General features: G+C 41.2%; 31 protein-coding genes and 1 pseudogene (1 of these 32 running past the window's edge). 7 read left to right on the top strand and 25 right to left on the bottom strand.

Features of this window, described 5'->3' with window-relative positions; all coding sequences use genetic code 11:
* A pseudogene (locus ACDG22_RS10585) lies at positions 1 to 960 on the bottom strand (ATP-binding protein); the annotation flags it as partial.
* 109 nt (positions 961 to 1069) lie between these two features.
* Here ACDG22_RS10585 and ACDG22_RS10580 point away from each other — a divergent pair.
* Entirely contained in the window at positions 1070 to 1975 is a 906-nt protein-coding gene (locus ACDG22_RS10580) for a helix-turn-helix transcriptional regulator (protein ID WP_270230739.1), read from the top strand.
* A 69-nt stretch (positions 1976 to 2044) separates the two neighbouring features.
* On the opposite strand, the gene ACDG22_RS10575 is transcribed toward ACDG22_RS10580, so the two are convergent.
* From ACDG22_RS10575 to ACDG22_RS10550, 6 genes are all read right to left on the bottom strand, one after another.
* Positions 2045 to 6865, bottom strand: coding sequence for a RecQ family ATP-dependent DNA helicase (locus ACDG22_RS10575; protein WP_007566391.1), 4821 nt, complete (start codon positions 6863 to 6865; stop codon positions 2045 to 2047).
* Between the two features lie 422 nt (positions 6866 to 7287).
* On the bottom strand, positions 7288 to 9069 hold the full coding sequence (gene tnpC / locus ACDG22_RS10570; protein ID WP_370858787.1) for an IS66 family transposase: 1782 nt from the start codon (positions 9067 to 9069) through the stop codon (positions 7288 to 7290).
* Positions 9070 to 9155: 86 nt separating this feature from the next.
* Positions 9156 to 9500, bottom strand: coding sequence for an IS66 family insertion sequence element accessory protein TnpB (gene tnpB / locus ACDG22_RS10565; RefSeq protein ID WP_370858786.1), 345 nt, complete (start codon positions 9498 to 9500; stop codon positions 9156 to 9158).
* A 1-nt stretch (position 9501) separates the two neighbouring features.
* Positions 9502 to 9870 carry a hypothetical protein gene (locus tag ACDG22_RS10560; RefSeq protein WP_227994625.1) on the bottom strand — a complete coding sequence of 123 codons (369 nt, stop codon included), beginning with the start codon at positions 9868 to 9870 and terminating at the stop codon, positions 9502 to 9504.
* A gap of 202 nt (positions 9871 to 10072) precedes the next feature.
* Positions 10073 to 10417, bottom strand: a complete 345-nt coding sequence (gene tnpB, locus ACDG22_RS10555; RefSeq protein WP_007567398.1) for an IS66 family insertion sequence element accessory protein TnpB — start codon at positions 10415 to 10417, stop codon at positions 10073 to 10075.
* Between the two features lies 1 nt (position 10418).
* Positions 10419 to 10787, bottom strand: a complete 369-nt coding sequence (locus tag ACDG22_RS10550) for a hypothetical protein (RefSeq protein ID WP_009131422.1) — start codon at positions 10785 to 10787, stop codon at positions 10419 to 10421.
* A gap of 607 nt (positions 10788 to 11394) precedes the next feature.
* On the opposite strand from ACDG22_RS10550, the gene ACDG22_RS10545 reads away from it, so the two are divergent.
* Positions 11395 to 12612, top strand: a complete 1218-nt coding sequence (locus tag ACDG22_RS10545; protein ID WP_007571179.1) for a transposase — start codon at positions 11395 to 11397, stop codon at positions 12610 to 12612.
* Between the two features lie 38 nt (positions 12613 to 12650).
* Here the strand turns inward: ACDG22_RS10545 and ACDG22_RS10540 are convergent, their stop codons facing one another.
* The 8 genes from ACDG22_RS10540 to ACDG22_RS10505 form a co-directional block, all read right to left on the bottom strand.
* On the bottom strand, positions 12651 to 14117 hold the full coding sequence (locus ACDG22_RS10540) for a hypothetical protein (RefSeq protein ID WP_302973600.1): 1467 nt from the start codon (positions 14115 to 14117) through the stop codon (positions 12651 to 12653).
* A gap of 35 nt (positions 14118 to 14152) precedes the next feature.
* Positions 14153 to 17212 (bottom strand): type III restriction-modification system endonuclease, encoded by a 3060-nt coding sequence (locus ACDG22_RS10535; protein WP_270230659.1) that lies wholly within the window; start codon positions 17210 to 17212, stop codon positions 14153 to 14155.
* On the bottom strand, positions 17196 to 18200 hold the full coding sequence (locus tag ACDG22_RS10530; protein WP_270230660.1) for a virulence RhuM family protein: 1005 nt from the start codon (positions 18198 to 18200) through the stop codon (positions 17196 to 17198). The genes ACDG22_RS10535 and ACDG22_RS10530 overlap by 17 nt, the downstream gene beginning before the upstream one ends.
* A gap of 11 nt (positions 18201 to 18211) precedes the next feature.
* Positions 18212 to 20113 (bottom strand): site-specific DNA-methyltransferase, encoded by a 1902-nt coding sequence (locus ACDG22_RS10525; protein WP_270230661.1) that lies wholly within the window; start codon positions 20111 to 20113, stop codon positions 18212 to 18214.
* A gap of 2 nt (positions 20114 to 20115) precedes the next feature.
* Positions 20116 to 20796, bottom strand: a complete 681-nt coding sequence (locus ACDG22_RS10520; RefSeq protein ID WP_270230662.1) for a DUF4391 domain-containing protein — start codon at positions 20794 to 20796, stop codon at positions 20116 to 20118.
* A gap of 3 nt (positions 20797 to 20799) precedes the next feature.
* Entirely contained in the window at positions 20800 to 24048 is a 3249-nt protein-coding gene (locus tag ACDG22_RS10515; RefSeq protein ID WP_270230664.1) for a helicase-related protein, read from the bottom strand.
* 110 nt (positions 24049 to 24158) lie between these two features.
* Positions 24159 to 24347 carry an NUDIX hydrolase gene (locus tag ACDG22_RS10510; RefSeq protein ID WP_333492527.1) on the bottom strand — a complete coding sequence of 63 codons (189 nt, stop codon included), beginning with the start codon at positions 24345 to 24347 and terminating at the stop codon, positions 24159 to 24161.
* Positions 24348 to 24509: 162 nt separating this feature from the next.
* The gene (locus ACDG22_RS10505) at positions 24510 to 25262 is read right to left on the bottom strand and encodes an MBL fold metallo-hydrolase (protein ID WP_270230665.1); all 753 of its coding nucleotides are present in this window, start codon (positions 25260 to 25262) and stop codon (positions 24510 to 24512) included.
* Positions 25263 to 25498: 236 nt separating this feature from the next.
* Between ACDG22_RS10505 and ACDG22_RS10500 the strand changes: the two genes are divergently transcribed.
* On the top strand, positions 25499 to 25933 hold the full coding sequence (locus ACDG22_RS10500) for a hypothetical protein (protein WP_007569950.1): 435 nt from the start codon (positions 25499 to 25501) through the stop codon (positions 25931 to 25933).
* A gap of 610 nt (positions 25934 to 26543) precedes the next feature.
* Here ACDG22_RS10500 and ACDG22_RS10495 read toward each other — a convergent pair.
* The 7 genes from ACDG22_RS10495 to dnaB all read right to left on the bottom strand — a co-directional run bounded on the left by ACDG22_RS10495 (position 26544) and on the right by dnaB (position 33407).
* On the bottom strand, positions 26544 to 26834 hold the full coding sequence (locus ACDG22_RS10495; RefSeq protein WP_022125810.1) for a hypothetical protein: 291 nt from the start codon (positions 26832 to 26834) through the stop codon (positions 26544 to 26546).
* A gap of 86 nt (positions 26835 to 26920) precedes the next feature.
* On the bottom strand, positions 26921 to 27391 hold the full coding sequence (locus ACDG22_RS10490) for a hypothetical protein (protein WP_370858881.1): 471 nt from the start codon (positions 27389 to 27391) through the stop codon (positions 26921 to 26923).
* Positions 27392 to 27468: 77 nt separating this feature from the next.
* Complete coding sequence (locus ACDG22_RS10485) at positions 27469 to 28041, bottom strand: flavodoxin family protein (RefSeq protein ID WP_270230667.1); 573 nt, start codon at positions 28039 to 28041, stop codon at positions 27469 to 27471.
* Between the two features lie 40 nt (positions 28042 to 28081).
* Positions 28082 to 28327, bottom strand: a complete 246-nt coding sequence (locus ACDG22_RS10480) for a TIGR03905 family TSCPD domain-containing protein (RefSeq protein WP_022125807.1) — start codon at positions 28325 to 28327, stop codon at positions 28082 to 28084.
* Positions 28328 to 28444: 117 nt separating this feature from the next.
* Positions 28445 to 29182 carry a YebC/PmpR family DNA-binding transcriptional regulator gene (locus tag ACDG22_RS10475; RefSeq protein WP_007569966.1) on the bottom strand — a complete coding sequence of 246 codons (738 nt, stop codon included), beginning with the start codon at positions 29180 to 29182 and terminating at the stop codon, positions 28445 to 28447.
* Between the two features lie 45 nt (positions 29183 to 29227).
* Entirely contained in the window at positions 29228 to 31690 is a 2463-nt protein-coding gene (pheT, locus tag ACDG22_RS10470; RefSeq protein WP_270212457.1) for a phenylalanine--tRNA ligase subunit beta, read from the bottom strand.
* A 157-nt stretch (positions 31691 to 31847) separates the two neighbouring features.
* Complete coding sequence (gene dnaB, locus ACDG22_RS10465) at positions 31848 to 33407, bottom strand: replicative DNA helicase (protein ID WP_007569970.1); 1560 nt, start codon at positions 33405 to 33407, stop codon at positions 31848 to 31850.
* A gap of 191 nt (positions 33408 to 33598) precedes the next feature.
* Between dnaB and ispE the strand changes: the two genes are divergently transcribed.
* The 3 genes from ispE to ACDG22_RS10450 all read left to right on the top strand — a co-directional run bounded on the left by ispE (position 33599) and on the right by ACDG22_RS10450 (position 36714).
* The gene (gene ispE, locus ACDG22_RS10460; RefSeq protein WP_007569975.1) at positions 33599 to 34426 is read left to right on the top strand and encodes a 4-(cytidine 5'-diphospho)-2-C-methyl-D-erythritol kinase; all 828 of its coding nucleotides are present in this window, start codon (positions 33599 to 33601) and stop codon (positions 34424 to 34426) included.
* A gap of 8 nt (positions 34427 to 34434) precedes the next feature.
* Positions 34435 to 36084: an RluA family pseudouridine synthase gene (locus ACDG22_RS10455; RefSeq protein WP_270243701.1), complete on the top strand. Its 1650-nt coding sequence runs from the start codon at positions 34435 to 34437 to the stop codon at positions 36082 to 36084.
* A gap of 111 nt (positions 36085 to 36195) precedes the next feature.
* Entirely contained in the window at positions 36196 to 36714 is a 519-nt protein-coding gene (locus ACDG22_RS10450; protein WP_270212454.1) for a hypothetical protein, read from the top strand.
* Between the two features lie 155 nt (positions 36715 to 36869).
* Here the strand turns inward: ACDG22_RS10450 and ACDG22_RS10445 are convergent, their stop codons facing one another.
* Genes ACDG22_RS10445 through ACDG22_RS10435 form a run of 3 tightly spaced genes read right to left on the bottom strand, consistent with a single transcriptional unit; the run spans position 36870 to position 39800 of the window.
* Positions 36870 to 38021 carry a cytochrome d ubiquinol oxidase subunit II gene (locus tag ACDG22_RS10445; RefSeq protein WP_022125802.1) on the bottom strand — a complete coding sequence of 384 codons (1152 nt, stop codon included), beginning with the start codon at positions 38019 to 38021 and terminating at the stop codon, positions 36870 to 36872.
* Positions 38022 to 38060: 39 nt separating this feature from the next.
* Positions 38061 to 39557 (bottom strand): cytochrome ubiquinol oxidase subunit I, encoded by a 1497-nt coding sequence (locus ACDG22_RS10440; RefSeq protein ID WP_370858880.1) that lies wholly within the window; start codon positions 39555 to 39557, stop codon positions 38061 to 38063.
* 12 nt (positions 39558 to 39569) lie between these two features.
* Positions 39570 to 39800 carry a DUF4492 domain-containing protein gene (locus ACDG22_RS10435; protein WP_022125800.1) on the bottom strand — a complete coding sequence of 77 codons (231 nt, stop codon included), beginning with the start codon at positions 39798 to 39800 and terminating at the stop codon, positions 39570 to 39572.
* Positions 39801 to 39946: 146 nt separating this feature from the next.
* Here ACDG22_RS10435 and ACDG22_RS10430 point away from each other — a divergent pair, with 146 nt between their 5' ends.
* A protein-coding gene (locus ACDG22_RS10430) for a TolC family protein (RefSeq protein ID WP_270230671.1) crosses the window boundary here: on the top strand, positions 39947 to 40709 show its 5' portion. 581 nt of this gene lie beyond the right edge of the window; only the first 763 of its 1344 coding nucleotides appear in the window; the start codon lies at positions 39947 to 39949; its stop codon lies off the right edge, out of view.

Genomic DNA, 40709 nt, shown 5'->3' with positions numbered 1-40709 from the left:
AACATTATAAACCAGCTTCTTTTCAGGAAACGAATCCCATTTTATCAGATCGCAATCAGACTTAGCATTAACAGTCAGGTTCAACTCCGAAAGCAGATCCGTCTTGGCATATTCTGTCAATCTAAAACAATCCGAACGTGCCATTCCGTCCTCATTTACGTTTTCAATCAACTTACAGCAAAAGAGTTCCGATGTCCGGCTTCGTAACTCATTTTTACACCAATTAGGAATTTTGTCATTATCATACAAGTTATCTATATCAGAAAAGTTAATGCGGTCATCATTGTTTTCTACAAACAAATGGGCCATATAAATAAACAGCAACCTATTTTCATTAACCAGCCCAAACCTTTTCAATGCCCTAGCAAAATGAGAATCCCGGATATCCCCAAGATACTCCTCTGTTTCTTCAAGGAGCGCTTCATGCGTCAGTTCATCATTATTCATATATTCCATAAGCTCATTGAAGCGGTCGAAAAAACTCTGAAGACCAGTTATCGGTTCTACAACATGTACATAAGGCTGGTTCTTTTTCAAAGCTTTCAATACGTCAACCGGCACACGATAGGTAAGTCTATTATAAGAGTGTGAAGCCCGCAAATAATACTTATCTACCAGCACATCAATCTCCGACGAAAGTCGCAGTATCTTAGTAGTACGGCATCCCGTATAAGCTGCTATGTCTGACATACAAATGGAGCTATCCTCACTCTGATCGACGAAGAGTGCCAGCAGCACAGTCTGCATCGACGACAATTTCAGCTTGCGTGCAGCATATTTTATATGGACCGATGCATTTTCAAAGAAATCTGCATCCAGACTGGAATCTTTTGCCAGCTCAACAATATATTCGAATGCTTCCAATATACTTCTGGCACGAGTCTTCGGAATATTCGGCAACACTTCCTTCTGCTGTATCTCATCCAGCAAAATATCTTCATTATCGAAAAGCTGTCTCATCTTTTATATCTGTTTAAGTTTACACCACAAAAGTATGGAAAGGATGTACCATTTATCGGTACAAGTTTCCAAGAATTTGCTAACTTTACGGCAACTAACAAAAAAGGATATGACACAACTGCAAAAATATATCTGGCTTATTGATACCATCCGCAGAGCCGGAAAAATCTCTCTCGAAGAAATCTCCAGCCGCTGGGAACGCAACAAAGATCTGAGCGACTACAAACCTTTGAGCCGCACCACTTTCAATCGCTGGAAAGATGCCATATTCTCACAATTCGGAATAATCATCTCCTGTCAACGGTCGGGAGGCTACTTCTATTACATCGAAAATCCGGAAGATATAGACGAGGACGAACTGAAAAAATGGATGCTCGACTCCTTTGCCATAAGCAACCTTATCGGCGAAAACCTTTCGCTGAAAGACAGAATTATTGTGAACCAGATTCCGTCGGCCCAGAGTCATCTTGCCACATTGCTTGAAGCCATGCAAGGGAATCGTGTTGTACTAATAACTTATTGCGGATTCAACAAGAAAAGAAGCTATACATTCCCAGTCGAACCATATTGTGTAAAACTTTTCGAAAACCGCTGGTATCTGCTGGCCCATAATGTTTCATACAACAAAATCAGAATCTACGGACTCGACCGGATAGAAAGTCTGGAACTGACAGACAACACATTCAAGCTTCCGAAAGATTTTTCCGCATCCGGATTCTTCTCAACTTACTATGGCATTGTTACCGGCAATGACATAAAACCGGAACGTATCATCATCAGAGCATACCACGACCATATTCCTTATATGAAATCACTCCCCCTGCATGCCAGTCAACGACTGCTGGAAGAGCACGATGAGTATGCCGATTTTGAAGTCTATCTTGCTCCTACCTACGATTTCATCATGCGATTGCTTCATACAGGTGCAATGATTGAAGTTATATCCCCGGCTTCTCTCCGACAGACAATGAAAGAATGGATATCAGATATGTATGAACTGTATAAAAATGATTAGTAACCAATTAAATCACCAATCTACAATTTTATTTATATCACATTTGAGCAAAACTACAAATACAAATTCTCATAAAGACAACACTAAATCAGCCAATAAAACAGCTATTTCAGGTTCTTCCTTAGGAGCATCTTTAGGCTTCCACGCCACTACAAACCGCACAGAAGCAGCCTTCACCTCATATCCACGTTCCTTCCATTCAGCCAACTTCTTTTGCATACTCAGTGACAACCGTGCCACAGGCCTCTGAGCTACGTCATACAATGTATAGTCTTTATAAGACAACATGTCTCCTCCTTTCAGTGCCAACACCTCCCGCTTAATCTCCTTGAAAAATCCCAAATACACATCTTTATGTGAAAGCTGCAATACAATCTCTTCGGGCATTGCATACTCTCGCTGGTCAATACAATTCTGATCGGCACTTATATTCGCAAAGCAATCACCGTTTGTATGTATAAATAATCGTTTTTTAGCTCGGGTAATTCCTACATAATACCGACGCATCAAATGATCATCCCTCAAATAACCATCCGAAATCAACATATAAACATCATCAAATTCTCTTCCCTTCGCTTTATGAATAGTCGAAACTACTACATCCGATCCCGATACATCACAAAAATCTTCCATCGAAGACTCAAAGACAAATTCCTTAAAATCAGTGAAGTATTTCATTTTATTAATCTGCTCGAAAAGTTCGATGCAACGCTTTACATACGCTAAGCTTAAACTACCATTATAAGCAGCAAACGTAGCACTCTTAGCCTCCTCCCATAAATCTTCAGGAATCAGAGGTGTGCTAACCCGTTTTCCCACGTACTTCAGGAAATACCTCATTTCAGCCATGTTCCAAAACAACAGCCCTTCCATCGACTGAATCAGCTTACTACGGATACCCCGTTTCTGTAAAAGAGCCACGACAATAACTGCTTCTTCATTTGTCTGAGTGAGTACACATGTAGTACCTTCTCCCCTATGCTGAAGCAATTCTTCCACGAGCGGTTGATACATACAGGCAGACCGATGATGAGTTACTCCAACCCATCCCTCCTCCTTCCGCATAGAAATAATAGGCATCGTTTTCATTCTGCGGCCAATTGTCTTTACAAACTCGTTAGCAAAAGCCACTACATGACGTGCACTGCGGTAATTTTCGGTCATTTCCACAAACCGGCTTCCAGGTTCCTGTGTCAACCGAAACATATATCCGGCATCCGAGCCACGGAATTCATAAATATTCTGATCATCATCCCCCACTGCTATTACACGCATTTCTTCGTTATGATGCATCAAGGCCCGCACCAGTGCATGTTCTTCGGCTCCCATATCCTGTGCCTCGTCAATCACCAGCACCGTCTTACCAATCCGATTAGGTTCAACCTCGCCCTGTTCAATCATTTCCGCAGCCTTCCCCACTACATTCTTCACCTCATCCAAATTGCCTATCAATCCCAGTAAATCAAAGCAATAGGCATGAAATGTCTTAATCTCCACATAATGCGCGGCATTGCCTATCAACTCCATCAACCGCTGTTTGAACTCCGTAGCAGCTGCCCGAGAGAAAGTCAGCATCAACAACTGTTCATGCTTTACATCCTCAAGCAGTAACAGTGAGGCAAGTTTGTGCACCAGCACACGAGTCTTTCCACTACCCGGCCCTGCCGCCACAACAATACAACGCGAATCCTTGTCCGAGATAATCTCCATCTGCCGCTTAGACAACTGTCCAAACAACTGCTTATACTTCTCCGGGGTCAGGTTACGCTGAATCTCGTTTACTCTTTCTCCCTTAAAATATTTGGCAATGAACTTCTTATAATCCATCTGAAAGTAATCCTGCACATACTGCAAAGCTGCCTGATAATCCTTTACCATCAGATTAGCATACTCACCCACAATGTGTACCTGCTGAATTTTCTGCTTGTAGAATTCGTTCAGCATCCGGTAGTCATCCTGTTTGTAACGCGACTTATTATCCTTGATACGTCTGATATTCATCGCATTGTAAAGAACCAGAAAGCCTCCTTCCAGCTTGAGAGCTCCAATCTTTGACAGATACAGAAGTGCTTCCTCTACATCCTCCAGCTGTAAATCATCCAGTTCGCCCAAAAGAGACTGAGCATTAGCTTTCACCTGATTCAGCAATTCCACGACTGAAAACTGTACAGCCGTCTTTTCTGTATCACTGTCTTCAATTACTTTATCCTTCACCAGCTTATACAGCCACTCCACCGCAAACCGGCTAATCACCAACCGTTTTTCAAAACGCCTGATAATCGATTCCATATCAGCACGACGGACAAGTTCCATATTATGAACTGCGTCCTCCTTTTTATAAGTATATCCTTTAATCGTCAGGAAATAAAGCAATGTCCGGATATCCTTCTCTTTCGATGTCGTAATACCATCATGCACAGCATTATCATTCAATTGCTTACAAGATATCCGCAAAGCATCATCCGGGATATGACTGAGAATATATCGTTCCAATTTCGCAAACCTATCCAGAAACATCCTTGCTCTTCGCTCCGAATCACCAGCATCCAGTAAATAAGCCGATATATCCTTACTGTCGGCCAATATACCTTCCTGTCGCATCCGCTCTACTACAGATACCACCTCTTTCTTTGTCAATCCTAATATATCAGCCAGATAATCAACCCTCGATTCAGCCCCACTATCCTGCGCCTTGGCGATGTATTTCTGCGAGATCAATGAAGTAATAATCCGAACAGCCTTTTCTATTTCATCGCTATGAAACAAGACTGATGCCGTAATACGCTTTCGGGCCTCATCCATATTCTTCACCGTAATACCGGTAGCATACACATGCGGCACATTGGTTCCCCTTTCCAGATAACCACTTTGCTCCAATGCAGCCAAAGCTGTCCGCACGCGCGTTTCAATATCCGAAACCGAATCATCCCATCCAGCATTCCGGGCAATCTCCAGAGCAGAACAACACACCCGCATACGCTTTTTCGTCATGTCCTTTACCGCCTTCCAGACCTGTTGAATTTCACTAATACTCAATTTCGTCTGATTCAACAAAATGAAATGCTTATCCAGATCATTATCACTGTAAAGCACATAACATCGCGCATTAAGATGTGGATCACGTCCGGCCCGACCAGCTTCCTGTACATAATTTTCCAACGAATCGGAAATATCGTAATGCACTACCAGTCCCACATCCTTCTTATCGACTCCCATACCGAAAGCCGACGTAGCCACGATAATACGTACCTGGTCACTCATAAATGCATCCTGATTGGCAATCTTCTCGTCCGAATCCATCTTTCCATTAAAAGGCAACGCCTTATATCCATCACGAGTCAGTTTCAAAGCCAGCTCCTTGGTACGCCGTGTCCGCGACACATATACAATAGTCGGACAAGTAGACTCCGCCACCAATTCTCTCAGTTTAGCATACTTATCCTCATCCGTCTCTGCATGAATAACCGAATAGCGCAAGTTGGTTCTCGAAGCCGTAGAAGCAAACAGCTCTAAGTCCAAGTTTAAAGTCCGTTTAAAATAATCACAAATATCCTGAACCACTTTTTGTTTAGCCGTAGCTGTAAAGCAGGAAACCGGTATAGGATTTTTGCAACCTTTCTTTTCCTGATATTCCTTTATGAATTTTCCAAGATAAAGATAATCTACCCGGAAATCCTGTCCCCAGGAAGAAAAACAATGAGCCTCGTCTATAACAAATCTTACTACATGACGCATCATCAAAATCCGCTCAATGGTCTTCGAACGTAACATTTCCGGAGCAATATACAACAACGAAGCATCTCCCTCCTGTACTCTTTGAATGGAAAGTGCCCGTGTAATAGGGTCCAGCAAACCATTAATGGTTACAGCATCTGTAATTCCCTTGTCGGCCAGATTATCCACCTGATCTTTCATAAGTGACTGCAACGGAGAAATCACGACTGTAAGCCCATGTACAGCACGTGCCTCCATGAGCGCCGGCAGCTGAAAGGTCAGCGATTTTCCACCTCCAGTCGGGAAGATAGCCAGTAAAGGCTTTCCTTCTATAGCAGCCCGGGCCGCCCGTTCCTGCAAGGGTTCTCCACCATACGTACGGAATTGGTCATATCCAAAAAACACCTTCAAACTATGAAGTACATCCAGCTGACTATTACAATACGTACACCCTTCCGAACAAGGAGTATGTCGCAAAAGTTTCATCACATATTCCACAGCCGGATAATTGCGGAGCACCCATCCCGGTGTTACAGAACGATAATCGGTAGTATCAATCAGTGCCAGCGCATAGGCCATTTCACAAGGATACTGCCGGACCAACATATCTACGTCGGCATGCTCGCAGATTTTTCCTTCATACAGACGGCGTATCAGTCCAGACAATCCCCAGCTCACCCGTTCAGCCTTCACCATACTAAAGAAGCCGTCGAATTCTTCCTTACCTTTCAACAACGAAGCAAAAATTTTCCGTATTTCATCAGGTAACGAATTCCAGCGGGCAATTTCATCCAGCAGCAAATCACGTGCCTTCTCACAATCGTTCACCGGATTATTCATCTGGTCGCATACTAACTTATCATCCTTCACCAGCCGATGGTAAGGACGTTCCGGAAATAATAAAGGTGAAACATACAACGTATCGACCAGCGTCCAGCGACACGCTTTATCGGAAAACAGATACTGAGCATCGTGATGAATAATATTGTGTCCGCAAAGGTAATCCGTATCCCTCAGGAAATCGAACAGCTCTTCTTTTGATGCCTTATGAAAAGTCGCACCGTCTTGCCGAAGAGCTCCTATATCATGAATTTTATGATCCTTCAGTCCTACCTCCACGTCTACAATGGCATAGCGTGATGTTTTATTTTTTGTGAATATGTCCCAAATTGCCATAGATTGTGTTTCTCAAAATAATCGCAAAAATAATGAAATCCGACAAGAATGGAAGGGAATAAGGGAGAATATTCAGGTGATGGACTAACATTTCAACCATCTCACGAACAGTTACTATGAGAGAAGTTACGATAAAAGTTATTATTTCTCATTTTGTTTATACCGACACCTAAACTAATTTCCTCCGCTTCAACCTGATGTACCTTTAGCATACTGATGTGTATTTCTTTTTGTCTTATCTCTTTTAATTCATTGATTTGGAGCTGATACAACTCCTGAAAATCAACGAATTAATTATATCATTTCCATTTGTCATTTCCAAAATCAGTTTTTCTGTAACCATTCTATTTTCCGCCACGACAATTTTATCGGCTGTTTTTCAGCCGATAAAATAAAAATGTCCGCAAGAAAATAGTTTAGTTTTAACATTCCGATTTATAAAAACATGGCAGAAGGACCTTCTTGTCGCAGTCCTTACCATGAAGAATACATTCAAACAAGTGCTTCAGGTAATCCTGAGGGGCTATATCATTAAGCTTGCAGCTTTCTATCAGAGAAAAGATGAATGCCGAGTTTCCTGCTGCATCCTCACTGCCTATGTTCATACAGTTCTTGAGCAGCAGCTTTACAGGTTTCATCCTTTGCTCACAGAGGTTGTTCGATATTTCCGCAGAACCGTCCTTGAGGATATTTTTCAGGGATTTCCACTGGTTTATCGTATAGTTCACAGCCTTTCTCATCAGTTCGTTTGCCATGAGTTTGGTATCCTGCATCATCATGACCACCTTATGATGGATACGTTCAAGAATAGGTCTCGTAAGCTTAAGTCTTTTTTCCTTAATCTGCTCACCGCTGAGTTTCATTGTGCGGAACAAGTCTTCATTTCTGAACATATCACCGATAGGGTCTATTATATCCATCGCAGTTCTGTCTGATGGCAAGGCATCGACCCACAGCCTCCTGCAGTGTGTCCAGCAGCCTATATGAAGCACCTTTGAGTCTTCTCCGTCGAACATCCTGTAAACCGTATATCCGTCTGTAGATACAGATCCCATAAAATGTTCAAGGAAGGTCTTTGCTACATCAGAGGCTCTGCTGCCGTTATTGTAATGATAGTAAACCAACTTGACATGCTTTGCAAAAAAAGCCCATAAATACTTTCTCCTGTAAGCCTTGCCTTCCGGTGTTTCAACTCCGACAAGCTCGGTCGTCTCGTCAACCATAAGGTATTTTGCCTGTTGTACAAACTCCTTGAAGACATCTTCCATAAACTCCCTAAGTCTGGAGATTCCGTTATGGATATAGCTGTTCAGCGTGGTGTTGCTTATGTGGATGCCTTCTCTTGCAAGCAGTCTTATCTGTCTGTTCTCAGGCATACTGAAGTCATATTTCAGACAAAGCAGACGGGCAAGCAAATCAGGGGAAAAGATTCCTCCAAGGTTTTTCAAGGGATGCTCCATCGTGTTAGTGAAAGTGCCGTCTGCAAGCTTTACCCTTGCCACCTTGTACACATGCTCCACGTTATGAGCACGCACATGTTCTATAAACCTGTATTCCCACACATCAGCCATTCCGTTACGCTTCATAAGCCTTGCACCATCCGGGAGTTGGTAATAGTCTTCTATTTCATGAACAATTACCTTATCCACCTTCAGCCTGGTCTTTGCTGCACGGGGAGCAGTTTCCTTTTTCCTTGAAGGCCTGCAGTTCTGTGCAGGTACGTTACCGGAAGAGGTATTGCTGCCGGTACCGTTACCATCGGTCTTATTATCATCATCACCTTTCTTGCCAGAACCGTCGTACTCGGACTTCTCCATTGCAGACTTGTCGATGTTACGGTTGTTCAGCAGCCTTCTTTGCTCTGAGGTACGGCCGAAACGGTGTTTCCTGCTGCCCTCAAGCTGAAGCCTGAGATTGGATATCTCATTTGCCAGCATCATGTTCACCTCGTCTTTTGCCTCAAGCTGCTTTCTCATAAGTTCCATCTCTTTCCTGTAATGTTCAACCGTACTCGATTGCTTTTCGAGGGATTCTTTGAGGTCATTGATTGTATCAACCAGAGCCTTGGAGTTCTCTTTGTTTGATTCTTCAATAGCCTTAAGCCTCGCAATCAGTTCGTTTACTTGTTTGCGAAGCCCTGCCTTTTCCTCATTCGCCAGACCCAGCTGGCAGCAAAGTAACTCGTATGCCCTTTCATCAATCATGATATAAAGGTACGAAAAATCAGGCAGTTACGCAAACTCTTTATCGTTTATTTTGTATCATTTTGTTGATAATCAATGTATTAATATTAATCTTTCGGACTGACGTACATCTTGTCAACTACTATACTTTCAGTAAGATAGGTCATGTCCGACCATTGTATCCGGTAGCATTTGGAAACTTCATCAAACACAGGTTTCTTGAACTTTCCCATGACAGGACGTTTCTCGTAAAGCACATAAAATCCGCGTTCATAATGAAGTATCTTAACGACCTTCCGGTTCCTGGACATGAACATATATACATTGGATGCATCGCTCGGGTCAAGTGACATCTCTTCCCTTATACTCTCACACAGGCGGAAGATTCCTTTCCGCAAATCCACATTACCGTTAAACAGGTAATAGTTCAGGTTAGCACTCAGTCCAAGCATATCATCCTATCATTTTATTAAGCAACAGGCTCAAGTCAAGAACTGTGGTGTTTCTCAGGAACAGTGTGGCACCTGATGTCAATTGCAGCTTAACCCATCTTATAGGAGATTCACCTTCAGGTTGTTTCACCTCCAACTTTACGGTTGGACTGTTGCAAGGCTTGCCGGTTATCCGGACTTTGGCAACCTTGGGTTGCTCAACCTGAACTGTCTTGCCTAACTTTTCGCTCCATAGCTGATGACGCTGCCAGTTCATGAACTTGTCGTAATTTACTCCATAATCCGCACAGAACTCACGAAGATCCTTGGTCTCACTGCATAACTGATAGAGGTCATATACCTCCTGGTAGTTTACTTTTTCTTTTGCCATAATCATTGTTGTTTAAGGGTTACGGCGCAAAGGTAGGTTTAGGGAACATGCGTGTCAAGGCGGAAAATAGAATGGTTACCAGCAAAGTAACTCGTATGCCCTTTCATCAATCATGATATAAAGGTACGAAAAATCAGGCAGTTACGCAAACTCTTTATCGTTTATTCTTATATTATTTTTATTGATAATCAATGTATTAATATTAATCTTTCGGACTGACGTACATCTTGTCAACTACTATACTTTCCGTAAGATAGGCCATGTCCGACCATTGTATCCGGTAGCATTTGGAGACTTCATCAAACACAGGTTTCTTGAATCTCCCCATGACAGGACGTTTCTCGTAAAGCACATAAAATCCGCGTTCATAATGAAGTATTTTCACAACTTTTCGGTTCCTGGACATGAACATATATACATTGGATGCATCGCTCGGGTCAAGTGACATCTCTTCCCTTATACTCTCACACAGGCGGAAGATTCCTTTCCGCAAATCCACATTACCGTTGAACAGGTAATAGTTCAGGTTAGCGCTAAGTCCAAGCATATCATCCTATCATTTTATTAAGCAACAGACTCAAATCAAGAACTGTGGTATTTCTTAGGAACAATGTGGCACCTGATGTCAATTGCAGTTTTACCCACTTAATCGGAGATTCACCTTCAGGTTGTTTCACCTCCAACTTTACGGTTGGACTGTTGCAAGGCTTGCCGGTTATCCGGACTTTGGCAACCTTGGGCTGCTCAACCTGGACTGTCTTGCCTAACTTTTCGCTCCATAGCTGATGACGCTGCCAGTTCATGAACTTGTCGTAATTTACTCCATAATCCGCACAGAACTCACGAAGATCCTTGGTCTCACTGCATAACTGATAGAGGTCATATACCTCCTGGTAGTTTACTTTTTCTTTTGCCATAATCATTGTTGTTTAAGGGTTACGGCGCAAAGGTAGGTTTAGGGAACATGCGTGTCAAGGCGGAAAATAGAATGGTTACAGTTTTTCTTCTTTTTCTATTCCTCATTTTGGAAATGATAATCAATTCCCATTTTTATCCTGATTTTTAACTATTCGAGAAATTCGAATAGCTCGTTCTTTCTGCTGTTCAGGTGTTTCAAAACCATAAAGATATACAAATTTAATAATTTCTGAATAGTTCTCAGAACCCTATCCTTTCTATAGAGTCTTTTACCCGTATTCTTACCAACAAAAGTAATTTTGTACTTTCATACATCACTTGCTTAAAATGAAATAAAGTTTTTTTGTTTATAACCAATAATCAACTGATCATATTAATCAATACTTCGGTAAATTTTTACCGAAAAATTAAAAGTTAAACAATAAAACCGGCAAAAGTCGGTTCGGAAACACTAAAGAGGTCATTGAAATGTTGTCTAAAACGAATGGTTAAGCATGAAGAAATGTGCTGAAAAAAATGTGCTAACCTGCTGATAATAAAGGTGAAAAAGTATTGCATAATTCGCTGGTTTTTTAGTAAATTAGAAGTCTCTCAACTCTTCTGATTATGACTAAAGAAACACTCCTTATGCAATACCAATCCGAGTGCCTGTCGGCTCTCAAATCAGTAGCGAATATACAAAAACCTTTTGAAAAAACGTTCATGGACACCATGAAATTATTCATGGCCATCCCGGATCGTATAAACTTCCTCCAATTGGGCAGATATGGCTGTTTCTCAGAACAGACTTATCGTAACCTTTTTGAGCATGAAACTTTCGACTGGTTTGCGTTCAACGGCTCTATCATCAGCAAGCATCTCACAGGCAAAAGAAAAGCCATCGCCATCGATCCTTCCTATATTCCCAAATCAGGCAAGAAGACACCTTGGATAGGTTACTTCTGGTCCGGTTGTGCAGGAGAATACAAGCGTGGACTGGAAATCATGGGCATCGGTGTCATTGACATCGACAATCATGAATGCATGACTTTAGGTTCCATTCAGACGCCGGATTGTAAGACCTTGGATAATATGGACAAGAGCCTCGTTGACTGGTACAGCAGCTATCTTATCAGTAGAAAAGACAAGCTACAGAGCCTGTCCAGAACGGTGGTTGCAGACGCATTCTTTTCCAAGGAAACATTCATAACACCTATGTGTGAGAACGATTTCCATGTCATCAGCCGCTTTCGGAATGACGTAATCCTGTACTATCCGACATTGGAGCAGAAAACAGGAAAACGTGGTCATCCCAAGTGGTTTGACGGCAGGATTGACTTTGCCAATCTGGATTTGACCCGGTGCAAGGAATACGAGGTGAACAAAGGAAAGCTATACGGATTGAGGGTATATGCAAAAGCTCTCAAAAGGTATGTTTCCTTAGCCGTCTGGTATCCGATGGACGGGAGGACAGACAAGTGGCAGCTTTACTTCTCTACAGACGATTCCATGGATGGACGTGAGGTGCTGGATTATTACAGAACCAGGTTCCAACTGGAATTTTGCTTTAGAGATGGCAAGCAGCATGCAGGAATCACCAACTGCCAGTCAACCGACTTCAGGAAGTTGGATTTTCACTTCAATGCATCGCTCGCAGCTGTCAACTTGGCCAAAGCGGCATGTAAGAGGCTCGGAATAGCCTATTCCATATCCTCTTGCAAGTCATTCATACACAATGCTTATATGCTTGAACGATTTATTTGCGTGTTCGGGATTAACCCAGACATGCAAGTTATTGACAAACTTTTCAAAGAACTCATTTTATTTACTGCCAGAGCCGCTTAGGCTTGGCGAATTTTTAACGAACTATTAATTAATAAAATCTATTTACTGAATTTTCTAAAGGCCACTATAGTTTGATAAATACCATAACTTATAAAGATTTTTGATGCAAAGAATACGGTTTCACCAATTGCATTTAATTCAGTTCCTTGAAATTTTTCTTTAAAATCAATTAAATAAAACATATTCAAAAATCTCTTCCAAATTTCCCCGATTCCTTCAAAATGGAATGTTTTCAAATCTAAAACAAAAAAACGGGGATAATCATTTTCAATGCCCAAAAAATTTATTACCCAGAAAAAAATTATAGCACACGAAATCGTAAAAATAATACCCCTTAACCAACTTAATCCATTCTTATTAGATATGGTATTCAAGAACAATACGGATTTATCTGTAAGCCATGTTCCAATATTATCATAAGATATTTGTGCGTTCAGTTCTTTACTGTATGATAACATTTCCTTTTCTCTATATTGCATGGCCTTTATAGAATTGTTATTTTTTAGAGCTTCATCTTTCAATCGTACATATGTTTGGCTATCTGACTCTTCCTTAAAATATAAATGTTCTGTAAAAAAGCCTCCTACCATTACCGCATTTGTCAATAAGAATCTTTTTAGATAAATATTTTTCAAAACAACATTTCCTAACAAATTAGCATCAGTAAAATTAATTATACCAGTGAATTTATGTTTCTCATTTATATTACGTATAATTAGATAACCATTAGGTTCAACAAATATATTATTAAGTTTGATAGATGAATCCTCTGACAAAAAAATACCACTTCTTAAACTATTCAATTCTAAAAGTCCTTTAATAACGGATGCAGTAAAATTTATCTCATAGATTTCACCTTTGCTATGAAATATTTTAATCTTCCCTCCAAAAGCACAATTCTCAAAATTTATACATCCACATACATCATTGTTTATAAATGAAAAACCATTAACAAAGTAAGTTCTATTAAAAATTATTCCTTTTTTAAAGACACAATCTTTTATTACGATTTTCTTACGGAATGTGCAATCACTAAAATCTACTTCATCTGAAAAAATACATTTTTCAACAATTATTTCCCTATTTGATGATATTTCATCAAATTTTGCTTTCAATGAAAATTCATTGTAAGAAATAGATACTGGAATTATATTATCATTATTGAAGTGTGAATTAGAAATATCAAATATTTTTTTAAACTTATTTCTTTCTATTATTACCCTATTATTGTATTCGCAATTATTATATAATCCGAAGTCATAACAGAAATCACAATCTTTCACATCAAAACATTTATTAAAAATAGTATATGCAAAGTTTATTGCTACGTTAACGTCAAAACGCCCTTTTTCTTTCTTTATTAAATACCTATTCTCGATTAATGCTCTGATATCATTTATAGGGTAATTAAAACATGCATCTCCATCTATAGCATAATATCCTCTATATGGAGCATTTTCACTATTCTTCCATACCCAATATTCCACTTTTGAATTAAATTCCATATTTCATCGACAATTAAAAGGATATAACCTCGTGACTATTTCGTCACAAGGTTATATAAACTCTGATAATCTTTTGCTACTCCATAAACCACTTTACTATCACTTATCGCTGCAAAATGGCGGCGTGCACATTCGATCTTTGCATCCTCAGAACCTTTAAGTTGTGATTCCTGCCAATCATTACCTTTAGTTTCAGCAATGAAATATATATGCTTCACAGTGCCTTCCTTAAATGCAACAGCCCAGTCCGGATTATAGTGTCCCATAGGTGTATTGATATAGAATCCACGTGGCAGTTTGGTATATACTTCCACTGCATCCTCTTTTTCCAATGCTTCTGCAAAATTTTTCTCAATACCCAGACTATCGACAACTACAATATCATATAGAGATTTAGCACTTTCCAATGCATTAATCCCTAGTTTACCTCTAATGGTACTTTCTGTGAAAATATCCATATCATAAGTGTTCGTACTACGCTCGTATGCTATTTTCTGGATAACAGCTATAGCTTTGGCATCATTAATGATATTTGCAGTCTTTATAATGAATTCTTCCGGATTCATCTTAAACTGAGCAAAAGTTGCTGGTTTTATGCCCTTTAATATTTCCACTATGGTTTTTCGTGTTAATCCGGTTGCATTTACCAAATCACCTACCAAATCATAGCGAACACTATTACCAACAGCTTCCGAAACACGGATTGTGCGTGTCTTTCCTGCCGTCATGGCTACTCCAGCCTGTAAAGACTCCTTGTCGCGGATATTTTCTAATGAACCACCCTCTATTACAATTCGTATTTCTGTAACACTCAGATGTTTGTCAATACTTTCTATGGCCTTCTTTATCAATTCATCTGTACTGAAATCCACTTTATAGTAAGTCTTCACATTGATACGTTTCCAGACTTCTGTGAACTTTTCTTTGAACAAATCTTCTCTAAATGTGGCAACTTTTGGCTTACGTGCATTGTCCGGTTTCATGCTATCCGGGTTAAAGATGGTATCAAGTCTGCCAAGTATTCCGGCTTTAATTGGATTCAGTTCTTCTCCCAAATCAATAGTTCCGGATTTCTTGTCATTGAAGTACTTCTCTGTAAGTTTGCCTTTCTTCACATAGCCATTACTGATAAGCTCCTCATGAATTTCACACGCCAATTCACGGTTGATTTTTATCTCTTTACCGTCTGAAGATACCATTACAATGTCTTCAAACAAATGCGCCGTTACTTGAACAGGCCTGTCTGCCACATCTTCAGCGAGCTCACTCTGAAGCTGCTTACTGAAATGCTCATAGCTTTCGCTGGCTATCACCGTCAGAATATTGACATCGAACACACCATCACCCAACACATCTTGATCCTGGCGCTCACCATTCTTATTTACACAAAGACGCATACCACGGCCAACTTCCTGACGCTTCTTTATTTCGCTGCCGGTATCTTTCAATGTACAAATCTGGAATACATTCGGGTTATCCCAACCTTCTTTCAGGGCAGAGTGAGAGAATATAAAGCGTACCGGTTCCTCAAAACTCAACAGCCGCTCCTTATTCTTCATAATCAAATCGTATGCACGTATTTCATTATCTCCCTCTTTTTCTTTTGAATCAACGGCTATCCCCTTTTTATCCTGAGAAAAATATCCTTGGTGTACTTTTTCTGCTGGGAACTTATTCAGATATCGTACATATTCTTCATCAGAGAAACGCGGCTGCATTTCCTCAATTACATTTTTGTATTCTTCTTCGAACATATCAGCGAATTTACCGTTGCTTGTACCGTCTTTGTCATAAATACGATAGCTATTTACATGGTCAATAAAGAAGAGTGAAAGCACTTTAATTCCTTTATGGAACAATTCTCTTTCTCTCTCAATATGAGTGCGAATAGTTTCACGTATCTGAATCCTGCGAAGCACATCCTCATTTACTTTTCCAATAGCATCACCCTCATAAAGAGTTATGCCATTCAGGAAACGGACAGAACCATCTATTCCATCAATGCGTTCAACAATGAAATGATTATCATATTCAGCCAGTTCACCGCTTTGTTCATAAAGATTAAATCCTTCACCCACCAATCTCGTTGCTTGCTTGAAACCATTGGCTGTTTTTACATCAAACGAAATACGGGCTTGCGGATTACCTTTTCCTATTACAATTTCATCCAGATAGACAAAACCATTTGTAGCCGTTGAGCCTTTTTGTGATATACCTTTTACTTCAATCTTCTTCACCAACTTACGGTTGTAGGCATCCATCGCATCCAGCCGGTACACCATATTGTACACATCATCTTTCCTATGGGTTGCACTATAAAGCAAAGTGAACAGAGGATGAAACTTCGCAATTCCTTTTCTTGTGGCGTTTGCCTTATTCGCACCAAGAACACTTTGCGGCTCGTCAATAATCATAATCGGATTTGTCTGAGCCAATATATCAATAGGTCTGCGGCTACCGAACTCATCACGTCTGGAGAATATAATACGTGCAGCAGCATCACCACTACGTCCTTCTTGATTTTTATCCTCATTCATGGAGCTGTTGAATGCTTGCATATTGATGATCATCACATGCAATCCGCTATCACTTGCAAAACTATCTATTTTGGAAAGCTGCTTGGAGTTATAGACAAAGAACTGGATACGCTTGCCGTATTCTGTGGCAAAGTGTTCCTGCATGGTTTCAAAACTCTGCTGCACACCTTCACGAATGGCAATACTAGGCACTACTATGATAAACTTATTCCAGCCATACAACTTGTTCAGCTCATACATCGTCTTGATGTATGTATAAGTCTTACCGGTACCGGTCTCCATTTCAATGGTGAACATCGGGTTTGAAATATCACCTTGCAAATATTCAACAGGTTTAAGTCCCCAGTTCATCTGAATTTGTCTCAGATTCTCCGTAATTGACTCCCAGTCAAGCATCAACTTCTGATTGCCAAAACCCGTCAAATCAAACACTCCTTTATTCTTACCCTGGTCTATCAGAAAATCGGCACTATTACAATATTGCTGACCGGTAAATATATCTGTCACACTTTTGGCTGCATCAGCCTGAAAACGTTGGTGCTTATATTTCAGTTTCATTCTGACTCTTCTTTTTTTTCAAGTTGTCCAACATACGGATAGAATCAAGATAATCTTGTTCTACGTCACTGATGGTTCGTTGTTTATATTTACGGTATTCGTTCGTAGCATGTTCCATTGCCTCTGTGTGCGACACTTTACCGGAATCTTGCAATAACTGTTCTCCCGACATGGTCAGGATTCTGTCAAGATAGTTTGCCCAGTCACTCATTGTCATGGGTTGTTCACGCTCTGCCTGACGCTCCGCAAAGTCCAGATATCCGGAAACCAGTTGTCCCATTGCGCGAAGTTCTTTTTCGTCCAGATAATTCTTGGCCGTCTTTGCTTCTGCCAATGTAGGCTGAGTACCCTTAAACGTCAGCAAACCCATAAAATCCTTTTCGGCATCGGCACGCTCCACAATCAGTTCAGCAGCCGTATGTCCGTGAACCGCATAATGAATTTTATTCTGTACTTTTTTAAAGAACTCCTGGCTTACAGAAGCACGAGGATCATAATCTATACTTGTAGCATATATTTCCAACACCTGACGGTAGAACACCTTTTCTGTGGCACGGATATCACGTATGCGTTCCAGCAATTCCTTCCAATAACCACCGCCACCCAACTTTTTCAACCGCTCATCGTCCAGTGTAAAGCCTTTTATCATGTATTCTTTCAGCCTTTGTGTTGCCCATTGCCGAAAGCGAGTGGCTATCACAGACTTGATACGATAACCAAGTGCTATAATCATATCCAGATTATAGTATGTAGTATTATATGATTTTCCATCTGAAGCAGTTGTTCGGAATTTCCGAACAACTGAATTTTCCTCCAATTCTCCTTCTTCAAAGATATGTTTGATGTGTTCACTCACATTCGACTTGCTCGTCTGATACAGTTCACACATCTGCGCTTGAGTAAGCCAAAGTGTTTCATCCTCCAGTCTGACATCAATCCTGATCTGACCGTCAATGGAGGTATAAATAATCATCTTATTTTCTTCCATACCTCAACACTTTATATAACCTTGATATTTTTTATGGCTTCTTCCTCGCTCCAGTCCAACAACTGCTTCAGGGTTTCGAACACATTGATTTTTGCATCGTCACGGGCAAAACAACTGTCACGGAACAATACACGGAGCGGTTGCTTGTCAGCCATGGCTTTTACAATATTTTCCGTAATATCATCTGCAAAGCAAGCCACAAGGTCACCATCATTAACCGAATAAATCATCTTTCCATCCACTTCTTCACTGGTCATAGGCAAAGATAGTTGTACACCCCAACTGAGCATAGCTCCAAACAAAAGGTCAAGGTCTGTACGGTCACTCTTTACGTTATTAAGGAAAAGGTCAAGCTGCGACTGGTCGTATTCTTCCGGAGCTTTCTTTACTTCTTCAAAATTGCTATCTGCCAAACGGAAAACACGAAAACCAGTGTCAAGATTTTGTGTTGTCAATGGAGATTCTTCCTTGATTTTCTTTCCAGCCCGACGGATACGTTCTTTGGCTATTTCTGGAATTGTGTTATAGCCTGCTTTACGAGCTTCACTGTCTTCAGGCGTTTCCTCTGGAAGTTGAACCATGATATATTTACGTTTACCGCCATCTTCTGCATTTAGCTGCATTACGGCATGGGCTGTCGTAGAAGAGCCACTGAAAAAATCTAATATCAATGAATCCTTATTACTATACAAAGATATACAACGCTGAATTAAAGTAACAGGCTTCGGATAATCAAAATACTTTTTTCCATCAAACAGTTTTGCCAATTTCTGGGTTGCTCCTTGTGAATGATCTACTTCAGTATGCTTCCAGATAGTCATTGGAGTAACACCAGTTTTTCGTAATTCTGAAAGAAAACGTTTTATTCTAGGAACGCCATTGCCATCTGGACCAAACCAAATACGATTATCTTGGAGTCTCTCTCGGAAAGCTTTCCGAGAGAGACTCCAGCTGCGCCCAGCTGGAGGCTCTACTTCACGCCCCGAAGGGGTCGTAATTGTATATACATTCTCTTGAATTGCAGGTCCAACAGATATATCACTTGAAGACCATACCCCTCTTGGATCATTATCCGGATTAGAATAACGATCATTTGCTTCTTCACTTCTTTTTATTCCATTACATACCGCATTCTCTCCATTTTTTGCATAGACTAAAATATAATCATGCGAAGGAGAAAAATGCTTCATCAAATTAATAGGCGAAAAGGCTCTTTCCCATATTACTTGTGCAAGAAAATTTGTACTTCCATATATTTCATCACAAATATTCTTTAGATTTTTCTGTTCATTATCATCTATTGAAATAAAAATCACTCCATCCTCAGTCAACAAAGAACGAGCTACCATTAAACGAGAATACATCATCGAACACCAATCTGAGTGAAAACGACCATTGGTTTCTGTATTCTTTCTGTAACGATTTCCTAGTTCATCTATATTTCCAGCAAATAAATCATAATCATCCTGTGAAGCTGCAAAATCATCATCATACACAAAATCATTACCTGTATTGTAAGGTGGATCAATATAAATCATCTTCACCTTACCCATATATGACTTCTGGAGTAACTTCAATACTTCCAGATTATCGCCTTCTATATATAGATTCTGTGTATTATCCCAATCAACACTATCCTCTACTACCGGACGCAAAGTCTTTGTGGTAGGACGTGCTACTTCCCGACGAGCTTCTTGTTTTCCCGGCCAGGTAAACTGATACATTTCGTCCGTATCTTCCACTGCATTATCTCCCAGCAGTTGACGTAACGCCGTGAAATTTACTACACGACGTAACTCACCAGTTTTATCATCCTTTACTTCCGTAAAGCAAGAGGGAGCAATCTGATAGAGAGCTTCCAAATTCAGTTGTGTCCCATCAACCGAGTTCAATTCTAATTTATTGGGTTTCATAATTATATATTGTTCTTTTTTAATTTGTCAGTTAGTAATGTTATTTCTTTCCTTAGTTGACGCACCTCTGTATTCAATTCCATTTGTCGATTAAACTGCTTTTCAGCTTTTATCCGTTTTTGCAGTGTCATAATCTGTTTCTGAATACTTTCTATTTGCTTGCGCAAATCAACTTGTTCTCTATATTCTTCTCTTGTAGATGCAGATAATCCAGAAATCTGACTGAGCAAACTGTTGTAAACTGCATCCATAGACTGCCCAAGAATATTCAACGTATCAGCATCAATCTGTATATCCCGTTTCAATTCACTAATGCCACACTTCCATTTCTGTTCACCATGAATAACCGACATTTCTTTATGATGCATCAGTAAATCAAACTTTTCATCGTACTCAATAATGAAAACCGTATGCCGTGGCAACAATTCATCCATTGCACAAAAAGGCTTAATACTATACCTGTCCTCTTTCATCTTGCAATAGAACACGTCAATCTCATGCACATATTCACCATCCTCTACATTGAGTGTAGCAGGTGCAAGCTTATATAGCCAAACAATACTTTCAAACTCCCGTGTCAAAAATTCACGCAAGGAAGAATCACTGCTTCTTCCATAAAACGCATTCTTCGGCACTGGCTTATTGACTATTGTTGAAGTAGGAAAACTCAGTATATTATCCATAATCTACTTAATCACCAAAAAACAAATCAATTCAAAATCATCCAGTCCTTTAATGTTATAGGTCAAAGCACTTGTTTCACCTACAGAGAAAAGACTGTCTATATCACTCTCTTCTTTCACTGTGATAATACTCTCTATGGCCGATTGCAGCAGGTCGCTGTAATGACGCATATTCTTTCCATCACGAGTTTCCTTATTGAACTGCTTGCAAAGTACCTTATCCGGCTCTGTCTTATCCTTGCAGGCATAACGCATCTTGTCCAGCAGCTTCTTGGGTGACAGATGATCGCAGATAACGGTTCCGGTATGCGAAAGATAAACCATATAGAAGGGATGCAGCAGATTGGAACGGTCGATGTTCACACCGTTGTTTTTGTTCTTCAATACATACATCACTCCCGGTTCTATCAATTCAGAAGCATTGACCACCGCACTCATACCAAAAGGTGTCAAATCCATATTGGGATGCTCTTTCAGATTAGCCAATAAATCCAGACGAAATTCATTCAACCCCAAATCCATGATATTGACACCAGTATCCATATCCTCAATATCTACCACTTCATTCTGCAACTTCTTCAACTGATTACGGCGGTACTCCAAATCGCCTTTTTCATTAGCTGATAACAGATTATCATCCCCTGTACTGGTAATAACAGTTGCTTTCATTCGGCTTTCTACACGACCTTTCAGCTTGATGTAATCATCCAGTTCCATGTCCGGCCAATAATTCACCAGCTGAATCACATCGTTTTTGCTTCCGATACGGTCTATACGGCCAAAACGCTGAATGATGCGTACAGGATTCCAGTGTATATCGTAGTTAATCAGATAATCACAGTCCTGCAAGTTCTGTCCTTCACTGATACAATCGGTAGCAATCAGTACATCTATTTCTCTTGTATCATTCGGATGAATGGCATACCGGTCTTTTGACAAAGGCGAGAAGTAGGTCAATATATCATTGAATGTACATTTCAGTTTTGGCAAAGTACATTTCCCTTCCGTACTGCCGGTTATCAGAGCTGTATGCAGTCCGCAATCGTTCAAAATCCTGCCGGAAAGTTGTTCATACAGATAATTGGCTGTATCAGCAAATGCTGTAAATATCAGCACTTTCTTATTGCTACCATTGATTGGATGTTCAAACTTGTTTTTCAAGTCTGCTACCAGCTGTTGCAGTTTCGTATCATGTTCCGGTGTAATATCCTTTAGCATAAGGATGAGCAGTTCCAGCACTTCCAAATCAGCTTTCAAATCACGCCGCCAACTCACATAATCCATGTCCCGAAGATTGATTTTTGATTTACGACCTACAAACGGATCATTTTCATTATCTTCAGTATCAAAATCCTCTGAAAAATCAGTTACATCTACTGTTCCTGCACCGCTTTCCTGGAATTTATCAATAGCAGTAATAGAATCATTTATAAAATCACGAATTCTTGTCAAAGTCAGACGGAAAGAGTTCACGCTACTTTCCAGACGCTTCAACAAGTTGATAGCCATCAACTTCCGAATACCTTTTTCACGGCCATCTACAGTGAGTCCCTCACCTTCATAATCTATTCCATAATTGCCTTTTTCACTCTCAAAAATAAACAGAGAAGGTGTATATATGGAAAGATTCAATCTGTTAAGCATTTCTGCTATATCCGCGAAAGTAATAGCATCGTTCAAATCTGTAAGCTTAGGTCTGCGTGATACAGGTGACAAACGTTCAGGAAATTTGCCCACATCATTCGTATTGTAATACTTGATGATATGGCTTCGGCTTCTGGCTATGGTAACTGCATCAAGCAACTGGAAGAAATCATAACTTAATGAATCTACCAGTTTCTCTGTTGTTCTCTTTTCCGGAGGCAATTTAGCCCATTTAGAATATACAGTCTGCGCATCTCTGAAAATGCTATCTATGTTCTTCCCTGTATCAAGCAAATCATTTATATTCTCGGCCTTTCCTTCATACGCAAGTTGCAGCTGATTTTTCAAATCACTGAAACGGTTGTTTACCGGTGTAGCGGAAAGCATAAGCACTTTAGTCTTTACACCACTGCGTATGACTTTATTCATCAGCCGGGCATAACGGTTTTCCTTGAAATCATCATCTTCATCATCATTATCAAACCGACCGCCATTGCGGAAATTATGGCTTTCATCTATTACAATCAAATCATAATTCCCCCAATTCACCCGTTCCAAGTCAAGTCCATTACTCAAACCTTTATCCCTTGACAAGTCAGAATGAAACAGAATGTCATAACGCAAACGGTCTGCCAATACCGGATTATTTTTATAGTTGGAGCGGAATGTCTGCCAGTTGTCGTTCAACTTTTTAGGACAAAGAACCAATACATTTCTGTTTCGGTTTTCGTAATACTTGATAACCGAAAGAGCCGTAAATGTTTTTCCCAATCCCACACTATCAGCAAGAATACACCCGTTGTATTTTTCCAGTTTGTTTATGATTGCCAATGATGCATCACGCTGGAAATTATACAGTTTATTCCATATAACACTACTTTTGAATCCTGTAGCTTCATTAGGTAATACATCCTCGCTTATGTCTTCAAGAAATTCATTAAAGATATTATATAGCGTAATAAAGTAGATAAAAGCCGGTGCATTCTCCTTATAAACGGTTTCGATATTTTCTATGACATTATCTGTCACATCCTGAAATTTCTCTTTGTCTTTCCATAATTCCGCAAAATTCTTCAAAAACATATCTGTAGAACTATGTCCAGGCATACCTACCACCATCGGACAGATATTGTTCCCTCTATCAAGCCCGAGTTCAGTAGTGGTAAACTCATTGAAAGGCATATATGTATATGTTTCTTCACCTTCCTTTATATTGAGGAAGGTATTCATGGAGCCGTGAGTTATATTTGTCTTGAACCGTGCTTTTCTGCGAATCCAGTCTGCACATTCTCTCGCAATAGCCCGCTGTGTAAGCTGGTTTCGAAGCCTTATTTCAAAATCCGATCCGAAAAGACTTCTTTCCCGATTTAATTTGGGTATATAGAATTCTCTTTTTTGCTTTTCAGACTTATCCGTATAGAACGTCGGTGAAGTAAAAATAAAGTTTACACAATCCACCTTTTCCAGTTCTTCTTTCAATGCTTCGTATGCATAGATAGAAAAACTGGCTGCCGCTATAGAGACTTGGCTATTGTCAGACAACAATAGCTGCTTCAAATCATCTATAACACGTTCGGTTATATTATTGAATTGCTTCGGAACTCTCATTTTCTCTTTTCATTTATCAAATTTCAACACCAAAGAGAAAAGCTATTTAGCCAATATTTAATATTATTGTATTCTCAGTTTCTTTGCGCTATACACAAAGATATAAATATTTAAAACATTACCGCCTGCCTCTCTACTTTTATTTCAACATTATTTCTCCCCACCAACTTCTTCACCACCTCCACATCCGCCGGAAGCCAGTCCACAGAACCCAGTTCCTCCCGATTCAGCCAAGTTGCGTTTTCATGCTCCTTCAACACCAGATGACCGGAACGGACAGAGCATAGAAAGCAGTGCATCGTGAGGTGGAAAGCTGGGTAATTATCTTTCCGCCGGGAAACTCCCAGTAGTCCTTAAACTCACCATAGCCGCGCTGGGTGGCAAAATACTTCCCTTCACGACAAATTATTGCCGCTACAACTTCTATCTGCTTCATCTCAATATGTAAATTATTTTTCCCTTCAAAATTCAATACTATCTCCTTCCCTGCTGATGCACCAGAAAGGAATGTTTTTAGCATCTGTAAACTCTTTCATACGCCAGGCTGACTCGAATCCACTTGCCACAAAGTGCATGGGAACAAGCAGTCCTACCTGAAACGTGTCGATAAACTGACGGGCGCCACGGGTATATCCGTTACCGATACGGCCGTCTACCGGAAACATTACCACGCTGAAACTGTCCGTTATTTTTCGGATGTCTTTCAGTTCTCCCAAAAAGCGTTTTTCTTCTTTCTCGGGATTGACATCGATACCGAATTCGGCGCTGTAGACCAGCCCACCCCGATAATCATCGGTCAGGAAACGGGCATACCAGTTATTCAGGTCGCCTGCATGGAAGATACGCCTGCCATCAGTTTCCACTATCCACGACACACCGCTGTCGTTGCTTCCAGTTGCCGCCACACGAATCAGTCCGTCGCTCCATGTACCTCCTTTGGCAAGCCAGACATCGGCTTCTTCTTTCTGTGCCCGGCGATGTTTCAGGATATCTTTCGAGAGGATATAAATGATGTCGGACCTCGTTTGCCGCCACGAAAAGATTTCCCGGTTGAAATGGTCTTCGTGAAAATGACTGGAGAACACGTACACCGGCTTCTCAGTTTTTAGCAGCTGAGGTACAATGCCCTCCGGGCCCATCCAGTAGTCGAATATCAGGATGCACCGATCTGTTTCGATGGCAAAGCCACTGTGAAAAATATATGTAAGTCTCATTTTTTTACTATTGTATATCGAAATAATGCAAGGTTTATATCATCCTTGACTGAATGAGTGCGAATATAGTAATTTTCTCTCGATTCCGCCTCTGTGAAACAAAAGCAAACAGTCTTAAAAAAACGCTTAAAAGAGCAAGGGGAAAGCTAAAACCTGTTACAACAAGCCAATATTATTTTTAACTTTAAGGCAGTTTATACAAACAGACATAGGCAAGAACAAATAGGACACAAAAAATGAAAAAAGGAATATTATTACTTGCTTTCCTGCTGGCTATATGCTGCGGAAGCGGACTATATGCCCAAAATGTATCGTGTAAAAGTTATTTTGAGGTAGTAGAGACAAACGATGAAAATCACCGGCTGGACGAAGTTGCAATTTATCCGCCCGTATTCGGAACGTTGCCTGAGGGAAAAAGACTGAAAATAAAAGTCTGCAACAACGACGAAAAGAAGCTCAAAAAAGCATTTTTTTATGTATATTACAAAAACAAGAGGGTAAGCAAGCTCCTCCTTCCTGACTTGAAAAAGGGTGAAACGTACGAATTTTGTGTAAATATTCACTCGAAAATGACCAGGAAAGACAGACAGGAATTACTCTTTAAAATAAGAAGAGGAAAAACGTATATAAGTTACCGGATAGCTCAGCCTCACAACAAGAAAGGATATTGATAAAAATATTTGCGTACACTTTCTGTCAGACAGCTATAATTTACATCATCCATATCAATTTACTTTTTGTCAAAATGACATTTCTGCCTTTTGAGAATCTCTTTTTCGGTTACTCCCCGGGGTGCTGGAATTTATTTCTGATTCTCATAAGGCAGATTTTTTCAGAAAGCAAGCAAAGCAGCTAAACTGGCAGATGTATTTTTCCGATAGTGCCTCAGCAGATTGCCTTCAAAGAGAATGGAGCTATAAAGACTGACTTTCTGCTAAAAGAAAAACAGTGCTTAAATGTCTTTAAGAGATAAAAAAGATCTTTCCGGAGTGTCCATATAGGACCTTTTTCACCGCAATATGGGAATAGAGGAAAAACATCAGGAAGTTTTTATTTTTTTTCGGCATCTTTTCATTAATCTTTCAGCATGTTTTCACTGTTTTTTCACCGTCTTTCTTTGCCTCATTTACTGCCATAAAGCATCTTTCAAGAGTGAAAAACGAATAAAAATCTCCTTATATTACTGACGGAAGGGGAATTTTCTTCGGATATCCTATTAAATAAATAGAAGGAATACTTACAAAAAGAAAGTAAAATATCGGAATCACAAAACAGCACTCTCTACGAAAGCCACAAAATCACCAGCCATATCAATAGAGAAACTACAGCTACAATGGTAATAAATATTAACTTTCCTCGAAAATAACTCTTTTGTTCCCACGCAGTCCGTACTTCTGTTTCGGCCTGAATCTGTTCTAGTTTTTCGGGTGAAATGTCGGACGAACGACGCTTGCCGGTAAGTCCCAGCAAACGACCATGAGTTTCGCTCATACGTTTTTTGCCGACTTTTCGCAGTTCGCGGTTTTCCTTATCGCGCTGCATCATATCGTTTATACATCCTAAAGTTCCCATAGCAGCATACATTTAACCAACTGCCTAAAGATAAGGATTTTTCTCTTCATTCACAAGAAAAGAACGATAAAGGTGTATATCTGTTTTCAGTGTATCTTTTTCAGAATGTTCTTTCTGGCAACTCTCAAGGCGGGAGTTAACGGGGAGGTATCGTCCAGCATCTCGAGTGCGGAACTGAATTCTGCCAGAAGCTCGGGATATAATCTGCATAGAAGAAAGGAAAGCTTCATGCTTAGCGCCCGGACTCCTACAGAGCTTCCGGAAGATATCATCTGGTTCATGCAGAAATCGAGAAAGTCGGTACGGAGATTGTCTTCACATAATGGCTGGGCTACAAGTAGCGTAAGCAGTAACCGGCGCTTTGTTTCGCTGGATGTACTCATGGCTTCTTGCATCAGCTCGTCGCATTTGGGGTATAACCAGCCTTGATGGGCTGCATCGAGATGAGTGAACAGCCAGGCTGCATTATCAGCAACTCTTTTCTCGCTGTCGAAGAGCAGAGTGTAAAGCTGTTCGAGTAAGGAATGATCTTCGCAGCACTGGATAACATGGCACAACTCATGAATGTCGTTTTCGTGGATTCGCCCAAGAAGTCTGTTGCGAAGATTGTGGGAGTTGTCAGTCTCTGCCATATCTACATGCATTTTTTAATTGCTTTCCGGCAACGGTTCAGCACTTTCTCTCCTGCCGGATGCTGTCTGGTTCCACCAAGTTCAATAGCCGATACGACTTTGAAACCGCTCCATTTTAAGATTTCACGCATAGCTTTTATTGCGCCACGGCTTTGCCCAAACAGGATATTGAAAGGGAAAGGTGTAGTGCTTGTACTTATCAATATGGCTTTTTTGCCTTTATGAAGCGGCAGAGGCAGCCCACGGGTATCTTCTCCTATCATGCCGTATACGATACGATCGAAGATGATTTTCAACTGCCCGGGCATATTTCCCCAATAGCAGGGTGCTCCTACAACCAGCACATCGCAGCTTTTTATGACAGCAAGTACACACTGTGCATCGTCTTCGGGCAATACACAATGGTGGGTTTCACGGCAGGTCATACAGCCGGTACAGGGTTTTACCTGCAATCGGGAAGCTAAGACGGTAGTGACTTCTGCTCCTCTTTGTTCTGCTTCCTCGCGAATGGCATCCAGCATGGCAGAGATATTTCCGTGAATGCGCGGGCTTCCGTTGATAATCAAAATATTCATGAGAAGTGGAGATGTATTTATAATTGCAGATTGCTGTGTATTATGCTTTCATGGCACGCAATGCCTTGCATAACTGATCGGGGCAGGAAGTAGATTTGTTGCCGCAATGAATTCCTTCCAACCGGCTGATTACATCGTCTACTTTCATTCCTTTGACAAGAGAACTGATTCCTTTCAGATTTCCGTTGCAGCCTCCTGTGAAATGTACGTCTGTGATGATGTCATTTTCTACCTCTATCTCGATATTACTGCTGCATGTACCTTGTGTTCTGTAATTTATTTTCATGATGTTGAAGTTTTTGCTGCTATAAAAAAAACATTCCGGACAAAGCTGGGCATTCTTATAATGGCTGTTTTCACTGCCTGCTCTGCCGCTTTATCCGGAATGAAATGATGGGTAATATTATTCTTCTACCTCTTCAGGTTTCATGTTTGTATATACAGTCTGAACGTCATCAAACTCTTCCAGACGTTCTATCATCTTGTCGATGGTTTCACGCTGTTCAGGAGTTACATCCTTCAAGTCGTTAGGAATGTATGTAAAGTCACCACCTACATCTTCGAAACCACATTCTTCCAGATGCTTCTGAATTGCTGCGTAGCTCTTCGGATCACCATAGATAGTAATTGTACCTTCTTCCGGATCTTCATCGAATTCGTCTTCTACGTTGTAGTCAATCAGATCGAGAATCAGTTCTTCCATGTCTACACCATCTTTCTTCTTGAATGTGAAGACACATTTGTGATCGAACAAGAAAGCCAAAGAACCAGTTGTTCCCAAGTTTCCGCCGAACTTGTTGAATACAGAACGTACATCGGCAACGGTACGTGTTGTATTGTCTGTCAGTGTATCAACAAATACAGCAACTCCGTGAGGACCGTATCCTTCGTATGTCATTCCTTTGTATTCGCTCTGGTCTTTACCCATTGCGTTCTTGATTGCGCGTTCGACATTATCCTTCGGCATGTTTTCGCGCTTACAAGTTGCGATAACTGAACGTAATGCCGGGTTGTTTTCCGGTTCCGGACCGCCAGCTTTTACAGCAATAGCAATTTGTTTACCCAGTCTTGTAAATGTTTTGGCCATGTGACCCCATCTTTTCAGCTTAGTAGCTTTTCTATATTCAAACGCTCTTCCCATTGGATTTATGTTTTAATATGTTTTTTATAATTGTTATTTTCTTAATTATCTCAGTTTGGCATCCAGCTTGTTCTGCAAGTTAGCAATCAGCTTCTGCATTACCTTGTCAATCTGCTTGTCGTTCAGTGTAGCATTTTCATCCTGAAGCATGAAGCTTACCGCATAACTCTTCTTGCCGGCTTCCAGATTCTTACCTTCGTAAACGTCGAACAGCTCTACGCTCTTCAGTAATTTCTTATCTGTTTCGTAAGCTATCTTTTCGATTTCGGCAAATTGTACCTTCTTGTCGATCAGCAAAGCAAGGTCACGTTTTACTGCCGGGAACTTAGAGATTTCTTTATAAGCTACTGTATTGTTCTTGATAGCTTTCATCAGCTCTTTCCAGTTCAGGTCAGCATAATAAACTTCGTTGTCGATATCGAAGGCTTTTTGTATTTTCTTATGCAGCACACCGAAAGTTGCCAGCAATTTACCTCCACGTGTATGTACTGATATAGCTACAGAATAAATATCGTCGGTCAGGTTTCCGAAAACCAGTCCACCGAAGTTTACTCCCAGACGACGGAAGATATTCAATACGTATGCTTTCAACTCGTATACAGAAGTGTTTTCATCAGGATGTGCCCAAGAGTTGCTTACACGCTTACCGGTAATCCACAAGCCTAAATGCAGTTCTTCTGAATAAGCAGCAAGAACTTTTTCCGGATTCCTCTTTTCAGCATTGAAGTGATAGCAGTTACCGAATTCGAAGAACTTCAGGTCAGCATTCTTACGGTTAGCGTTGTGCTGGATACTTTCCAAACCACCGAACAACAGTGTAGCACGCATTACGTTAAGGTCGTTGCTCAATGGATTCATCAACTGTACCAGATTTTCAGGCTTGTAAGTTTCCAGACCTTCGTAGTAAGTAGCAGCAGTAAGAGAGTTGTTCATTATTTCATTGAATCCACAACCAACCAGCTGTTCTGAAACAAGATTCTGAAGTTTTACAGACTTGTCTACATCGCCTTTTACGCTTAAGCTTGACTTCACAGATGTAGGTATTTCCACATTGTTGTAGCCATAGATACGAAGAATGTCTTCTACTACATCGCACGGACGCTGAACATCTACACGATATGCCGGTACCAGCAATGACAGTCCTTCGGGTGTTTCACCAGTGATCTTCATTTCGAGGCTGGTTACAATGCTCTTGATTGTTTCTGCCGGAATAACTTTTCCGATTAAAGCGTTAGTATATTCATAAGAAAGCTCTACCGGGAAGTCTGCTATAGGTGCAGGATAGTTGTCTTTTATTTCGGATGCAATCTCACCGCCGGCAAGTTCTTTTACCAGCAGGGCTGCTTCTTTCAGTGCGTAAATAGTACCATTAGGATCGATACCACGTTCGAAGCGGAAAGAAGAGTCTGTGCTCAACCCGTGACGGCGTGCAGTCTTACGTACCCATGTAGGATGGAAATATGCACTTTCGAGGAATACATCTTTTGTTGTTTCTGTAGTTCCAGAATCGAGTCCACCGAATACTCCGGCGATGCACATCGGTTCTTCTGCATTACAGATCATCAGGTCACGGTCGGAAAGCTTACGTTCTACTTCATCCAAAGTAACGAACTTAGTTCCTTCGGGACAAGTTTTTACTACAATCTTACCACCTTTAATCTTGTCAGCATCGAAGCAGTGCATCGGCTGACCGTATGCATGAAGAATGTAATTGGTAATATCGACAATATTGTTGATAGGACGTACACCGATAAGACGCAGTTTGTTTTGCAGCCATTCGGGACTTTCCTTTACTGTTACGTTCTTGATAGCAACACCTGCATAACGGGGACAAGCTTCAGTGTTTTCTACCACAATATCAATGTTCATATCGTGATTGTCGACCTTGAATGCATCTGCCGAAGGACGTTTCAATGTTGCCTGACGTCCGTTCTGAATCAACCATGCATACAAATCGCGTGCAACACCATAGTGAGAGCAGGCATCCGAACGGTTAGGAGTAATATCTACCTCCAGCACGTAATCGCTCTTGATATTATAATAGTCTTTGGCAAGAGTTCCCGGTACAACATCTTCAGGAAGTACAATGATACCTTCGTGGCTTGTACCGATACCGATTTCGTCTTCAGCGCAAATCATACCGTTCGACTCAACGCCGCGAAGCTTTGACTTCTTGATGGTAAAGCACTCATCACCGTCGTACAGTTTGGTTCCGAGTGTTGCAACTACTACCTTTTGTCCGGCAGCTACATTTGCAGCTCCACAAACAATCTGAACAGGATCGCCCTGTCCCAAATTAACGGTAGTGATATGCATGTGATCTGAATTTGGATGCGGTTCGCAAGTCAGCACTTCGCCGATAACAAGCCCTTCCAATCCTCCTTTTATCGATTGAACTTCTTCTACATCGCCTGTTTCCAGACCAATGGAAGTAAGTGCGGCTGCCACTTCATCGGGTGTCAAATCGAAGTTGACATATTCTTTCAGCCAATTATACGAGATATTCATATATGTATAGTTTTATGTATTTCTTAAATTGTCGTGCAAATGTAATATAAATATTTGGGATAGAATATGAGTGCAGGGAGTTTTTTACGTTCACTCAAAGACAGATATCCAAATAAATTACTTTATTTTCCGCCTTCTTATCATACGGATGTACGCATCAGAACGGCACATCCGGAACCGGAGCGCCAAACGGATTTTCGGGTTGCGGAGCCATCTCTACTGGAGGAGGAACAAACGATTGTCCTCCGCCGCTGTTTATTTTCGAACGGAGTACAGGAGCTGCACTTTCTTCACCCGGCATCGGCACGATCATTTCGTCATCCGGATTCTGGAAGCGGGCAAACTCGCCGCGGAAGCGTAACAGCACATCGCCTACCGCACCGTTACGATGCTTGGCAATAATGATTTCTGCCATACCGTGCAGGTCGTTTCCTTTTTCATCGGTATAAATCTTATAATACTCCGGACGGTGAATGAAGCATACCATATCGGCATCCTGCTCGATGGCTCCCGATTCACGCAAGTCGCTCAACTGAGGGCGCTTGCCGTCGATTCCCTCACGACTTTCTACACCACGGTTCAACTGACTCAGGGCGATGATAGGGATATTCAACTCTTTGGCAAGTCCTTTCAACGAACGTGAGATGGTACTTACTTCTTCCTGACGGCTTCCGAATGACATACCGCTGGCATTCATCAACTGAAGGTAGTCGATAATGATAATCTTTACATCGTGTTCACGTACAAGTCGGCGTGCTTTGGTTCGCAACTCAAATACAGACAAGGAAGGTGTATCGTCAACATAAAGCGGAGCATCGTACAGTTCCTTTATCTTATAGTCGAGCTGTCCCCATTCGTAAGGAGCGAGCTGACCGCTCTTGATTTTCTCACCGGGGATCTCGCACACATTCACAATCAGACGGTTCACCAACTGTACGTTACTCATTTCCAAAGAGAACAATGCAACGGGAACTTTATTGTTTACGGCCATATTCTTCGCCATAGAGAGTACGAATGCTGTCTTACCCATCGCCGGACGGGCAGCAATAATAATAAGGTCGGAATTCTGCCAGCCGGAAGTCATCTTGTCGAGCTGATGGAAACCACTCGACAAACCACTCAAACCGTCGGTTCTTGCCGCTGCTTTCTGAAGCATCTCATACGCTTCCTGAATGACAGGATTAATCTGCGTATAGTCTTTCTTCATGTTCTGCTGCGAGATTTCGAAGAGTTTTCCTTCGGCTTCCTGCATCAGATCGTCTACATCCTGAGTCTCGTCGAACGCCTTTGTCTGGATGTTGCTGGTAAAAGAGATCAGCTCGCGTGCCAGAAACTTTTGGGCGATGATACGAGCATGATATTCGATATGGGCAGAAGAAGCTACCTTACCACTTAACTGAGTGATATAAAAAGGTCCTCCCACTTCGTCCAGGTCACCACGCGAACGAAGCTGTTCTGTCACCGTCAGGATATCAATCGGTTTCTGCTGTATTGCCAGATCGGTAATCGCGGCGTAAATCAACTGATTGCGGTGTTCGTAAAAAGACTCAGGACGGAGGATTTCACTGACTAGCGAATATGCATCCTTTTCAATCATCAATGCACCCAGCACAGCCTCCTCCAGTTCAGGAGCCTGTGGCTGCAAATGTCCGTATTCATCAACCGGCTTCGTTTTGGTAGCCTTCGGGACACGGGTAGTTCTTCTCGTTTCTGCCATTTCTCTCTTTTAGATTTTAATTGTGCAAAGATAGAAAAAATGATTCTTATTTCCATAATGGCTGGCATGCCAAACTTTATTGTACATGGCACAGGCTATAATGTTTTACCCTCACCTGATGTATATTTTCCGGAAATGGATGCAGATTTTAAAAACTTTACACTATCTTTGAAAAAACAAAATTTAACGATATGATTACTTTTCCTAATGCAAAAATAAATCTCGGACTAAACGTCGTAGAGAAGCGTCCGGACGGATACCATAATCTGGAAACTGTCTTTTATCCTATCAAACTGCAAGATGCGCTGGAAGTGAATCGTCTGGAAGGTTCTGATCTTCCTTATAAGATTCATACAAGCGGAACTGTTATCGAAGGAAACCTTGAGGATAATCTGGTTATTAAAGCATACAATCTGCTGAAAGCAGAAAATTACCAGATGCTTCCGGTAGACATTCATCTGTTTAAGCACATTCCGACTGGTGCCGGATTGGGTGGCGGATCGGCTGATGCTGCTTTTATGATAAAACTGCTGAATGAAAAATTCAAGCTTGGAATAAGCGAAGAGAAAATGGAAGAATATGCTGCACGTCTGGGAGCGGACTGCGCATTCTTTATTAAGAACAAACCGGTCTTTGCGTCTGGTATTGGAAATATATTCGAACCTATAGAGATTTCACTGAAAGGTTATTATCTCGTACTAGTAAAACCGAATATATTCGTTTCTACACGTGATGCTTTTGCATGTATCAAACCTCAACATCCGGAAGTTTCATTGAAAGAGATTATCAAACGCCCGATAGAAACATGGAAAGACTGTATGAAGAATGATTTTGAATACAGTGTATTCCAGAAATATCCGGAAATCGCAGCTATCAAAGATAAATTGTACGATCTGGGAGCAGTCTATGCTTCAATGAGCGGATCAGGATCGGCTGTTTATGGTATCTTCAAGGAAGCGATAGAAAACGTAGATGAAAAATTCGGCGAATGCTTCTGCCGTCAGCGTGAACTGGAATAATTTTTTGTATGACAGACTTCATAGACGATAAAATACATTATCTGAATATTGATTCCGACGGAATAGAGCTTCCGTCGGAATTTACTTTTCCTTTTCATTATACTCCTCACCCATTAACTGTCAAGGCTGCGCACGAGGTGCAGAATTATATCGCTTCACGAACAGACTGGACTGAAGAATTGTCAGCAGGAAAAATGTTCGGGGTGCTGATCGTACAGACTCCTGATGAAAAAGTCGGCTATCTGGCTGCATTCTCCGGGAATCTTGCAGGCAGTAACTTACACCAGTTTTTTGTACCTCCCGTATATGATCTGTTACAGCCAGACGGTTTCTTCCGCATCGAAGAAGCAAACATTTCTGCAATCAACAAACAGATTAAGGAACTGGAAGGTAGCCAGCAACTGAAGGACATGCGCTCAAGGCTGGCGGCATGTCAGGCTCAAGCTAGCCAGACATTGGCTGACGCCAAACAGCAAATGAAAGAAGCTAAACTCGCGCGTGAACAACGGCGTGCTGAAGGTATCAGTGAAGAAGAGCAGAAAAACCTGATCCGTGAGAGTCAGTTTCAAAAGGCTGAATACAAACGACTGGAGAAAAAGCTGAAGGAAGAAACACAGCAGCAGGAGGAAGAGCTGAAACATATGGAGCATCTGATCTGTCAATTGAAACAGGAACGCAAAGTACGTTCTGCTGCCCTGCAACAAAAGCTGTTCGAACAATTTCGTATGCTGAATGCCAAAGGAGAAGTAAAAGACTTATGTGAGCTATTTAAAGATACACCACAAGGAGCTCCTCCAGCCGGAACAGGTGAATGTGCGTTACCCAAGCTGTTGCAATATGCTTATCTGCACCAACTAAAGCCACTTGCTATGGGAGAATTCTGGTGGGGGAAATCGCCAAAAGAAGAGATAAGGCATGCAGGGCACTTCTACCCTTCTTGTAAGGGAAAGTGTGAACCCATTCTGAAACATATGCTTGTCGGCTTGCAAGTGGAAAAGAACCCATTGGCAGAAAACATACACCAGGACACAAAGCCTGAAATTGTTTATGAGGACGACTGGCTGGTTGTGGTCAACAAGCCTGCCGGTATGTTATCCGTACCCGGCAAAGAAGCACTGAACTCGGTATACCAGTTTCTGCACGAACGCTATCCGGAAGCAACAGGTCCTATGCTTGTACATCGGCTGGATATGGCAACATCCGGCTTACTGCTTGCAGCAAAAGACAAAGATACGCATCAAAAGCTACAGGCTTTATTTTGCGGAAGAGAGATTAAAAAGCGTTACACAGCTGTGCTGTCCGGCATAGTCAACACTGATGAAGGAACTATCAGCCTGCCGCTTTGTCTGAACTTTCACGACCGCCCGCGACAAATGGTAAGTTTCGAATATGGCAAACCAGCCATCACCCGCTACAAGGTGCTGGAACGGAAAAACAGGAAAACGCTGATTGCGTTCTATCCGCTTACCGGACGTACCCATCAACTGCGCGTACATGCTGCTCATCCACAAGGACTAGCCTGTCCCATTGTGGGCGACGAACTGTATGGGAAACGTGCAGACCGACTATATCTTCATGCCGCCGAACTAAGCTTTACCCACCCTGTGAACGGAGAAGATATTACAATCTGCCGCGAGGCTGACTTTTCTCTTGAATAAACAGGAAATACTAAAATTTGTCATTCCCGATAAACCTTTCTGCTTTCTTTCTGTCATAACACCAGAAAGCGCGCTAAAATGATTTTAGTATAAACCCAAATTACAACAACAATGAAAACAAAACGTTTATTCACAGCACTGATGATAGCTACCATGATGAGTTGCGGCATAATATTGGCACAACCCGGTCAGAAAGAAAAGAAACTTACACCGGAACAACGGATCGAAATGCAAGTAAAGAAAGCACAGAAACGTCTTTTTCTGGATGAGGAAACTGCTGCAAAATTTGCCCCGTTGTACAAAGAGTATCTGGAAGCTATGAAACAATGCAAGCCGGCTCCAAAGCAATTACAGAAAGGAGAAAAGAAAGAATTGACTGATGCTGAGATAGACCAGATGATGCAAGACCGCTTTGCTGCTCGCAAAAAGCTTGTGGAAACTCAGGAAACCTATTACAAGAAGTTTAAAAAGATCCTGAATATCCGTCAGGTAGAAGTTTTATTCAAAGACAACGGTCCTAAACGTCCTCATCGTCCTTGTATAAACAAGCCCCAGTGCCCACAAGGCCCTAAAGCTAAGATGGGAGAAGCTCCGGCACCTTGCAAGCAATGTCCGGCTTCACAAAAGTAAGTATTTACTCATGCAAGATTGATAACTTTGAAAATAGAATCAGCCTCCAACGTCTAACTCACTGGAGGCTGATTTTTTATTATCACCCGCTCCGTTTAAGGTCTTCTTCATCCCGCTTCGGAGCGACCACATTTATCTAATATTTCCCGTCAGAATTAATACGCATGATCGTCTTCTTTCATTTCGTCTACCGTAATCGGCTTGCTGTCTATAGCTCTCCATGCATAAACTATGTAAGCCAAAACAAACGGTACGAGAATAGAAACATATGCCATAGTGGTCAGCGTAAATTTACTGGAACAGCTGTTGGCAAGCGTCAACGAACTCTGCAAATCGGCTGTTGAAGGATAATAAGCGGTATGGTTATATCCTACACAAAGTAACAATGCCAATACGGTAAGCACCGTACCTGTTCCTGCAAACCAGATGCCCTTCGTATATGTAGCACTGAGAATACTTTTCACCAGACCAAACAATACACCGATAACTCCCACCAAAAACAATATCAGCAGATAAGGCATAGCCAGCAAATTGTTGAAGTATTTATAAGGTTCCATAACAATGGTCTGTGTTTCTGCATCTACAGCAAACCCATCCTTCAGCAACGTACGGATAACAAAAGCCAGAAAAAACAACAGGAAAGGTACTGCATCTGAAATCAGTTGGCGCCGGCAACGAAGAATCAGTCCTTCATGACGAATATTATTGATGAAATACATATTACCCAACAGACGTGCCAGGAAAAATACAGCCAGCCCTAAAATCAAATTCCAAGGATCACCAAAAGCGTCTAATCCATGCCAGCCGTTTGCCCAGCGACTGATGACAGGCATCATTTCATTGGTCATATTAGCTTTTCTGACAATGAAGTTTGAGCCATTGAAGAATGTAGCCACAGCCGCTCCCAGCAACACAGGTCCTACAATTCCATTTATCACCAGAAAATACTGATAAGTACGCTTACCCAGCAAATTACCTAACTTTGACTGAAACTCATAAGAGACAGCCTGTAGCACAAAACTGAACAGAATAATCATCCATAGCCAATATGCTCCCCCGAAGCTTGTACTGTAAAACAAAGGGAAAGAGGCAAAAAAGGCTCCTCCAAAAGTTACCAGTGTAGTAAAGGTAAACTCCCATTTACGACCGGTAGAATTTACCATCAAAGTCCGCTCTTCTTCCGTCTGTCCTAAACGAAACAGTAAAGAGTTTCCTCCCTGAACAAACAGCAGAAATACCAACAAAGCTCCCAGCAAAGAAACCAGAAACCACCAATAGTTCTGTAAAAAAATATATGTTGAATCCATAAATTCCATTATTTAAGTAATAGTTGACTTATCGTTTATTTACACCTCTTCCGGACCTTTCTTGATAGCTTTCAGCATAATACCTATTTCAGCAATCAGCAGCACTGTAAACATAATCAGGAAGATGAAGAAAGTTGTCTGTACCGAACCGGTTTCCAGTCTGGAAATTGCAGCATTCACAGGAAGCAGGTCTTGTATAGCCCAAGGCTGGCGTCCTACTTCGGCAACAATCCATCCGGCCTGACTGGCGATATAAGCCAACGGAATACTCCAAAGTGCAATCCAATGCAGCCAGCTGGCTTTCGACAACTGATGTTTCCATGCCAGAACCAATATCAAAATAAAAAATGCGATGAAATACATACCCAGTCCAACCATTACACGGAATGACCAGAACGACAACCATACATTCGGAACGATCGAATTAGGATCTTTTATATATCCATATCCGAAATAAGGCATGTTTTCATCCAGCACCTGACGGGCACGCTGCATACCGTCCTCATTTTTTTCTTCCTTTGCCTGACGGAAATCGGCAAGGGCACTGATAGCCAGTTTTCCTCTTTCCATTTTTTCCATAACAGAAAGTGCCTGAGAACCGTCTGGAAGCGTATATCCTCCCAACAAAATATTATTGATTCCCGGAACATATCCAGCTACATCATACGTTGCCAAGTATGACAACATTTCTGGAATCTTAAGACTGCCTACCACAGTAAGCGGTTCATGAGTACCTCCATCGTAAAGAGCTTCCATAGCAGCCAGTTTCATTGGCTGATACCTGGCTACCAGATAAGCAGATTTATCACCGGAAAAAGCAGTAACCAACGCTGCAAACAATCCTACTCCTGCCGCAATCTTAATACTGGCTACAGCAAACTCCTTTTCACGTTTACGCAACAGATACCACGCACTGACACCGATAACAAACACTGCTCCCAATATCCAGCTGCTGAGCACTGTATGCAAAAACTTCATAACAGCTACTGGTGAAAAGGCTACCGAAGCAAAATCCATCATCTCGTTGCGTACTGTTTCGGGATTAAATGCCATACCTACCGGATACTGCATCCATGAGTTGGCAACCAAAATCCACCAGGCAGAGAAAGTTGCTCCCAATCCGGTCAGCCAGGTAGACGCCAGATGAAACTTTTTGCTCACCTTATTCCACCCAAAAAACATTACGGCTATAAAAGTAGCCTCCATGAAAAACGCTACAATTCCTTCAATGGCCAGAGGAGCTCCGAATATATCTCCTACAAACCACGAATAGTTGCTCCAGTTGGTTCCGAACTGAAATTCCAGAATCAGTCCGGTAGCAACTCCCACCGCAAAATTAATTCCAAACAACTTCATCCAGAACTTGGCTGTCCGCTTCCAGAATTCATTGCCGGAAACATAATAAAGTGTTTCCATTAACCCCATAATAACAGCCAATCCCAACGTTAGCGGCACAAATAGCCAATGATACATGGCAGTTAAGGCAAACTGGGCTCTTGACCAATCCACCATCGATGTGTCAATACTTTCTAACATAAATTTCTAGTTTTATTTAATAATTGAATTACTTGAACGATTTACAAGCTCTGAACCTACATACTGCTGTTTTTCCTCATCCGTTTTATCCTTCAGAAAAGAAGGAAAGAAAAATAGCTTCAGGATAAAAAACATAATAAAGAGCTTGACCAAAATCAGCATCCAGAGCGTACGGCCGAGCGTCATTTCCCGAAATCCATCCCGATAAAACTCCCAAATTCGAATGATACAGTTTTTAATCATAGTTTATTTTTATAATGATTACAAAGTAAAGTCTTTTATCGGTAAAAAACAAGCCTTTGTCTTGATAAAATCAGGGTTAATCTAGTTCATTTGAGCCGATATATAGTATAATGTATTTTTGCATTAGAAAATTAAATAAACAGAATATGAAACAACAAGCACTATGTTTAATTGCAATCCTTTCGGCAGCCTCTCCTCTTTATGCCCAGGAAGAGAAAGAATGGACTCTGGAAGATTGTATCAATTATGCACTTGAGAAAAACATTCAGTTGCAGCAGAATAAGATCTCGTTGCAAGAGGGTGAAATAGATGTAAAAAGTGCAAAGGCTAATCTTTTCCCAAGTTTATCATTCAGCACCGGGCACAACATGATCAACCGCCCTTATCAGGAACAGAGTGCTACGGTAAGCGGCACGGAAATTATTACCAGTGATAATAAGACGACCTACAACGGGAACTACAGTCTTAATGCTCAATGGACGCTATGGAATGGCGGCAAGCGACTGAACGCCATCAAACAGGAAAAAACAAACCGGGATATTGCTGGGCTTGCCGTTACAGAAACCGAGAATACGCTACAAGAAGAAATTGCCAAATTGTTTATTCAGATTCTATATGCAGATGAATCTATCAACATAAACAAAAATACGCTAGAAGTGAGTACTGCTACATTCAACCGGGCTCAAGAATTATTCAAAGAAGGAAGTATTTCTAAAGCAGACCTTGCACAACTTGAAGCACAGGAAAGCAATGACAAATATCAGCTGGTTACTGCCGAAAGCTCCTTGCGCAACTATAAATTACAACTGAAACAGTTATTGGAACTGGATGGTACAGCAGAAATGAAGCTGGCACTTCCCACACTGAACGATGAGCACGTGATGGAAGTATTGCCAAGCCAGACAGACA

Origin of the sequence: Phocaeicola coprocola, assembly GCF_041333015.1 — a bacterium.
Classification (GTDB): domain Bacteria; phylum Bacteroidota; class Bacteroidia; order Bacteroidales; family Bacteroidaceae; genus Phocaeicola; species Phocaeicola coprocola.
Note: the sequence above shows the minus strand (reverse complement) of the source record. Positions and strands in the feature narration are given on the sequence as shown.

Coding starts and splice junctions, on each gene's coding strand:
- ACDG22_RS10505 (WP_270230665.1), bottom strand. CDS start 25,262: ATGAGACTTACATATATTTTTCACAGTGGCTTTGCCATCGAAACAGAT.
- dnaB (WP_007569970.1), bottom strand. CDS start 33,407: ATGGCAGAAACGAGAAGAACTACCCGTGTCCCGAAGGCTACCAAAACG.
- ACDG22_RS10500 (WP_007569950.1), top strand. CDS start 25,499: ATGAAAAAAGGAATATTATTACTTGCTTTCCTGCTGGCTATATGCTGC.
- ACDG22_RS10530 (WP_270230660.1), bottom strand. CDS start 18,200: ATGGAAGAAAATAAGATGATTATTTATACCTCCATTGACGGTCAGATC.
- ACDG22_RS10580 (WP_270230739.1), top strand. CDS start 1,070: ATGACACAACTGCAAAAATATATCTGGCTTATTGATACCATCCGCAGA.
- ACDG22_RS10520 (WP_270230662.1), bottom strand. CDS start 20,796: ATGGATAATATACTGAGTTTTCCTACTTCAACAATAGTCAATAAGCCA.
- ACDG22_RS10455 (WP_270243701.1), top strand. CDS start 34,435: ATGACAGACTTCATAGACGATAAAATACATTATCTGAATATTGATTCC.
- ispE (WP_007569975.1), top strand. CDS start 33,599: ATGATTACTTTTCCTAATGCAAAAATAAATCTCGGACTAAACGTCGTA.
- tnpC (WP_370858787.1), bottom strand. CDS start 9,069: ATGATTGATGAAAGGGCATACGAGTTACTTTGCTGCCAGCTGGGTCTG.
- ACDG22_RS10545 (WP_007571179.1), top strand. CDS start 11,395: ATGACTAAAGAAACACTCCTTATGCAATACCAATCCGAGTGCCTGTCG.
- ACDG22_RS10535 (WP_270230659.1), bottom strand. CDS start 17,212: ATGAAACTGAAATATAAGCACCAACGTTTTCAGGCTGATGCAGCCAAA.
- tnpB (WP_370858786.1), bottom strand. CDS start 9,500: ATGCTTGGACTGAGTGCTAACCTGAACTATTACCTGTTTAACGGTAAT.
- ACDG22_RS10440 (WP_370858880.1), bottom strand. CDS start 39,557: ATGTTAGAAAGTATTGACACATCGATGGTGGATTGGTCAAGAGCCCAG.
- pheT (WP_270212457.1), bottom strand. CDS start 31,690: ATGAATATCTCGTATAATTGGCTGAAAGAATATGTCAACTTCGATTTG.
- tnpB (WP_007567398.1), bottom strand. CDS start 10,417: ATGCTTGGACTTAGCGCTAACCTGAACTATTACCTGTTCAACGGTAAT.
- ACDG22_RS10480 (WP_022125807.1), bottom strand. CDS start 28,327: ATGAAAATAAATTACAGAACACAAGGTACATGCAGCAGTAATATCGAG.
- ACDG22_RS10495 (WP_022125810.1), bottom strand. CDS start 26,834: ATGGGAACTTTAGGATGTATAAACGATATGATGCAGCGCGATAAGGAA.
- ACDG22_RS10550 (WP_009131422.1), bottom strand. CDS start 10,787: ATGGCAAAAGAAAAAGTAAACTACCAGGAGGTATATGACCTCTATCAG.
- ACDG22_RS10445 (WP_022125802.1), bottom strand. CDS start 38,021: ATGGATTCAACATATATTTTTTTACAGAACTATTGGTGGTTTCTGGTT.
- ACDG22_RS10475 (WP_007569966.1), bottom strand. CDS start 29,182: ATGGGAAGAGCGTTTGAATATAGAAAAGCTACTAAGCTGAAAAGATGG.
- ACDG22_RS10485 (WP_270230667.1), bottom strand. CDS start 28,041: ATGAATATTTTGATTATCAACGGAAGCCCGCGCATTCACGGAAATATC.
- ACDG22_RS10450 (WP_270212454.1), top strand. CDS start 36,196: ATGAAAACAAAACGTTTATTCACAGCACTGATGATAGCTACCATGATG.
- ACDG22_RS10510 (WP_333492527.1), bottom strand. CDS start 24,347: ATGCACTGCTTTCTATGCTCTGTCCGTTCCGGTCATCTGGTGTTGAAG.
- ACDG22_RS10525 (WP_270230661.1), bottom strand. CDS start 20,113: ATGAAACCCAATAAATTAGAATTGAACTCGGTTGATGGGACACAACTG.
- ACDG22_RS10575 (WP_007566391.1), bottom strand. CDS start 6,865: ATGGCAATTTGGGACATATTCACAAAAAATAAAACATCACGCTATGCC.
- ACDG22_RS10540 (WP_302973600.1), bottom strand. CDS start 14,117: ATGGAATTTAATTCAAAAGTGGAATATTGGGTATGGAAGAATAGTGAA.
- ACDG22_RS10560 (WP_227994625.1), bottom strand. CDS start 9,870: ATGGCAAAAGAAAAAGTAAACTACCAGGAGGTATATGACCTCTATCAG.
- ACDG22_RS10435 (WP_022125800.1), bottom strand. CDS start 39,800: ATGATTAAAAACTGTATCATTCGAATTTGGGAGTTTTATCGGGATGGA.
- ACDG22_RS10515 (WP_270230664.1), bottom strand. CDS start 24,048: ATGAGAGTTCCGAAGCAATTCAATAATATAACCGAACGTGTTATAGAT.